Genomic DNA, 57,671 nt, shown 5'->3' with positions numbered 1-57,671 from the left:
GGTCCGTGTGCGGCTCGATCGCCGTGGTGGCGAAGCTGACCAGCGGCTGGGCCGCCAGCGCCGCGTCGAGCGAGTCGGCCGCCTGTGCCGCGACCTGCTTGATCTCCTGGCACTTCGCGATGAACGACTCGGCCCGCGACCGATCGGTGTCGAAGACCGTCAACCGCTCGATGCTGGGCAGGGCGACGGTGAGGAAGCGGAAGATCTCCAGGTTGATCACCCCGGCCCCGACCAGGGTGACTCCGGCCGGCGGTTCGATGACCAGCTCCTGCGCCGCGACGGCGGCACTGGCGGCGGTCCGCCGGGCAGAGATCTGCGAGCCCTCGATCAGCGCCTCGGGATGACCGGTCTCCAGCGAGTTCAGCAGGATGGCGGCACTCGCCCGCTCCAGTCCGCGCTCGACATTGCCGGGGAACGAGGCGATCCACTTCATCCCCGCGACCGGCCGGTCGCCGCCGGCGAAGGCGGGCAGGCCGATGATGCGGTTGCGGTGGTCGCCGGGGAATCGCAGGAAGACCGAGTGCGGCACGGCCGAGCGGCCCTCGTCGTGCAGCCGGTACGCCGACCGGACCACCTCGAGGGTCTCGGTCTCGGTGCCGGACAGCACCTGCTGGACGTCCTTGTAGCCGAGAACGATCATACCGGGATGCTCATTTCGAAGGGTTCCTTCCACAGATGGGACACATCACCGAACATCCGCCGGACCCAGGCGTCGGAGTACACCGTGTCGACGTAGCGATCCCCGCCGTCGGGGAAGATCAGCACCACGTTCGAGCCGGCCGGGATCCCGGCGGACAGCTTCTCCAGCGCCGCCAGCGTCGCGCCGGACGAACCACCGGCCAGGATCGCCTCGGTCATCAGCAGCCGGCGGCAGGACGCCACCGCCTCCAGGTCCGAGACGTGCACGACCTCGTCCACCAGCGACAGGTCGGCCAGCGCGGGGCGGACCGAGGCGCCGTGCCCGGGCAGCAGCCGCGGCGCGGGCGAGCCGCCGAAGATGACGCTGCCGACGGCATCGACCCCGACCACCCTGGTCGGCATCCCCTGGTCGCGGACGTGGTCCACACAGCCGCGCAGGGTGCCGAACGTGCTCACCGACGCGAACAAGTAGTCGACCCGGCCGTGCAGGGCCTCCTCGATCTCCCGCATCGTCTGGATGTGCGCGCGCGGGTTCATCGGGTTGGCGTACTGGTTCGGCCAGTAGGCGTCGGGGACGGTGGCGGCCAGTTCCCGGACCCGGCGCTGCCGGGCGCCGAGCAGGCCGCCGATCGCGTCGGGTTCGGTCACCACCTCGACCTCGACCTTGAACGCGTCCAGGATGGCCAGGTTCCGGTCGGTCGTGTTCGCGTCCACCACACAGATGAAGCGCAGCCCGAAGTACCGGCAGATCTGGGCCAGCCCGATCGCCAGGTTGCCCGAGCTCGACTCGACCACCACCGACCGGCCGGGCACCAGCTCGCCCGAGGTCAGCGCCGCCCGCACCATGCTGTACGCCGTCCGGTCCTTGATGCTGCCGCTGGGGTTGAACCGTTCCAGCTTCGCGAAGACCCGCGAACCGAAACCGGTGAACACCTTCCCCAGTTCGACCAGAGGAGTGTCACCGATGCTCTCGAGAATGCTCGGGAGCACTTGTCGCGTCATCTCCGCCACCACCCAGCCTTCGTTCGCCGATGAGCCACCCCGACCTTCGCCCGCACCGCCATACCGGCCCTATACAGACCGCTCCGGCCGCCTGCGCCGGACCGGCCGGGGGCGGAGTTATCGGCGGAATATAGGTGGGCTCTGGATCGTGGCCGGTGCCGGTGACCCCCACCGGCAGCTGACCGACAGCCGAGGCGCACCGGTCGCGGTGCGTGGACGAAGGAGCCGTGAAAGAGCATGGACGTGTCACAGGTAGGAGACAGCCCCGCCACCGGCCGGGCGATCACCAGCGCCGAGCTCACCGAGTTCCTCCGCGGCCGGGTGTCCCGGATGATCGGGGTCACGCCGGACGAGGTCGACCCGACCGCCCCGCTCGCCTCGATCGGTGTCGACTCGGTGCACGCGATGGAGTTGGTGGCCGAGCTGGAGGAGTGGCTGGGCACGCACGTGCCGGACCACCTGGCCTGGTCCTACCCGACGATCGCGCTGATCTCCGAGCAGCTCGCGACCGAAACCGCGGCGTGAACGCCGCCGGCCTGCTGACCGGACCGCTCCAGGGGCGGAGCTCGGTCCACGGCACCACCGAGGAGTTCGAGCGCTTCCTGGGTGACCCGCGGCTGCGCGGTTCCCGGATCTCGTTCGCCACCCAGCTGGAGTACGACGAGGCCGAGGAGCTGTCGGCGCCGGCGTTCGAGGCGCTGGCCGAGTGGGGCTATCCGCATCACTACGTCCCGCCTGCCGAGGGTGGCCGGTTCCACGACATGGAGCGGATGTTCGCGCTGATCCGCAGCCTGGCCCGCCGGGACATGACCCCGGCGCTCAGCTCCGGCGCGACCTTTCTCGGCGCGATGCCGGTTTGGGGCTGGGGCAGCGACGAGCAGCGCCGGCGGGTGGCCGAGCTGATCCTGGGCGGCTCGGCCGGAGCGTTCGGACTGTCCGAGGAGGACCACGGCTGCGATGTGGTGGCCGGTGATGTCGCCGCCGGGCAGGACGGTGCGCAGTACCTGCTGAGCGGCAGCAAGTGGCCGATCGGCAACGGCATCCGGAGCGCCTTCGCGACCGTCTTCGCCCGCACCGGCAGCGCTGGGCCGCGGGCCTTCTCCGCCTTTCTGGTGGACAAGGAACGACTCGATCCGTTGCGCTGGGCAACGAGACCGAAGGTGCGGACGCTCGGCCTGCGCGGCGCGGACGTCTCCGGGCTCACCTTCGACGCCTGCCCGCTGCCGGACTCGGCGCTGATCGGCGGCAAGGGGCGTGGGATGGAGGAGGCGATCAAGACCCTCCAGGTCAGCCGCACGCTGGTCACCGCGATGTCCCTCGGCGTCGCCGACACCGGTCTGCGCACCACGCTCGACCACATCCGCAACCGGCACCTGTACGGCCGGACCGTGCACGACATCCCGGTGATCCGCGAGCAGGTGCTGGCGGCGTACGTCGACCTGCTGATCGCTGAGTGCGCCTCGGCCCCGACCGCGCGGGCGATCGCGGTGAAACCGGAACGGCTCAGCCTCTGGTCGTCGGTGACGAAGTACCTGGTCCCCGGCCTGATCGACGAGGTGCTGAACAGTCTCGGCGCGGTGCTGGCCGCGCGCCACTTCCTGCGCGAGGGCGTGAACGACGGGATCTTCCAGAAGGTCCTGCGGGACAACCGGATCGTCAGCATCTTCGAGGGCACCAGCCACGTCCACCAGCACGTGGTGGCGACCCAGCTCCCCTCGCTGCTCGGCGGCAGCCCGTACGACGGGCAACTGCTGGCCGACCTGCACGACCACACCTGGGAGCCACCGGCCTGGGACCTGCGGTTCGACCGGTTCAAGCTCACCAACGGCGGGCTCGACGAGATCACCCAGAGCCTGCCCACCGTCGTCGCCGCCCTGCCGGCCGGAACGCTGCGCAGTACGGCCGAGCAGATCGTCGAAGTCCAGGACAGGCTGCGCGACGGCACCCGGGAACTGATCAAGCAGGGCAACGATCTGAAGTCGAGTTCGCGCGCGTTCACGCTGGCCCGGCAGCACTGCCTGGTCCATGCGGCGGCGACCTGTCTGCACACCTGGAACGCCAACCGGGCCCACGGCGGTTTCGTGGCGCGGCCGGAGTGGGTGGTGCTGGCGTTGCAGCGCATCCTAGCCAGGCTTCGGCCGGACCAGCAGCTCGATGCCGGCAGCCTGGCCGTCGTGGAGGCCGAGATGCTGCGGTGCTGGGAGGAGGAGCGGCTGTTCTCCCTGGTCCCGTTGCAGCTCGGCGGGGACCTCAAGTCCTGAGTCTGCCCAGTACGAAGGAGCTTCACCATGCACACCGACAACCTGTTCCGCGCGGTCCGGGAGCACGCCCAGAGCATCGGCGACCGGACCGCCATCGTGTTCCTGCCGGACGGACCCGGCTCGGCGATCCGGACCGAACTGACCTACGGCGGGCTGGACCTGCAGGCCCGCCGGATCGCCACCTGGCTGCAGGAGCGAAGGACCTCGGGCGACCGGGTGCTGCTCCTCTACCCGCCCGGCACGACCTTCGTGGAGGCGTTCTTCGGTTGTCTCTACGCCGGCATGATCCCCGTCCCCGCTCCCCTGCCGGGCAGTGACGGCAAAGCAGGCCGGCTGCAGGCGATCATGCGGGCGGCCGGCTGTACGGCGCTGCTCACCGACGAGGCGAACCTGGCGGAGATCACCGAGCAACTCGACGAGGTCGCCGGTACGGCGATCGTCGCCACCGACACCGCGGCCCTCGCGGACGTCGACGGCTGGCGCGAGCCGGTGATCACCCCGGACACCCTGGCGCTGCTGCAGTTCACCTCCGGCTCGACCAGCGACCCGCGTGGCGTGATGGTGTCGCACGCGAGCCTGTGGCACAACCTCGGCCTGATCGAGCAGACGTTCGCGCTGACCCGCGGTGCCCGGGTCGCGACCTGGCTGCCGCACTACCACGACATGGGCCTGATCGGCGGGCCGCTGACCTCGCTGTACCTGGGTGGCACGCTGTCGCTGATGTCGCCGATGAGCTTCCTGCGTGAGCCGTTCCGCTGGCTGGATCTGATCGACCAGCACGGCGTCGAGATCAGCCCCGCGCCGAACTTCGCCTACGACCTGTGTGTCCGGCGGGTGAAGCCGGAGCGGGTCGAACAGCTCGACCTGTCCCGCTGGCGGCACGCGCTCAACGGCGCCGAGCCGGTGGACCCGGCGACGCTGCGCCGGTTCGAGCGGCACTTCGCGCCGGCCGGACTGAAGCCGAGCTCGATGCGGCCGTGTTACGGCATGGCCGAGGTGGGACTGCTGGTCACCGGGACCGAGGAGCACCAGCGGCCGCGGCCGGTTCGCGTCGACGCGGCCGGGGTCGAGCGCCGTCAGTTCATCCGGACCGACGCGGAGGAAGGCAGCCGCGACCTGGTCAGCAGCGGCCCGGTCCCGGCCGGTTTCGACCTGCGCATCGTCGATCCCGGCACCCGAAGCGTGCTGGCCGACGGCCGGATCGGCGAGATCTGGCTGCGCGGTCCGAGTGTGGCGCGTGGCTACTGGGGCCGCCCCGACGAGACCGCCGCGGTGTTCGAGGCCTACACCAGCCTTGACGAGGGCCCGTTCCTGCGGACCGGGGACCTGGGCGTCTGCCACGAAGGCGACCTCTACATCACCGGCCGGATCAAGGAACTCATCATCGTCAACGGCCGCAACATCTACCCGCAGGACCTCGAGCGCCGGCTCAGCCTGCTGCACCCGGCTCTGGCCGACGGCGCGTCGGCAGCGTTCGGCGTACCGGGGCAGGGCGCGGAGCGGATCGTCGTCGTCCAGGAGATCCGGACGGCGGGAGCTGCCGCGCCGACGGACCTGCAGGAGCTGGCCGACCTCGTCAAGACCGACCTGTCCGAGTACGGCGGAACACCGGTCGCGAACGTCTGCTTCGTCAAGCGCGGCGCGGTGCTGCGCACCACCAGCGGCAAGGTCCGCCGCACCACGATGCGCGAACTGTTCCTCGGCAACGCCCTGCAGGCGCACTTCGAGGACCTGGAGCCGTCGATCAAGAAGTTGCACCGGGCAACCGATCAGCTGGCCGGCGTCTGACCATGACCAGCAGGTTCCCCCGGCCACCCGACAGCGGCAGCGTGCACCTGTGGCGTGGCCGGGCCACCGCGGCGGCGGACCCGGCCGAGCTCGCCGTCCTGGCGACCGCGGAACTGGCTCGCTTCCGGGCGATGGTCCCGGCGGCCGGTGCCCGGTACGCCGGTTCGCGGGCCGCTGTCCGGCGAATCCTCGCCGGCTATCTCGACGAGGAGCCGGGCCGCTTGGTGCTCGACCGGAAGGCTTGTCCAGGCTGCGGTAGCGCGGACCACGGGCCGCCGATCTTGGCGAGCCCGCACAGTCCGCTGACCTTCAGCCTGTCGAGGTCGGGCAACGACTGGCTGCTGGCTGTCTCCGCGGACCGCCTGATCGGGGTGGACCTCGAAGGAGCCGACGCGGTCGACCTGGAGCTGGTGTCGCCGATGGTGATGACACCGGCTGAGCTGACTGCGTTTCGGACCCAGCTGGACGAGCACGGACGCCGTCGGCTGTTTCTCCGGGCGTGGACCCGCAAGGAGGCCGTGCTGAAGGCTGCCGGGATCGGCCTGGTCGCGCCGTTGCGGGAGATCGATGTTCAGCCAGCCGTAGACAGGCCGGTCACTGTGGCGCACGACAGCCTGGTTGGCGCCCCCGCCTGGGTTGTTCAGGACGTGGCCACTGGCTCTGCCGACCTGGCAGCTTTGGCGTGGCAGGCGGACTTGCCGCCGGCGGAGATCAGCTGGCCCGGGACGGCCCTGTCCGCGACCGGCTGGCAGCAACTTGCAGCCGGCGTTTCCTGACAGCTCGAACCGGGCCGGCAGCTCGTTGGTACGGCCGATACTCACTGGGACGAGTATCGGCCGAGCGGATGGAGTGGCCCACGATGAATGAGGATCTGGTCGCCAGATTCGGACGGCAGGTCGCCGACGACCCGTCCCGGCCGGCAGTGGTCGAGGTCGGCCACCGGGCCGGGCAGCCGGTCGCCACCACCGCCACGTACGGCGAACTGGACGCCAGCGCACGGCTGATCGCGGGCTGGCTGCGAGCCAACACTGCTCCCGGCGACCGGGTCCTCCTGCTGCACCCGTCACCGCTGGCCTTCGCGCAGGCCTTCTGGGGTTGCCTGTACGCCGGTTGCGTCCCGGTCCCCGCTCCCCTGCCCGGCACCTACAGCCACCATCTCTCGCTGACCACGGGGATCGCGCTGGACGTCGACCCCCGGGTGGTGCTGACCGACACCGAGCACCTGGACCTGGTCGCCGACTGGCTGATCCAGGACCGGCTGAACGAGCTGGCCCTCTACGCGACCGACCTGATCAACCTGTCGCAGGTGCAGCCCTCCGAGCCCGTCGAGCGAGCTGCCGCAGCGCCTGCGGTGCTGCAGTACACCGCCACAGCGACGTCTCTGACCGGCCACTCGCTCTCCCACCAGGCACTTGCGGCCGACGTCGACCGGCTCGACGCGGCCCTCGACCTGGCCGCGCACGGGACTGTCGGTGGCTGGCTGCCCATGCACCACGGGCTGGGGCTGGTCGGCCTGCTGCTGGCGCCGCTGGCGGTCGGAGCGACCAGTGTGCTGATGTCGCCGTCTGCTTTCCTCAAGGATCCGGTGCGCTGGCTGCGGATGCTCGACGATCACGACGTCCGGCTGACGGCCGCACCGAACTTCGCCTACGACCTGTGCGTCCGCCGGGTCGCGGCCGCCGACGTACCGGCGCTTGATCTGTCTCGGCTGCGGACTGCGCTGAACGGTCCGGAAAAGGTGTCGGAGGCAACGATCTCGGCGTTCACCGAGCACTTCTCGCCGGCCGGTCTGGACCGGCGGACGCTGACCCCGGCGTACGGGCCGACCGACGGCGTCCGGCTGATCACGGTCTCACCCCCCGGTGACCGGATCGACGGGCCGCTGCTGACGGTCGCCGATCGCGGTGGCCTGGAGAACGACGTCCTGCAGCCTGCTGCCGACGGCGTGCCGCTGGTCAGTTGCGGGCCGGTCGAGGGCACCGGCCTGCGGATCGTGGACCCGGCCACGGGCCGCGAACTCGCGGACGGCCTGGTCGGCGAGATCCGGCTGGACGATGACGTTCCCACTGGTGATCTCGGGGTGATCCACGACCGGCAACTGCTGCCCACGGGTCCGGCCGTCGACCGGATCAGGATCGACCAGCGCAGCCTGTACGCCGAGGACGTGGAGCGGGAGCTGGCCCGGCTCGATCCGCGGTTCGCGGACCTGCCGGGGTGCGTGTGCGCGGTCGACGTACCGCGGGAACAGCTTGTCGTCTTCCAGGAGGTCACTCCCGGGATGGTCGCTCCGGAGCTGGCTCCGCTCGGAGCAGCGGTCCGGGAAGGGCTGCGGGACCGGTTCAAGGTCCGGGTCGCCAACGTGGTGTTCCTGCGCCCCGGGCGGATCAGGCGGACCGCCGGAAGGGTGCAGCGAACCCTGATGCGCGAGCTGTTCTGCAGCGACGCGCTCGACCCGGTGTACGAGGTACTGGGTCGGCAGACGGCGCAGCGGTACCGGTTGGCCGCGCGGGAAGCCGCAGCCGCCGGCCTTGGCGCAGCGACCGGCCCTGACCCAGCGACGGCAGCCGCGCGATGAGCCATCCGCCGTACCTGCTGGCGGCCGAACTGGACGGCAGGCTTGGCGACCCCGCCGATCCGGAGCAGCTGTTCTCGTCGGAGCGGTGCCGGGTGCTGGAGGGCCGCGACGAGTTCCCGGCCGAGCTGTGCGACGTACTGGATGAGCACGGCCTGTCCGCGTACTACGTGCCGGAAGAGCACGGCGGCCGGCTACGGGACTACGAGGACGTGTTCCAGCTCCTGCGCACGGTGGCTCGTCGCGACATCACCGTCGCGGTCGCGCACGGCACCTCGTACGTCGAGGCGGTGCCGGTCTGGATCGCCGGGTCACCGGAGCGAGCAGCTGGACTGGCCGCCGACCTGCTTGCCGGGCGACGGCCGGTCGCGGCAACCGAGGCTCCCCCGACCGCTGCCAAGCTGCACGGCATCCGTGGAGCCGACCGCGGCCACTTGGCAGCGCAGGGCAAGCCGGTTGACGGTCTGGGCGACAGCGGTTCACAGCTGGCGATGAAGAGCCGGCTACTGACCTGGGTAGTCGATGCCGCCGTCTCGCTCGGAGCCGTCGACCACGGGCTGCGGCTGACCCTCGACCGCGTGTTCGGTGCCACCATGCACGGTCTCCGGCTGATCGACCTGCCGCAGATCCGCCGCGCCGTCACAGCGGCCTATGCCGACCTGCTGGCCTCCGAGGCCGTCGCGTTGGTGGCCACGCGCAGCATTCAAGCGACGCCGGGCGAACTGGCCGTCGTGGCGCCGGCCGCGTCGGCGTACCTGCGTGAGCGCAGTAGTGAACTGCTGGAGCTGGCGATCGAGCTGAGCGACGAAGAGGACGTGGCCAAGCTGCTGCGCGATCACCAGACTGTGGGCGCCCTGTGCGATACGCCGCTACGAGGGCTGCGCTGCATTGCCGGACAACGGCCGCTCCTGACGCGCTCGTCCGGCGACCTGGCGGAGTCGGCAGCCGCGACACTGACCGCCGTACTGCCTACTCTGCGGGCCGATCGCCTTCAGTTGGTGTCCCGCTCGGGGTGTTCGCTGGTCAACACTTTGCCGGGCGCGGTGGCGGAGTTGGAGTCGCTGGCCCGCGCGGGGGTGGTCAGCGACCAATTGGCCGGGAGCGCCGCAGTACTGCGGGACCTGGTGACGGAGCTGCACGACCGGTGGGGTGAGGAGCCGGGGTCGCTCGACCTCGCTCGCCGCTACACGCTGTGCTTCGCCGCGGCCGCTTGTCTGCAGGTCTGGCTGCGCAACTACGAAGACCACCGCGAGGACGAACTGTGGACGGGGGGCGTGTGGCTCGAGGCGTGCCTGGTCAGGCTGCTCGGTCAACTGCAGGCCGAGCCCGTCGGCCGGTGCGAGACGGTGCAGATCGCGTACGGACGGCTGATGCAGGTGATGGCACGACAGTGGCGACTGGACCAGCGACTCTCTCTCATCCCCTGGTTGGTGGCCGGGCGTCCGGGGCCAGCGTGACGACCGGGCCGGCGGCTGCGCTGGAGGCCACGCTCGGCGACCCCGGTGCCCCTGGCAATCCGTTCGGTTTCGGCGCCGTGGTGGCGGCGGACGAGGCAGGCACTGCGCTGCCCGGAGCGCTGGACCTCTTGACTACTTTGGACTGGCACGCCGAGTTGGTGCCACCCAGCGAGGGCGGCAGACTGACCAGCCTCCCCTACTTGGTGCAGTTGCTCCGGCCACTGTTTCGCCGCGACGTCACTGTCGGGCTTGCAGCCGGTGTGGTGCCGCTGCTCAGTTCGACACTTGTCTGGGCTGCTCCATCCGCCACCACTCGCCAACAGTTGGCCCGACGACTGCTTGACGATCGCCGCCTGCCGCTGGCGACGTACGCGGAGACTGAAGGTGGTGCGGGCGTCTCTGCGCACCAGTACGGCGCGGAGGTCGTGCTGCAAGGTCGCACCTGTGCCGTCACGGGCAGCGGGTGGGACGCACCGGCCGCTGTGGTGGCCCGGACCGGCCGGGATCTCGGATGTCCGCGCCACACGGTCGTGCTCGTGGACAACGCGACCCGACCACAGACGACTCGGCAGCCGGCCGGTGCCCGCGGACTGCGCTTCGGTGAGCTGCTGTTCGACGACCCGAAGTCCTACGACGGCGCGACGATCGTCGGCGACTTCAGCGGAGCCAGTGGCTTGACCCGCAGCGCTTTGGCGATCACCAGGACCACCTTGGCCGGGGCCACGGTCGCCTCGCTGGACACGCTGCTCCGCCTGGCGGTCGGCAGCGCGCTCGAGCAGCCGCGACTGCTACCGCACGTCCGATCCGCCCTGGCCGCGGCATTCCTCGACCTTCTCACTCTCGACTGCCTCACCACCGTCGGCGCCCGTGCGCTGCAGGCCTTCCCGACGCTGTCCGGTGCTTACCTGGACGCGATCAACCGCCTCAGCGCCGTACTGACCCGGCAGATCATCAACGGCCTGGACGGCGTCCTCGGGATCGAGGCGCACCGCCGGGACGGCCGGTACGCGATCTTCCAGAAGCATCGGCGTGACCTGCTGACGGCGCCCCTGACCGCGTCAGGCGGTGCACGAGGGCGGTCGGCGCTGCTGCCGATCCTCCCCGACGGTACGACGACGCAGACCGAGGAGCCGGGGGTGCTCTTCGGGTTGGCCGAGTCGTTGCAGCCGCTGGACCCGGCTCGTCTCGCTGCCGGTAGCCCGAGTCTGGAGGACCCACTCGGCGGCTTCCATAGGGCGCAGTACGGCATCCCGAATGCCGACGTGGTGTTCGACGTGACCGCACGGGTGCTCGCCAGTTGCGCGGCGCTACCACCCCGCGACCGTACGCCGCTGGCCACGCCCGAGGCCTGCCAGCTCGCTGAGCAGTACGCCGTACTGGTTGCCGCCCGGTCGTGCCTCGGCGTCTGGCAGGAGAACCAGCAGGACGCGTTCCTGCGCGATCCCGCCTGGGTGACCGGCGCCTTACAGCGTCTGGTCGGCCGGCTCGGCGAACCGAACCGGCGGCAGCGAACCACCGATGAGCACCTACTGACCGAACTGGTGGACCGCCATCGGCAGAGGACGGCCTTCGACCTCACCGCCGCGCCGGTCGCCGGCTGATCGGTACCGCCTGTTCAGTACCGCCCGTTCAGGCCGAGTCGGAGCTCACCGGATCGGACAGCAGTGGATCGTCGTCCAGCAACCACCCGGCGCGAGTCGCCGCGACCCCGGCCTGGAAGCGGCTGCGAGCGTCGAGCCGCACCATCAGGTCGGCCATCAACCGGCGGCAGGTCCGCACCGAGACGCCGAGCCGGCGAGCCACCACCTCGTCGGTGTGCCCCTCGGCCAGCAACTGGACGACGGCCCGCTCCTGACTGGTCAGCCCTACCGCGTCCCGGCCGGGCCGGCAGGTGCCGAAGATTCTGCTCTGCTCCCAGATCACCTCGAACAAGGCCCGCAGCGCGGCGACCACACCGGCGTCGCGGATCAGCAGTGCACCCTGGGAGCTGTCCGTCGCGTCCATCGGCACCAGTGCGGCCTTGCGGTCGGCCACGATCATCCGCAGTGGCAGCGTTGCCACCGTGCGGACCTGCGCGCCACGCTCGGACAACCAGTCGACGTACCGCGCGGTGGGACCGTCGTTGACCAGGCTCTCCAGGTAGACCACCCGCATCCGCACACCGCGACTCAGCAGCGCCTGGTCCAGCGGCCGCGCCGCCTCCAGGCTCTCCGCCGACTGCGGTCCACCGTCGGAGAACCCCATCAGGTCGAACTCGACCTCGCTGATCAGGGCTTCCAGCCGGAGCCGCACGTTGTCGACGCCGACCAGCCGCTCGGCGTCGGCGTACCCCGAGGAGGCGACCCGGTCGCCGTACTCGGCCAAGATCTGCTCGATCGCGACCCGGCTGGCGACGACCTCCTTCTGCCGGTCCAGCAGCACGAGCTCGTGCTGGGTCAGCAGCGGGACCAGGCTCGCCTCCGGGCTGACCAGGTGCAGCTCCCGCGGGTTCTCCCAGGAGTAGCGCACCAGCGCGAGTTCGAGCAGGTCCTCGACGCCCGCCTCGGTGCGCGCCAGCGACCAGCCCAGCCGCTCGGCCAGTGGTGGAAGCTCGGTCCTGGGCTGCTGCACCAGACAGCGATAGACCTGCTCGGCGTCGGCCGACAGCCCCAGCGGTCTCAGCATGTGCGAATCCAGTGGATCGCTTCTCACCGATGTGCCTCCCCAAGCATCGGCTCACCACCGAGGGACATCCCCCCGACCCCGTTGTGCCCACTCACCACCAGGCGGGCACCTCAGACGCTACCTGCTGCGCGGGGTCACCGAAGGGCTGCTCGCGCGCCCTGCCCGGCAGTGACGTGTCTCACCGCGCGGGCTCCGGAGAACGGACACTTCGGCCGAAGCGGGAACTCGTTGCCTCTAGCCCCTTTCCGGGGTCCGTGCCGCGCCGGCCGTCAGGAAGAGCCGGCCCGCTCCGCCGTCAGCTGTTCGCGATAGCTGCGGAACGCGATGGTGGTGGCCCCCAGATAGCGCGCGACCACCTCCAGCTCGGCGGGGGTGAACTCGTCGATGACACCGCGGTGCAGGACTCCGAGCGGGGTGAAGAACTCGCGGGCGAGCTCCATCCCGGCCTCCCCGGACCGCACGATCACCCGGCGCCGGTCGGCCGCGTCGCGTTCGCGCCGGACATGACCGGCCCGGGCCAGCCGGTCCAGCAGCGAGGTGACCGTGCCCGAGGTCAGACCCAGCTCGGTGCCCAGCTCCCCCGCGGTGACCGGTGCCCCGCGTTCGTCGGCCACCATCACCCGGATCAGCGCCTCGACGTCGGTGGGGTGCAGGCCGTGCCGGTGCGCGAAGGAGTGGCCGATCCGCTGCCCCTCGGCGACCAGCATCTGCACCAGGCCGACGAGCTGGTCACGAGGCCCGTCCTTCGGGTTGCGCGTCGGCACAGCCACCTCCTATTGTCTTGATACTCAAGATACTTGATCTTCAAGGCTTTGACTTCCCTCGGGAGACCACTGTGCCAGGTCCACGCTTCCTTCTCCGCTCCCGCCGCTCGGCCGCCCTGGTCGTGCTGGTGGGGTTCGCCGCCGCGATCGGCGCGCTGCTGATCGCCGCGCCGCAGGCAGCCACGCCCCGCTCGGCGACCGGACTGTCCACCACGGCCGAATCCGCCCGCGTCGAGCAACTGCAGGCAGAGCTGCCCGGCACCGAGGGATCCGTCGCGCTCCTCGTCTACAGCCGAGCGGACGGCTCGCCGCTGGACGACTCCGGGCGGCAGGCGGTGGCCAAGGGCACGGCACTGGCCCGGTCCAAGGCCGTCACGGACCAGGGACCTCCGCCGCAGTTCTCCGACGACGGCAAGGTGGCGCTGGTCGTCGTCACCCTGCCCGAGCAGGACGACGAAGCGACCGCGGCGACCGTCGACGACCTGCGATCGGCGCTCGGCCGCGACCTGCCGGACGGCGTGGTCGTCAACGTCACCGGACCGGCCGCCTTCGGCACCGACCTGACCCGCGTCTTCGACGGCGCCGACACCAGGCTGCTGATCGTGACGGCCGCGGTGGTGGCTCTCCTGCTTCTCTTGACCTACCGCAGCCCGGGTCTGGTCCTGATCCCACTCATCGTGGTGGGGCTCACCGAACAGGCCACGATCAGCGTCGCCGACCAGGTCCTGGCCCGGCTGGGCATCCCGGGTGGCGGTCAGGTATCCGGTATCGCCAGTGTGCTGGTGTTCGGCGCGGCCACCGACTACGCGTTGCTGCTGATCGCGCGGTACCGCGAAGAACTTCGCCTCGACCAGGACGTCCTGGTCGCCATGCGCGCGGCCGTACGCCGAGTCGCCGAGCCCGTACTGGCCAGCGGCGGCACCGTGATCGGAGCCCTGGCTCTGCTGCTGCTCGCGAGCACGGAAACCCTGCAGGGCATCGCGGTTGCCTGCATCATCGGGGTGCTGTTCGCCATGATCGCCACGCTGCTGATCCTGCCGGCGGCCCTCGTGCTCTTCGGCCGGCGGATCTTCTGGCCGTTCGTACCGAAACTCGGCGAGGCCGCCCGTGAGGGCAAGGTGTGGGGCCGGCTGGGTACGGCGGTCGCCCGCAGGCCGCTCGCGGTGCTGATCGCCGCCGGCGTCCTGCTCGGCGGCATGGCGATCGGCATCGGCGGCGTACGGACCGGGCTCGCGCAGAACGAGCAGTTCCGGGTGGAGCCGGAGGCGGTCCGCGGCGCGAAGGTACTGGCCGCGGCGTTCCCAGCCGGTACCACGGAACCCCTGATCGTCATCGGAGCTGCCTCGGCGGCCGACAAGATCGTCGCCGCCACCAAGGAGGTCGACGGGGTCGCGCAGGTGCGGCCGGGCCGGCGTACCGCCGAGCTTGCCGAGTTCCAGGTCGTGTTGTCGGCCGAGCCCGGGAGCGAGCAGTCCGCGAGAGTGGTCGAGGAGTTGCGTCAGCGCTTGCACGACCTCGAGTCGGCGCAGGCCCTCGTCGGCGGGGGCGCGGCGGAAGACGTGGACGTGAAGGCAGCGGACCAGCGCGACAGAACGCTGATCATGCCGTTGATCCTCGCGCTGGTAGGGCTCGTCCTGCTCGCACTGCTGCGCTCGCTGCTCGCCCCGGTCTTGCTCGTGCTGACCGTCGTCGCGTCGTTCTTCGCCAGCTTCGGAGCCAGCTGGTGGTTGTTCGAGCACGTCCTGGACTTCCCGGCCCTCGACGGCACGGTGATCCTGCTGTCGTTCCTGTTCCTGGTGGCGCTGGGGGTCGACTACAACATTTTCCTCACCACCCGGGCCCGGGAAGAGGCAGGACGCGACGGCACCAAGGACGGGATGCTCGCCGCGCTGCGCCTGACCGGCGGCGTGATCACCAGCGCGGGACTCCTGCTCGCGGCGGTCTTCGCCGTGCTCGGCGTGCTGCCGCTGATCACGTTGACGCAGGTCGGAGTGATCGTCTGTGTGGGCGTGCTGCTCGACGCGCTGGTGGTGCGCACTGTCGTCGTACCGGCGCTGGTCTTCGTGCTGGGCGACCGCTTCTGGTGGCCGGGCCGCCCTGCTCAGCCCGCCCGGTCAGCCGGCCTTGACGGGCCGGCCGAGAAGGTGACGGAGGGCTGACTCGAGGTCGGGGTGCCGGAAGGTGTGACCGAGGTCGGTCAGCCGACGGGGAAGCACTCGCTGCGAAGCCAGCGCGAGCTCGTCGGTTCCTTCCTTCCCGAGGATCAGGCGTGGGCCGAGTGCCGGAACTCGCAACAGCGCCGGGCGGTGCAGGACGCGCGCGAGCGTGGCGGAGTACTCGTCGTTGCGCACCGGCTCCGGCGCGGCCGCGTTGATGGGACCGGACAGGTCCGCGTCGTACAGGCAGCGGTGGTAGATGTCGGCCAGGTCGTCGATCCCGATCCATGCCTGCCACTGCTGTCCGTCACCCAGCGGTCCGCCCAGTCCCGCAGCGAAAAGCGGGTACTGCAGTTGCAGCACTCCACCGGCCGGTGTCTGCGCCAGACCGGTGCGGACGTTGACGACACGCAGGCCGGCTGCTGCGGCCGGTTCGGTCGCTTGCTCCCAGTCTTCGACCAGGGAGGCCAGGAAGCCGTCGCCCCGGCTACTTCCCTCGGTCAGCGGCTCGTCTCCCCGGTCAGGGCCGTAGTAACCGATCGCAGACGCCGACACGAAGACCTGCGGGCCGTCGGTCGTTTCCGCCGCGAGCCGCGCCAGCTGCCTGGTCGGGCCGATCCGGGAGTCCCGAACGGCCTTGCGATGCTCGGGAGTGAACCGCCCGGCGATGGATGCGCCCGCGAGATGAATCACCGCGTCGACGCCCTGCAACAGGTTCGCGTCCGGGGTCTCGACGTCCCAGCGCCGCTCGTCCGGGCCCTCGGCCTGGCCGCGCACCAGCCGGATCACCCGGTGGCCGTTGGTGGTGAGCAAGGCGGCCAGCGCCGTACCGATCGTGCCGTGGCTGCCGGTCATCGCGACCGTCAGCGGGCGCATCCCGGCCTCGATCGCCCGGTCGCGAGCGGCGAGATCGTCGGCCAGCTGCCGGTGCCGGTAGGCGAGCATCGACCGCAGCATGACAGCGGGCACGTTGCTGTCGATCCGGTCGATCACCCTGGTCCGGTTCGGCGGCACCTCTTCGAAGTCGTGCGTGTGGCGCCAGTGGACCAGCCAGCGCAGCGGCGCGGAGTCCAGCTCGTCGACGAACTGCGCGGGCGCGACCGCACCACTGTGCCGGGCCACCCAGTCCAGGCCGAGCGGGAAGCCGAGCACCGCGGTACCGTCCGCGAGATCGGTCGCCTCGCGCTTGATCCGGACCGGCATCCAGGGCGGGGTGAGACGCACGATCGCCCCCGGCCGCTGGAACCACGCGAACACCTCGGGACGGGGTGCCTCGACGACGGCACTGCTGGTCAGACCCATCACACGTCTCCTCCGCTCGGGACCTTCTCAGCATGCCATGAATAATTTCTGCATAAGTTCGGCCACTCCGTACGCCGGTTCGCCGGCGGCCTCCCGGCCGGTCTGCCGAGGTAGCGCCCGATCCCTTGGCACGTCGACTCGGCGCTCCATGGCATGCTGCGGCGGTGACTCTGTTCCTGCACCGCGCTGAGCGCACCGACGTGCTCGCCGACGGGCTGGGGCAACTGCTCGCCGTCCCCCTCGCCGACCCCTTCGCCGAGGAGCTGGTGGTGGTTCCCGCCAAGGGCGTGGAGCGTTGGCTGTCGCAGCAACTCGCACATCGGCTGGGCGCCGCGACACGGCGCGGTGACGGCGTCTGCGCCGGGGTCCGGTTCACCACTCCGCGCTCGCTGGTGTCCGAGGTCCTCGGTCTGGGCCATGACGATCCCTGGGCAGCGGACGCGATGGCCTGGCCGTTGCTGGCCGTGCTCGACGACTCCCTCGACGAAGCCTGGTGCGAGCCGGTCGCCCGGCACCTCGGCCACTTCGACACCGGCCCCGAGGCCGAACTCCGCCAAGGCCGCCGGTACGCCGTCGCGGCGCGGCTGGCCCGCCTCTTCGCCTCGTACGCCGAACAGCGCCCGACCCTGCTCGCCGACTGGACCGCGAGCCGCGACACCGACGGCCGCGGCGAGAGCATCGACGGCGACCTGGCCTGGCAACCCGAACTCTGGCGACGACTGATCCACCGGATGGAAACCCCTGCCCCGAACGCCCGCCTGGCCGAAACTCTCACCAGGCTTCGCGAACAGCCGGAGTCCTTCGACCTGCCGCCGCGACTCTCACTGTTCGGGCACACTCGCCTCCCGGTCACCGAGGTGGAGTTGCTCTCCGCCCTGGCCGAGCACCGCGACGTACATCTGTGGCTGCCCCATCCGAGCAATGCGCTGTGGGAACGCCTGCAGTCGGCAGAAGTCCCGGCAGGCGACAGGATCGACGACAAGAGCTTCCAGGAAGCCAGGCATCCGCTACTGGCCACGCTCGGCCGCGACAGCCGTGAGCTGCAACTGACTCTCACTGCCACTCAAGCGACCGATCGTCACCTTCCGAGGCCGGCGGCACCCGACACGCTTCTCGGCTGGTTGCAGCACGACCTGAGCAGCAACACCCTCGCCTCCGAGGGCCGCCGGCTGGCCGCCGACGACCGCAGTGTCCAGGTGCACGCTTGCCACGGCACCGCCCGGCAGGTCGACGTACTGCGTGAGGTCCTGCTGGGGATGCTGCAGGCCGACCCCACCCTGGAGCCGCGCGACATCCTCGTCATGTGTCCCGACATCGAGACGTACGCGCCCCTGATCAGTGCTCGCTTCGGTCTCGCGGACCTCAACGCCGACGGGCATCCCGCGCACCGGTTACGGGTCCAGCTCGCCGATCGATCGCTCACCAAGACCAATCCGCTGCTCGGGGTCGCGTCCCAGCTGCTCGGGGTGGCCGGCAGCCGGGCCACCGCGAGCCAACTGCTCGATCTGGCCCAGACCGAGCCGGTACGCCGCCGCTTCCGCTTCACCGACGACGATCTGGACACCATCACCGCCTGGGTCCGGGAGTCGGGCGTGCGCTGGGCGTTCGACCAGGACCACCGCGAACCGTACGGCCTGGCCGACTACCCGCAGAACACCTGGCGCTTCGGTCTCGACCGGATCCTGGCCGGGGTGACGATGTCCGCCGACGCGCACGCCTGGATCAACACCACGCTGCCGCTCGACGACGTCGGCAGCACCCGGATCGAGCTGGCCGGCCGGTTCGCCGAGTACGTCGACCGGTTGCAGGCGGCAACAGAACGGCTCGACGGCACCCGGCCGCTGGCGGACTGGCTGGACGCCCTGCGCGACGGCATCGACCAGCTGACCCGGGTCGTTCCCGACGACAACTGGCAGCTCAGCCAGGTGCACCGCGAGTTCGCCGACGTCACTGCCGACGCCGGCGACCTGGCCCGTACCCCGTTGAAGCTGCCCGATGTGCGGGCCCTGCTGTCCAGCCATCTGGCCGGCCGGCCCAGCCGCGCGAGTTTCCGGACCGGCACCCTGACCGTCTGCACGATGGTCCCGATGCGATCGGTCCCGCATCGCGTGGTCTGCCTGCTCGGTCTCGACGACGGCGTGTTCCCGCGGTTCGGGCTGGCCGACGGCGACGACGTCCTGGCCAGGACGCCGGTGACCGGCGAGCGCGACGTACGCAGCGAGGATCGGCAACTGCTGCTGGACGCGATCCTCGCCGCGACCGAGTCCTTGGTGATCACCTACACCGGAGCCAACGAGTACTCCGGCCAGCGCCGGCCGCCCGCCGTACCGCTGGGTGAACTCCTCGACGTCCTCGACCGCACCACCGAGACGACCGTCCGGGAAGCCGTCCTGATCAAGCACCCGCTGCAGCCCTTCGACCGCCTGAACCTCGAGCCCGGCCGGCTCGGGACGCCGGGCCCGTTCACGTTCGACCCGACCGCGCTGGTCGCGGCGCGTGCCGCGGCCGGGTCGCGGCCACCCCGGCCGGAGTTCCTCGCGGGCCAAGTGGCGGTGCAGGACGGCGAGGATCTGGCGCTGGCCGACCTGCTGGCGTTCTTCCGCCATCCCGTGAAGGGGTACTTCCGCGCGCTCGACCTGACCCTGCCGTGGGAGGTCGACGGGGTGTCGGACGTGCTGCCGGTCGAGATCGACAACCTGCAGAAGTGGTCGGTCGGTGACCGGTTGCTGCGCGACATGCTGTCGGGCGTCAACCCGAACGACGCCCTCCAGGCGGAGTGGCGCCGGGGCACGCTGCCGCCGGGCCGGCTCGGCTGGCGCACCGCCACCGAGGTGCGCGACGAGGCCAAGCAGCTCGCGATCAGCGCGCATCCGCACCGGCAGGCGAGCTCCAGGGCCTTCGACGTGGACGTCGATCTCGGCGGTGGCCGGCGGCTCACCGGGACCGTACCGAGCGTGCACGGCTACCGGCTCGTCTCGGTCAGTTTCTCCCGGCTCGACGCCAAGCAACTGCTGGCCTCGTGGATCCAGTTGCTCGCGCTGTCCGCCCACGACGAGGACCACAACTGGACCGCTCAGGTGATCGGCCGAGGCAGCCGAGGTCCGGCGAGCCGGCAGCTGGGTCCGGTCGGAGCGGAGGCTCGCGCCCTGCTGGCCGATCTGGCCGCGATCTACGACGCCGGCCGGCGGGAACCACTGCCGATCCCGCTCAAGACCTCGTTCGCCTGGCACCAGGCCTGCCGTACCAACGACGACCCGATGACCGCCGCCGGGCGACGCTGGCGCCCGGACAAGTACGACGGCGAGAACGCCGACCCCGCTCACGTCCGGGTCTGGGGTCCGTACGCCCGCCTCGACGCGCTGCTGGACCCGACCCGTCCCGGCGAGGAACGTCCCGGCGAGCCGACCCGGCTCGGCGCGTACGCGGCCAGGATCTGGGAACCGATGCTCCGCTTCGAGCAGGGATCGCGATGATGGAACCTTTCGACCTGCTCGGTGAGCTCCCGGCCGGCACGATCGTGCTGGAGGCGAGCGCCGGTACCGGCAAGACCTACGCCCTGGCCGGCCTGGTCACGCGTTTCGTGGCGGAGGGTCGCGCCAGGCTCGACGAGATGCTGCTGATCACCTTCGGCCGCGCGGCCAGCCAGGAACTCCGCGAACGCGTGCGGGCCCAGCTGCTCGAGGCCGAACTCGCCCTGGCCGATCCCACGCGATGGAGCGACGACACCGGCCTGCTCGGCCACCTGGTCCGCGGCAGCGCGGACGAGCTCGATGCCAGGCATCTGCGGCTCCGCGACGCGCTGGCCAACTTCGACGCCGCCACCATCGCCACCACCCACCAGTTCTGCCAGCTCGTACTGCGCTCGCTCGGTGTCGCGGGTGACACCGACGCCGGCGTCACCCTGGTCGACGACCTGACCGATCTCGTCACCGAGGTGGTCGACGACCTCTACCTCCGGCTCTTCGGAAGCTCGGCCGACCAGCCGCCCATCAGCCGCGGTACGGCGCTGGAGATCGCCCTGAAAGCGGTGGCGAACCCGCACACCCGGCTGGTCCCCGGCGAGTACGCCGAGGGTTCGCTGGAAGGCGTCCGGGTCGAGTTCGCCCAAGCGGTGCTGGCCGAGATGGAACGCCGCAAGCGCCGCCTCGGCGTCCTCGGCTACGACGACCTGCTCACCCGGCTGGCCGCCGCATTGGAAGATCCCGGCGCCCCGGCCCGGCAGCAGTTGCAGCGCCGCTGGTCGGTCGTGATGGTCGACGAGTTCCAGGACACCGATCCGGTGCAGTGGAAGGTGATCGACGCCGCTTTCAACGGCCAGAGCACGCTGGTGCTGATCGGCGATCCCAAACAGGCCATCTACGCCTTCCGCGGCGGCGACATCGCGACGTACCTCGCAGCGGCGAAGACCGCGGGACAGCGGCGGACCCTCGACACCAACTGGCGTAGCGACCAGCCGCTGGTCGACTGTCTCCAGGTCGTCCTCGGCGGCGCCCAGCTCGGCCATCAGGACATCGTCGTCCACCCCGTCGCCGCCTTCCATCAGGGCACCCGGATCGCCGGAGCGCCCTCCGGCGCGCCCTTCCGGCTCCGCGTCGTACGCCGGGAGCAGTTCGGTTCGTCGCGGCGCAAGAGCATCCCGATGGACGACCTCCGCGACCACATCGCTCGCGATCTGGCCGCCGATCTCGGCCGGTTGCTGACCTCCGGCGCGACGTACGCCGGTCAGCCGCTGCGGGCCGGCGACGTCGCGGTGATCGTCGAGACCCACAAGGACGCGCGAGTCTGCCGCGAACAACTGGCTCTGGCCGGCATCCCCGCCGTCTACTCGGGTGATCTCGACATCTTCGCGTCGCAGGCCGCACAGGACTGGCTCTGCCTGCTGGAGGCCTTCGAGCAGCCGCATCGCTCGGGCCTGGTCCGTGCTGCCGCGACCACGATGTTCTTCGGCGAGACGGCCGCCGGCCTCCGGGCCGGTGGCGAGGACCTGACCGATCGCACCGGACAAACGCTGCGAGCCTGGGCCGACCGGCTGCGGACGAGCGGCGTGGCAGCGGTCTTCGAGGCCGCGCAGCTGCACGGGATGACCGAACGCGTCCTCGCCTGGCGCGGCGGTGAACGTGACATGACCGACCTCGCCCATCTGGCCGAGCTGCTGCACGAGACGGCCCACCGCGAAGGTTTCGGTCTGCCCGCTCTGCTCGACTGGCTGCGGGACGAGTGCAACGGCAGCCGCCGGACGGCAGAGCGCACTCGCCGGCTCGACAGCGACGCTGCCGCCGTCCAGATCATGACCGTGTGGGTCAGCAAGGGGCTGCAGTATCCGGTCGTCTACCTGCCGTTCGGCTTCACCCGCCACGTCGTCGAGGACACCGAGTTGCTGGTCTTCCACCAGGACGGCGAACGCCGGCTGGACGTCGGTGGCAAGAGACATCGCGGCCACTCGGCCAACCAGAAACGCTGGCGGGCCGAGGAGGCCGGCGACGACATCCGGCTGACCTACGTCGCGCTGACCCGGGCCAAGTCCCAGGTGGTGGCCTGGTGGGCGCCGTCCTGGGACGAGATCAACGGCGGGATCTCGCGGCTGCTGCGCGGCCGCAAGCAGGGCGAGGCGATCGTCCCCGACACGCTGGACCGGGCCACCGACGACGAGGAAGTGCTGATCTGGCTGCGGCGCTGGCAGCAGGCAGGCGGTCCGGTGGTCGAGGAGTCGGTCGTCGCCGACCAGGTCGAGCCCGTCCGGGAGGAGCTGCCGGGTGGGCTGGAGGTCAACACGTTCATCCGCGAGGTCGACGTCACCTGGCGGCGTACGTCGTACTCGGGGCTGATCCGCGCCGCAGAGCAGGAGGTGGGCGGGGTCGGCAGCGAACCCGAGGAGAGCCAGCTCGAGGACGAGTCCGTGGACCCGGTGCTGGTGCCCGAGGTCGCGCCGGCCGAGGCGCTGCCGTCCCCGATGGACGGGCTGCCGGCCGGAGCGACCTTCGGCTCGCTGGTCCATGCCGTGCTCGAAGACGCGGACCCGCACGCGCCCGACCTGCAGGCCGAGCTCACCGCGCAGGTTCGCGAGCAACTGCGGTTCTGGCGGGTCGACGTGACCCCCGATGCGCTGGCCACGGCGATGCTGCCGATGCACAGCACGCCACTCGGGCCGCTCGCTCCCGGTCTGACGCTGCGCGACCTGGGTCGTGCCGATCGGCTCCGGGAGCTCGACTTCGAGATCCCACTGGCCGGCGGCGACCAGACGGTGGCGACCGACGTACGGCTCGGGCAGTTGGCGCCGCTGCTGCGCGCCCACCTCCCGGCCGGCGACCCGCTGCTCGCGTACGCCGACCGGCTCGATCAGCCGTTGCTCGGCCGGCAGAGTCTGCGGGGCTACCTCTCCGGATCGATCGACGTCGTACTGCGGATCCCGCACGGCGACACCCATCGCTTCGTGGTGGTCGACTACAAGACCAACCGGCTCGGCGATCCGGAGCAACCCGCCACCTCCGCGGAGTACGGACCGGAGCAGCTCGCCGCCGCGATGCTGCACTCCGACTATCCACTGCAGGCGATGCTCTACTCCGTGGTGCTGCACCGGTACCTTCGCTGGCGGCTGCCCGGCTACGACGCGAGCGTACATCTGGGTGGGGTGATCTACCTCTATCTGCGCGGCATGTGCGGACCCGAGACGCCGATCGTCGACGGACATCCGGCCGGGGTGTTCAGCTGGCCGATGCCGACGGCGCTGGTGCTGGCACTGTCCGAACTGCTCGACGGGAGCGCGCCGTGACCACACCCGTCGTCGACGAGTTCGACTCGGCCTTCGCGCTGACCGCGACCGGAGTACTGCGTGACTTCAACCGGGCCGGCGTGATCCTGGCCGCCGACGTCCATGTCGCCACCAGACTCACCAAACTGCTTGCTGAGAGCAACGAATCGGTCGCGCTCGCCTGCGCCCTGGTGGCGCGGGCGGTCCGGGCCGGATCCATCTGTCTCGACCTCACCGAGGTCCGCGCGGAGGTCGGCGAGGACGGCGACGAACTGCCCTGGCCCGAACTGGACGACTGGCTCGCGGCGCTGACGGCCAGCCCGTTGCTCGCCGCTCCGCATCCACTGCACCTCGAGGACACCCGGCTGTACTTCGATCGCTACTGGCGCGAAGAAGGACAGGTCGAGCAGGACCTGCGCCACCGGGCCGGCCTGGCCGCGCCGGTGATCGCCGACGAGGCGGCTCTGCTGGCGGGACTCGAACGGCTCTTCCCCGGTACGTCGTACGTCGAGCAGCGGCTGGCGGCCGAGACCGCCACCCGGCAATGGACGACGGTCCTCACCGGCGGTCCGGGCACCGGCAAGACCACCACGGTCGCCGGCCTGCTGGCGCTGCTCGCGGAGCAGGCCGAGCTCGCCGGGCACCGTCGTCCCTGGATCGCGCTGACCGCGCCGACCGGCAAGGCCGCGGGGCGCCTGGAGGAAGCGGTCCGGGACGAGATGTCCGCGCGGCTGACCTCGCAGGACACCGACCGGCTGGGCGAGTTCCACGCCCGCACCCTGCACATGCTGCTCGGTGGCCGCCCCGACTCCTCGACCCGCTTCCGGCACGACCGCGACAACCGGCTGCCGCACGACATCATCGTGGTCGACGAGACCTCGATGGTCTCACTGACGATGATGGCGCGGCTGCTGGAGGCGGTCCGGCCGGAGGCCCGGCTGATCCTGGTCGGCGACCCCGACCAGCTCGCCTCCATCGAGGCCGGCGCGGTGCTGGCCGACCTGGTCGAGGGGCTGGTGGCCGGCGGCCACACCGCGGCCGCCGAACTGCGCACCCCGCACCGGTTCGGCAGCGAGATCGGGGACCTCGCGCTCGCCGTCCGCGAGGACCGGGCCGACGACGTTCTCGCCGTACTGCGTGGCGGTGGTGACCGCGTGCACTTCGTGGCGGACGACGACCCGGCCGACGCGCTGCGTCCGGTGCTGCTTCCCGACGTCCTCGCGATCCGCCGGGCCGCGGAGTCCGGTGACACCGAGGCTGCCCTGGCCGCGCTCGACCGGCACCGGCTGCTCTGCGCCCACCGCGAGGGCCGGTGGGGCGTCAACTACTGGAACCGGACCGTCGAGCGCTGGATCACCGAGGAGACCGAGGACCCGCTCTGGGACACCTGGTACGTCGGCCGCCCGGTGCTGGTGACCGCCAACGACTACGCCCTCGGCATCTACAACGGCGACGTCGGCGTCACGATCCGGCGCCCCGACGGCTCGCTGCGGGTCTGCATCGACAGTTCGCGCGGCCGCCTCGACTTCGCCCCGAGCCGGCTCGGCAACATCGAGACCCTGCACGCCATGACCATCCACAAGGCCCAGGGCAGCCAGGCCAAGGAAGTGACCGTCCTGATGCCGGGCGAGGAGTCGCGGCTGCTGACCCGTGAACTCTTCTACACAGCGGTCACCCGCGCTCAGGAGCGCGTCCGGGTGGTCGGCACCGAGGACGCCGTCCGGCTGGCCCTCGGCCGCCGGGCCCTCCGCGCCACCGGGCTGCGGCAACGCCTCACCGCCGCCGAGCCCACGGCGGATTGTCGGTAGTCGCGGGTAGGGTCCTGAGCCGTGGACGCTGGGGAACGCATTCAGGAGCTGGCCGATCAGATCGTCGTGCTACGCGACGCCTACTACCGGGGATCGCCGACGGTGGCGGACGCGGAGTACGACGCGATCGAGGACGAGCTGCGGGCACTGATCCAGGCCCATCCGGAGCTGGCGCCCGACCCGAACCCGCTGGAGCAGGTGGGCGCGCCCGCGGTGCTGCACGCGCCGATCCGGCACTCGCGGCCGATGCTGTCGCTGGAGAAGGCGACCCGGCCCGAGCAGGTGGAGGCGTTCTTCGGCCGCTTCCCCGGCCAGTCGGTCGTGGTGATGCCGAAGCTGGACGGGCTGTCCCTGGCCCTGGTCTACGAGAACGGCCGGCTCGCCCGCGCGATCACCCGCGGCGACGGGACGACCGGCGACGACGTGACGCCGCTGGTCCGTGCGCTGGCCGACGGAGTGCCGGACCGCCTCGACGTACCGGGCCGGATCGAGGTCCGCGGTGAGGCGGTGATGCTGCGGTCCACCTTCGCCGCCTACAACGCCGCCCACCCGGACAAGCCGCTGATCAACCCGCGGAACGCCGCGGCGGGCACGCTGCGGGCCAAGGACCCCGCGACGGTTGCCGAGCGGCGCCTGCAGTTCCTCGCCTTCGACCTGCTCAGCGACCCCGGCAACACCGATGCGGATCTCGAGCGCGCCCTGAAGACGATGGGCTTCACCGTCGCCGACATGCGGCACTGCGCGGACGCGACCGCGGCGCAGGCCGTGATCAGCACGATCGAGCAGCAGCGCAACGACCTTGACTACGACCTGGACGGCGCCGTACTGCGGCTGGCCGACCGCGACGCGTTCGCGGCGGCCGGCACCCGGTCGAGCTCGCCGCGGGGCGCGATGGCGTTCAAGTTCGCCGCCGAGGAGAAGACCACCGTGCTGGCCGACGTGGTCTGGGACGTCGGCAAGACCGGCAAGATCGCCCCGGTCGCCTGGCTGGAGCCGGTCTTCGTCGGCGGTACGACCGTCACCCGCGCCACGCTGGCCAACCAGGAAGTGATCCGCGCCCGCGACATCAAGATCGGCGACACAGTGCTGGTCCGGCGGGCCGGTGACGTGATCCCGTTCGTCGCCGGCGTGCTGGACGCCTCCCGGCGGACCGGCGCGGAGCAGGACATCGTGCCGCCCTCGGTCTGCCCGTCCTGCGCGCAGGAGCTGACCGAGCAGGGCAACAGCCGCGAACTCTTCTGCACCAACGTCGCCTGCCCCGCCCAGACCGTCCGGCGGCTGATCCACTGGGCGTCGCGGGCGGCCGCCGACATCGACGCGATCGGTGGGGTCTGGATCGAACGGCTCGCGGAGGCGGGGATCCTGGAACACCCCTCGGACTTCTACCGGCTGACCAAGGAAGGGCTGCTGGAGTTCGACCGGATCGGCGAGGTCTCCGCCGCCCGGATGATCGAGTCGATCGACGCGAGCCGCCAGGTCGGCCTCCGCCGGGCGCTGATCGGGCTGGCGATCCCGATGGCCTCCGAAGGCACCGCCACCCGGCTGTGCCGGGCGGGTTTCGGTTCGCTGGAAGAGGTCGCCGACGCGGGAGTGGACGGGCTGGTCGCCGTGGAGGACATCGGCCCCAAGGTGGCCGCCTCCCTGATCGAGCACCTGGCCCGCCTGCGCCCCGAACTCGAGCGCCTCCGCGCGGCCGGGGTCTCGCTCGACGTCCGCGAAGAAGACCTGCCGCCGGTGGTCGCGGCCGGCGCCCCGCTGGCCGGCAAGACGGTGGTCGTCACCGGCGCGATCAGCGACCCACGCTCCGGCGAGAAGGTCGCCCGCCCCGCCTTCCAGCGCCTCTGCGAGCGGGCCGGCGCGACCATCGCCTCCTCGGTCTCGGCGACCACCGACCTGCTGATCACCGGCGCCGACGTGGGCGCCGCCAAACTCACCAAGGCCGAGAAGCTCGGCGTCACCGTCGTCGACCAGTCCGAGATCTGGCAGCAACTCCAGGCCGCCGACCTGCTCAACCGCTGATCACCGCCGGCCGGTTGTCATCGGCAACTACCGACGGTGGCGGCGGACCACCCGGGCGAGGACTTCAGTGGCTGCGGTGTCTCGGGCGGCGGGTGATCGCCATCAGGGCACCGCCGGCCAGCACGAGAGCCAGCGCCGCCAGGGTGATGCCGAGTCCGACCGGACCGCCGGTGTCCCCCAGGTCGGGTCCCGGCTTCGGGCCGGGTGTGGGGTTCGGCGTGGGGTCTGGAGTGGGGTCTGGTGCCGGCGGTGGGGTGGGGGTCGGGCCAGTGGGCTTGGTGACTTTCACGGTGACCGAACTGCTGTTGTCGCTCGGATCGGGGTCGGGCGTCGTCGCCGTGACCACCGCCGTGTTCGTCACCGCCTTCTTCCCGTACGACGCGTCGATCGCCACGCCGAGGACGATCTTCGAGCTCCCACCGGGGTCGATCCGGCCGATGCTGCAAGTGATCCGCTGATTCTGGCTCACGCACGCTTCCGGCATCTTCCGCAGCCGCAGCCCGGCGGCCAGCACGTCGATCACCTGCACCCCCAGCGCGGCCGAGGGCCCGGCGTTCCGCACGGCGATCGTGTAGCCGAAGGTCTGTCCGGCCTCGACGCTCACGACGGACGCGGTCTTGAGCAGGCTCAGATTCGCCGACTGGGTCGTCCGCCCGCCGGCCTTCGCCTCGTTGTTGCCGATCACCGGGTCCGGGGTGGCGGCGCCGACTCGCGCGATGTTCTCCAGCGCTCCGGTGAATCCGGGGACCACGGTCGCCGTCACGACCACCGTGATCGTGGCGCCCGCCGCGAGCAGCGCCGTACCGCACTGCACGGTGCCTGCCTCGGGTGCATCCGGTGCACCGGCCTTGGCCGGAGCGAGCAGCGTGCACGTCACGCCGTCGGGGCCTTCGGCCGACACGTTCGTCAGACCGCGGGGCAGTTCGTCGGTGACGACGACCTTCCGCGCGTCCGACGGGCCGAGGTTCCGGACGGTCAGGGTGAACTTCACCGGCCCGCCGGAGACCGGATCGCCCGGGCTCATCGTCTTGGCGATGGCGAGGTCGGCCAGCGCGACCACCGGCGAGACGATCTTGCCGGTGTTGTTGTCGCGCTCCGGATCGGGAGTCGGTGAGGTGGCCGTCGCGACGTTCGCCAGTGTTGACCCGTCGTACCCGGGATCCAGCCGGACCCGGAGCGAGAGGATCACCTGGCCGATCGGAACGTCGCCCAGTTCGCAGCGCACCGTCGCGCCGTCGGCCTGGCAGGGCGGGCTCACGGACACCACCGTCAGTCCGGCCGGCAGGGGGTCGGTCACCACCACCGAGCGCGCCACCGATGGGCCCTTGTTCGTCACCACGATCGCGTAGTCGAAAGTGCTGCCCGGCGTGACGCCGGCCGGCTCCGCCTGCTTGGTGACATCCACATCCGCGCTGGTGGCGACCGGGATCGTGATGGTCGAGCTGTTGTTGTCCTGGTCGGGATCAGGCACGGGCGAGGTCGCCGTCGCGGTGTTGACCACCGTGGTCGCGGTGTAGCCCGGGTCGACTGCCGCGGTGATGACGACGGTGGCCGCGCGGCCGGCCTTCAGGGTGCCGATCGAGCAGCGGATGGTCCGGCCCGTCGTCGTACAGGAGCCTTGGCCGGGCTCGGCGCCGAGCAGCGTCAGGCCGGGCGGCAGGACGTCCTCGACCTCGACCAGGGTGGCGTCCGACGGTCCACGGTTGACCACCGCGATCCGGTAGCCGACTCCCCCACCCGCGACCGCCGACTTCTCGTCGCTGGTCTTGATCACCTCGAGGTCGGCGGACCGAACGACCTTCGTGGTCACCGAATCGGTGTTGTCGGACGGATTCGGATCAGGGGTCACGGACGAGACCGTGCCCGTGTTGGTGATCGGCCCGGTCTGCGCCGGGTCGACCTCGACCCGCAGCAGGACGACGGCTTCGGACCCGGTAGCCATCGTGCCCAGCGCACAACCGACGGCCGCTCCGTCGATCGTGCAGGTGCCCTCCGCTGTGGTTGCTGCCAGCAACTTCAATCCACCCGGTACGGCGTCGGTCACGGTGACCGCCTGCGCACTCGACGGGCCCGCGTTGCGAACGGTCAGCGTGTAGAGACCTTCAGCACCGGCGACCAGCGGTGACGGCTCCACCGACTTCGTGATCGACAGGTCTGCCGAGGCGCTGACCGTGGTCTCGGCCGTATCGGTGTTGTTCCGGTCGTTCGGGTCAGGGGTCTGCGAGCTCACCGTCGCGCTGTTCGTCAGCTTCCCCGCCGGTACGTCGGCCCCGACCGTCACCACGATCGTCGCGACGGCCTCGGCCCCCGGCGTCAGGCGGCCGATCGGGCAGCGCACGACCGGCTCGGCGACCGACGAGTCCTGCCGGCACTCACCACCCGGCGCCGAGCCACGCAGGTACGTCGTACCGGGCGGCAACGTGTCGTCCACCAGCACGGCCACCGCGTCGGAGGGACCGGCGTTGCGAATCGCCAACTGGTAGGTCAATCGGTTGCCCGCGACAACCGTTGCCGGTGCGGACTTGGTGACCGAGAGGTCCGCCTTGGCCACCACGGTCGTCGTACTGGTCGAGGTGTTGTCGGACTCGGTCGGATCCTCCGGAGTTCGCGAGCCGGCTGTCGCCGTGTTCGCCAGCTCCCCCGGCTCGGTGCCAGCGGCAACTGTTCCGCCGACCGTGACCACGAAGGACTCCCCGGCGGCGAGCGTGCCGACCGAGCAGCGAACTCGCCCGCCGGCAACCGTGCAAGAGGCCCCGCCGGTGGCCGACGCGGTCACGCCGGTCACAGCGGGCGGTACAGCGTCGTCCACGGTGACGTCCTGCGCGTCGGACGGACCCGTGTTCCCGACCGTGAGCTCGAAGGTGATCGCCTCGCCGGCCACCACCGGATCAGGGCTGGTGGTCTTGACCAGCGTGATGTTGGCCTGCGCGCCGGTCAGCAACGTGTACGTCGCCGAGTTGTTGCCCGGCACCGGGTCCGGGGTCGGCGACGAGACCTTCGCGGTGTTGTCGAGCTGGTTGGGCGGCGTACCGGACGGAACGTTCGCCACCACGGTCACCGTCACGGAGCCACCCGGCGCCACCGTGCCGACGTTGCAGGTGACAGTGCCGTCCAACTGGCTGCAGGTGCCCTGCGACGTGGCCGACGAGGCGTAGCGCAGCGGCGCGGGAACTGGATCGGTCACAGTCACGGCTGTCGCCGCGGACGGCCCGTTGTTGCTCACCTTCAGCGTGTAGGTAACCGGCTTCCCCGCCTGCACCGGGACCGGCTGAGCGGTCTTCGTGATCGCCAGGTCGGCGCTCGTGGTGAGGTCGTCGGTCGTCCGGCCGGTGTTGTTCGACGGGTCCGGATCGGGCGTCGTGCTGGTCGCCGTGGCCGTGTTGACCAAAGAGCCGGTCGCTGTCGCGACCACGGTCGCGGTCACCGTGATCGTGGCGGTGGAGCCGGCGCCGAGATCGCCCAGCGCGCACCGCACCTGGCCGGATGACACCGTGCATGAGCCGGCGGTCGTGTCGGCGGTGGCCGCGGTCAGGGTGGCCGGCAGATCGTCAGCCACCAGTACCGCCTGCGCGTCCGACGGGCCGTCGTTCCGCACGGTGATCTGGTAGGTCACCGGTTCGCCCGCGACGACCGGCGCCGTGACGGTCTTCTTGCCGACGACCAGATCGGCCTTCGGCCGGCCCGGCGTCACGGTCGCCGTGTCCGTGTTGTTCGACAGGTCCGGGTCCGGCGTGGCGCTGCTGACCGCGGCCTGGTTCACCAACGGACCACCCCGGTACGCCGAATCCAGCACGGCGGTGATCGACACGACCAGCGTCGTCCTGCCGGCCAGCCGGTCGGTCGTGCAGGTGACGTCCTGGCCGGCCGCGGTACAGGTCGCCGGAGCCGGAGCCTCGGCCTTGACCAGGCTGAGGCCCACGGGCAGTGAATCGGCGATGCGAACCTGCTCGGCGTCCGAGGGCCCGTTGTTCCGGATCGTCAGCGTGTACTTCACCGGCTCACCGGGCGCCGGGGCGTCGGGGGCGACCGCCTTGCCGACGGAAAGATCCGCGATCCGGATGACCGGCGTGGTGACCGAGGCACTGTTGTTGCTCTGGTCCGGATCAGAGGTGGAACTGGTGGCCGCCGCGACATTGGTCAGGCTGGTGACCGTGCCGGCGGACGGGACCCGGACAACCACGGTGATGGTTGCCTCGCCACCGGAGGCCAGGTCACCGAGGGCGCAGTCGACCTCACCCGAGCAGGTGCCTTGGGTGGGATCGGCCGACACCAGCTCGACGCCGTCCGGCAGGGTGTCGGTGACGACGACAGCTCGCGCCGTACTGGGACCGTTGTTGCGGGCAACGAGTTTGTAGGTGAGGTTCCCGCCGGCCGGGACGGGGTCCGGCGTACCGGTCTTGGTCAGTGCCACGTCCGCCGACTCGGCCACCGGCGTACGCACCTCGTCCGCGCGATAGGTGTAGGGCTTGTTGAGCGTCTCGGCCGTGTAGTCCAGGTAGCCGGTGTTGACCACTGTCGTTCCGGCCGTCGCCGGGTCGAGCGTGACCCGGAACCTGACCGTGCTGCTGACGTTCGTGCCGAGCCGGCCACCGGTGGTCGCGTTCGCGCCCGTGCCGATCCGGAACCGCACCGCGCGCGAGGCGTCGTCGTACTCCGCCTGGTCATCGCCCGCCGCGTCGGTCTTGGTTCCCGTCCCCGCGCCGGCGACGACGCTCAGCGAGCCGGGAACGAAGGTGGTGTTCGGTGGCAACGCGTCGCGCACCACGGACCGGAGCGCGTCGTCCTCGCCGGTGTTGCCGAAGCTCAGCGTGTACTCGAGGGTGTCGCCGATCTTCGCCGGAGCGTTGCCCGCCAGGTTGCGCACCGACTTGGTGCCGTGGATCGCCGGCGCGTAGAGGTCGATCTGGGTGGTCAGGGCGGCCGGGTAGTAGAAGTCGCCCGTACTGGCGAAGGTCAGCTCGGCGCTGGTCGCGCTGTTCGCGAGGAGCCCGGCGGCGTCCACCACCTTCGCGTCCAGGCCCAGGGAGTTGACGCTCGCCGGGGTCCGGTTCGTCAGGTTCGCTCCGGCGTCGGTGACCCGGCTGCTGAAGAAGTTCGCCGACGGGCTCTGGGCGTCGGCGAGCCGGATGCCGTTCACCGCGAAGTAGTCGCCGCTGATTCCGGCGTCACCCTCGTAACTGACGCTGCCGAAGCGTGCGTTCACCGGTCCGCTCGGCGGCGCCAGGAACCCGGAGATGCTGGTCTTGATCACGTCGCCGGTCGTCACCCGCGCGTACCCGTTGAACACCGACAGGTCGCGCAGTGGCTCGTTCGGGTGCTCGTAGGCCACCACCAGGCTCCACCCGGCGTACCGGTCGGCGCCGGTACCCGCTGCCGCGTCCGCACCCCAGTACTCGCCGCCACCGGCGCCCTGCACGACCGACGTGACATCGAGGTACGACGAGTAGTCCTGCGTCCCCGCGGTGAGATAGTCCGTGCGCCCCGCGGTGACGGTCTGGTACGCCGTCTGGCCGGGGACCCGGAGCTTCAGCGTCTTGCCGTCACCGGTGCCGGCCGTGCCACCGGACCCCGCGGCCCGGCTGGATCCCCAGAACAGTCCGGCGTACAGCACCTTCGCGCCGTCCGGCAGGCTGACGGTCGCCGCCGACGAGGACTTGGTCGAGGCATCCGTGTCGGCGTCGAGCAGCCGCATCACCCACTCGTTGTTCGACGCGTTCGCGGTGCCGCCGGCCAGCGCCGCCCGGCAGGTGGCGACCGTGGTGTCGCAGGTCTCCAGCGAGTTGCCGGTGATCCGTACGGCGCCGTTCACCTGCGCGCCGAACACCTTGCCGAAACCCCGGATCGTCTCCGCCGAAGCTGTTGCCGAGGGCACCAACCCGGATCCGGCCACCAGCAGCACAGCGAGCAGGAGGCGCAGCCGACCAGCCATCTGTTTGTCCCCGTTCAGTCGCACATCCGGCGAGAGCCCTCCCCTACCTATCACATCGAGTAGCAGATCAACTACTCAAAGTAGGTGTCTGAGGCAACAATCTTCCGGGCGTCCAGGACTGCGGCGACCGACCGGCCGGCTCAGCCGCCGTGGGTGAGGCGCCGCAGACCGTCCGTCCAGCGTTGTTCGCGCTCACGGTCGTTTTGTTCCCACCACGGGGTGCCTCGCTCGCCCAGCGCTACCTTGGCCGCCTGTACTGATGCCCGGGCCCGGCGTTCGGCCTCGGGGTCCTCGTCGTGCAGGGCCTGTTTGACGGCACGGCGGGCCTTCATCAGCTCTGACCGGAGTTGAGCCTGGATCTCGTCCGGGATGGCGGGGTCGGTGGCTCGCCAGCGCCGTCCGCCGATGACGACATAGCGACCGTCAGGGGTCTTGCCTGGGCCCGCCATGGACCGAGCCTAGAGCGACGCGGAGCGACGCGCTCACCAGATGCCGAGCTGGGCGGACAGCACCAGGCCGGCGGCACCGAGCAGGATCAGGTCGTCGTCACCGGCCAGCGAGGTGACCCGCACCGACGAGCTGATCGGCGAGAGAGTTCGCGCGCGGGCCGTCACGGTCGCAGCCTGCAGGAAGGCGCCGTCGATCAACTCGGGTGGGCCCGTGAGGACCACCTCGTCGAGGTTGAGCGCGCTGATGATCGGGGCGAGCACGATTCCCAGCGTGCGGCCGGCCGCGGCCAGGACAGCCGGCCGGTCGGCGCCGGCACCGAGCCGGCGCCGCAGGAACGCGGCGGCGATGTGCTGGTCGAGGCAGCCGCGGCGCCCGCAAACACAGGGATCTCCGTCGTCGTCGACGGTCACGTGCCCGAGCTCTCCCGCGGCGAACTGCTCCCCCTCGACCAGTTCGCCACCGACCACCAGGCCGGCCCCGACACCGTGCTCGATCGAGAGGACCATCAGGTTCCGCGCCTCGCTCGGGCGGAACCGCAGGACGCCGAGGGCGGCGAGGTTGATGTCGTTGCCGACGTACGCCGGGACGGCGTACCGGTCGCCGAGCTGTTCGGCGAGGGGAAGCCCGATCCAGCGCAGATGAGCCGCCTGCCGGACGGTGCCCGTGTCGTCGACGATGCCGGGCGTGCCGACTCCGATCCCCAGCACCCGTCGTGGAGCAGCGGCGACCAGTTCGTCCGCCAGCCGGAACACCAGGTCGAAGGCCTCGCGACCCAGGGCGCCGTCGAGAGCCACCTCGGCCCGGTGGACGACGCCGCCGCGCAGGTCGAGCACGGCACCGGTGAACCGATCGCTGTGCGAGAGATCGAGCACGACGAGGTTGACGTTGCCGTCGTCGAGGCGTACCAGCTTCGCCGGCTTGCCCGGTCGCGGGCCGTCGCGGGGACCGGTCTCCGCCACCAGTCCGTCGTCCGCGAGGTCACCGACCAGCGCGGACACCGTCGGCGCGGTCAGTCCCGACGCGCGGGTCAGCTCGGGCCGGGTCATCGGCCCGTGATGGTAGAGCGTCGCCAGCACGAGCGAGCGGTTGTGCACCCGGTTGTCCTGCGTCCGCGCCTTGCGCCGTCCGGGCAGCTCGCGCCGCGGCGAAGGCACCTGCGGGAACGCCATGGATTCCTCTCGCCCAAGTTCGTAAGACCGCTTTAGTTAAATGGTCTTAGATATTCTTGTCAAGGCCTCGTCCGACCGCTTGACGACACCACTTCAGGCTGCCACGGTATGCGTCAACTTGCTGCTTCCAGGCAGTTCTGCGCATAAACGATCAATCTTCAACCGGTCGGAGGAGAGCACGATGCATCGTTTCCGAAGGTTCTCGGTGATTCTCGGAGTCATTCTGGCGGTGACCGCCTCCGGCCTGCCCGCCGCGACGGCGAAGCCCGTCGAAGCGGTCAATCCAGCACCCGCCGTGGTGCCGTCGCTGCAGCAGTGGACCGGCGGGACCGGTCGGCTGGGACTGCGCCCCGGAACCAGAGTGTCCGTCGCACCGGCCGACGCCGCGGCGCTGAAGGGCGTCGCCGATCAGCTCGGCACCGATCTCGGAGCGATCGCCGGCTGGCGGGTCACCGTCGTGGTCGATGCGACTCCCCGTGCCGACGACGTCGTACTGCGGATCGACCCGGCCGCTCAGGTCGGTCCGGACACCGCAGTGGCCGCCAAGGAGGGGTACCGGCTCGAGGTCACCGACGGCGTCGACATCGTGAGCCGTACGGCGACCGGAGCTTTCTGGGCGACCCGCAGTCTTCTGCAGATGCTGGTCCGGGAGAGCCCGGGCGAGGCGACCGTACCGGTCGGCAGCGCGGTGGACTGGCCGAACTACGCCGTCCGGGGCTTCATGCTCGACGTCGGGCGGCGCTGGTTCGACCAGAAGTTCGTCCGGGACTACGTGCGGTACATGAGCTGGTTCAAGCTCAACACCTTCCAGCTGCACCTCAACGACAACGAAATCACCGCTCCGGGTGGCGACTGGTCCAAGGCGCAGTCGGCCTTCCGGCTCGCCTCGGACAACCCGAAGTTCGCCGGGCTGGCCGCGAACGACGGCGCCTTCACCCGCGCCGACTGGAACCGGCTGGAGTCCGTGGCCGCCGACCATCACGTCACGATCGTGCCGGAGATCGACGCCCCGGCCCACGCCCGGTCGTTCATCGAGTTCGACCCCCGGCTCGGGCTGAACGGCGGCAACTCCGACCACCTGGACCTGTCCAGGCCGGCGACCACCGAGTTCATGAAGGAGGTCTTCGACGAGTTCACGCCGTGGTTCCGCGGGCCGGCCGTGCACGTCGGCGCCGACGAGTACCCGCGGGAGTACGCGGCGCAGTACCGGCAGTACTTCAACGACATCACCGCCCACGTCCGCGAGCTGGGCAAGAGCCCGTCGGCCTGGGGCAGCCTCTCGGTGATGTCCGGCGGCGCCGCCGGCTACGACCGGGACGTGACGATCAACTCGTGGAACAACGGCTGGTACGGCCCCCGGCAGGCGATCGCCGACGGGTACCCGGTGATCAACACCAACTACGCGCTGCTGTACGTCGTCCCGTTCGCGAACTACTACCACGGCAGCGGCCTGGACGGCCGCTGGTTGTTCGACAACTGGGAGCCCAACGTCTTTCCCGGACAGGAGAGTGTGGACCGCGGTGAGCCGCTGCTGCGGGGAGCGATGTCCGCGGTCTGGAACGACCTGGTGCACGCCGACTACGACGGGCTGGACGTCCATCGCCTGATCGAGCCGGCTTTCGGCGTGCTGGCCCAGAAGATGTGGCGCGGCGCGGATCCCGGCATCGGCTACCCGGCGTTCCTCGACCGGGTGGCAACCCTCGGCAACGGTCCGGGGAACGAACTGATCGCGAGCACGCTGACCGGTGCCGGTGATCCACGCATCGGAGTCTCGGTCGACGGCCCTGGACCTCTGCCGGCCGGTGAATCCGTCACCGTGACGGCGACAGTGACGAACAACAGCGCGACGAAGCTGACCAACGTCGCTCCCAAACTCTTCCTCGACGCGGAAGGCGTCACCAGCACTGTCGCGACCCGCGGCTCCACTGTCATCGCCCCCGGCAACACAGCAGTCTGGAGCTGGCGTCTCACGGCCGCCGGGACAGCACCTGCCGGTACGACGCGCGCAGCCGTCGAGGTGCCGGCCTCGCACCGAGGAGTCCTGCTGACCAAGCGAGCCCAGATCCCGATCCGTACGGTGCCCGCCGCTCCCCCGGGATCGCAGCATCTCTCGTTCAGCGCCAAGGCGTCGGCTTCGTCGGTGGAGGCGGGACTCGACCGGCTGGCGGCCCACCAGGTCAACGACGGTGACATGGCGACCCGCTGGGCTTCGGCCTACACCGACGGTGAGTGGCTGCGGCTCGATCTCGCCCAGCCGGCTCGTGTCACGTCGGCACGATTGTTCTGGGAGGCGGCCTGCGCGTCGTCGTACCGGATCCAGGTCTCGACCGATGGCACCACGTGGCGTGACGCGGCCACCGTCGGCAGCTCGACCTGCAAGGAGGACACCGTGACCCTGAACGCTCCCGAACCCGTGCGGCAGGTGCGAATGCAAGGCACCAAACGCGCGACCACCTACGGCTACTCCCTCTACGAGCTCTGGCTGTTCGGTCAGCCGGCTCCCTGACGAGGCAGCAGGCGGGCAGCTCCGGTGGGGTGGAGGATCCACATCCAGCGCACCGGCGGCTGCCGCGGAGGGTCAGCCGGGCAGGGTTCGGCGCGGCCGGGCTTCTGTTCGCCCAGCTCGCGCTGCGTGGCCGTACGAGCGGTTACAGCTGGTGCAGCTTGTCGAAGGGCGACAGGACGCGCAGCAGCTTGCCGCCGCCCAGATCGACCACTACCGCGTGAGGGCCCTCGACGGCGCTGATCCGCCCCATGCCCTCTTTGTCGTGGGACACCCGGTCCCCCTCCTCGAACGTCTTGATCGGGGCGGGCACCCGGGGCTTGAAGGGACTCGTGGACAGGTGACGACGCGTCGTCGCGCGGGAAGGCTCCATCAGGTCCAGTATGCGCCTTCTCCGCGCCGATGCGCCCGTCGAGCCCGGTTCGTTACCTTCCGGCACCTCACCGGACGGCGGCCCGGCGGTCACCGACAGCATGCGGGCGGCGGCCCCGGCGGTCACCGGCAGCGACGGAAAACGCTTCCGAACGGCGGCCCGGCCGGTCCGGCGTGCCCCTCGCCGGCACCCCGCACGATAGTGATTGATTGCTATTAGCAACCACTTTCAGGGCCATGGTCAGCACGCTTCAAACGCCTGCTGGGTAAGGGCCCGCGACACCTTGTCAAGGGATCGGAAGGCACAGTTCGGGCCTGGTTGGCATCGATGCCCGAACCGACACGCAACAACACGCTGTGGCCGTGACAGTGACGAGGTCTGCGGGGAGACTGTCGGTGACCGATTCAGTAGCACCCCGATGCCGTCCGTGATCGGGGAGCGCTTCCGAGATCGATGATTGACCGCCAGGGGGGCGTCGTAGTGGTGATTCGACTTGTCATCGGACACCGCGGCAAGTTGGTACGAGGTGCGCTGGCCGCAGTGCTCAGCAGGGAACCGGATCTGGCCGTGATCGGGGAGTTCGAACGTTCGGACGAGGTCCTCGTGGTCTGCGCGCGGGATCCGGAGGTGGTGGTGGTGCTCGATCCGCTGGTACCGGGCGAGATCGAGATGCTGGAACTGTGCGGCCGGCTGGACCGCAACCCGGTCCTGATGCTGATCGACCGGGACGACTCGGCCTCCGTCCCGGTGGCTCTCGCGGTCGCGAAGCAGTCGGAGTCGGTCGGCGTGATCGCCACCGACGTCTCGCCGGACGACCTGGTCGACGCCGTCCGCGGGGTGGCGGAGGGCCGCTCGGTCTTCGACGTGGAGCTGGCGCTGGCGGCGATCCGGGCCGGCGGCAGTCCGCTGACGCAGCGCGAACGCGAGGTGCTGCGGCTGATCGACACCGGCGCGACCGTGCAGGAGATCGCGCGCAGCCTCAGCCTCAGTGCCGGCACCATCCGCAACTACCTGTCGCGCATCCTGGCCAAGACCCGGGCCAGGAGCCGGATCGAGGCGATCCGCAAGGCTCAGGAGGCCGGCTGGTTCTGATCGGCAGGGACCGGCTCCAGCACCTGGACGGCGCCGTCCGGCGCCGTCCAGTGGCCGGCGAGTTCGGCGTACAGGGCGCTGCGCCGGCGCAGGTCGCGGTCGTCGCCGACCATGGCGTTGCTGCCGTCCAGGACCAGGATCCGCTGCGCCCGGAGCGCGGAGCTGACCCGGTGCGCGATCACGATCAGGCTGCCGGGACGCGCCGCGAACGCCTCCTCGGCGATCCGCTCGGCCGGCGGGTCCAGGTGGCAGGTGGCCTCGTCCAGGATGGCCAGCCGGGCCGGGGACAGGTAGGCGCGAGCCAGGGCGATCAACTGCCGCTCCCCCGCCGACAGTTCGGTCGGCCTGACCTCCGCCGCGAGGCCGCCGAGCCGGCGTACCAGCGGGAACGCGCCGACCGCGTCGATCGCCGCGGAGATCTGTACCGCGGAGGCGTCCCGCCGGAGGTAGGTCACGTTCTCCAGAACCGTGCCGGTGAAGACGTACGCCTCCTGCGGCAGCACCACCCGGGTGCCGGTCAGGTCCGACGGTTGCAGTTCCGACGGCGGTACGCCGCCGAGCAGGACCTCGCCCTCCGTCGGTGGCAGCAGTCCACAGATGAGGCGGGCCAGCGTGGACTTGCCGATCCCACTCGGCCCGACGACCGCCAGATGATCGCCTTCCGCGACGACCAGCTCCAGATCACGTAGTACCGGCTCGGCCGTCGGGCCGTAGGCGAAGGACACGTGCTGCAGCCGTACTTCGTGGCCTTCCGGCAGCCGGGCAGCCGTCCGGTACTGCGGAACCTCACTCTGGTCGAGGATTCGCCCGAGCGTCACGACGTACCGCAGGCCGCTGTCGCCGAGCGCGGACATCACCGTGTTCAACGCCGGCTGCAGTCCCAGCAGGACATACGTCAGGCCGCCGAGCAATGTCCCGGTGCTGACGCCCTGAGCGGCGAGCCACGGCGCCGCGCCGAGCAGGACCACCAGCGGCAGCCAGCCGCCGACCGCGAAGCAGAGCGTCCGCAGCGCGGCCACCTTCGCCAGTGATCGCTCGGCCGCCGCGTGCGCCTCGATCGGTACGCCGACCAGCCGGCCGGCGAAGTCCTCGGCCCCTGCGGCCGTCAGGTCTCGCACCCCCGCGAAGGTCATCGCCGCTGAGGTCGCGAGGCTTTCGTCGGCTCTCAACGAGGCACGGACCCGGGCTGCGGCCATCCCCAGCAGACCGAACGACAGCGCGAAGCCGAGCAGGAACAGCGGAATCACCAGGACCGCCACGAGCGGCGACAGGGACAGCAGCCCGGTCACCACACCGATCGCCGTCACCAGGAAGCTCCGCACCACCAGGATCAGCCCGGCGAAGGTGTCCCGGACGATCTCCACCTGCCGGTTGAGCCGCGCGACCGCACCGTCGGCGCGGGCGTTGCCGAGCGCGCCGGAGACCACCTTGCGGACCAGGTCGTCGCGCACCGGTTCGACCAGGTCACCGAGCCGCCGGTAGACCTGCCGGGCGCCCACCGCACCGAGCACTGCCGCGGCCAGCAGAGCGGCGAGCCAAGTCAGCCCGGTATCTCGCCGGCCGCCGAGGAACGCGTCGGTGGCATGCGCGACGGCCAGTCCGTAGAAGGCGCTGGGGAGAATCTCCGGCAGGGACCAGGCGGCGAGCTTCACAGCGGGTCTGCGGCGTACCGCGGTCAGGCCGAACCTCAGCTCCCGCCTCATCCGAAAGCCTTTCGGTAGCAGGGGTCTCTCCACAGTTCGTGGTGCCGGCCGACCGCTCGTACCCGGCCCTGATCCAGCCAGACGACCAGGTCGGCGCGCGCCGCCGTGCCTGCCCGGTGGGTGATGATCAACCGGGTCCGCTGCTGCCGGTCGCCCATCAGCGTCTCGCTGATCTGCAGCTCGGTCGCGGTGTCCAGACTCGAGGTCGCGTCGTCGAGGATCAACAGCCGCTCGGCCTGCCAAGCTCGCGCCAGCCCGAGTCGCTGGGCCTCGCCTCCCGAGAGAGGCGCCTCCGTGAGCGGCGTGCTGTAGCCGTCAGGCATCCGGCTGACGAACTCGTGGACATGCGTGGCGCGAGCCGACGCGAGCAACTGTTCCGGCTGCGCCGAGCCGACGCTGATCGCGTCTCCGACGGTGGAGCCGATCAGGGCCGGACGCTCGAAAGCGCATTTCACCGCCGTCCGCAGGGCCTCGTGGCTCAAGCCCGCCAGCGGGACCCCGTCGAGCCGCACCTGGCCCGAGTCGGGGTCCTGGAGACGTCCGGCGACAGCAGCCAGTACGGACTTGCCCGCCCCATTCGGCCCCACTACCGCGACCGCTGCCCCACCTGGCAGGTCCAGCTGAACGCGGTCCAGCAGCAGTTCGTCGCCCGCCCGCACTGTGACTTCGTCGAAAACGAGCCGGCCCGGCCCGGCCGGGAGCGTGAGAGCGCCGTAGCCGACAGCTGGGACAGCGGTGACCTCGGAGATCCGGGCGATCCCGGCCTGCCCCCTGGCCAGCTGGCCGAGGACTCCGGTGAGGCCGCCCAGACCCGCACCGATCACGGCGTACTGCGCGGCGGCGAAGTACTCGCCCGGAGTGATCTGCCGATTGACCAACTCGATGCCACCGACCGCCAGGACGGCGATCAGCACCAGCGGGCCGACCACTGCTGCCTGTGCACCGGAGCGGGCGAGCATCTGCCAGGTCTGCAGGCCGTGAGCATGCAACTGTGGCAGCAGTCGCAGCACCCGCTGCTCCTCACGGACAGCCGTCCCCGCGGCGGTGATCGTCCGCAGGCCGGCCAGTGCCTCTGTCAGCGCCGCCGCGATCCGGCCTTGGGTCTGCTGGTACGCAAGACTGATCTCGGCCGTACGGCGAGCGAAGAACCACAGCACGGCGACCACGAGCAGGATGCCACCCAGGAACGCCAAAGCCAGCCACGGGCTGATCAGAAACAACAGAACCAGGCTCCCGATCGGCGGCACCGTCGCCGTCACCGCGGTGATGGTCGCCGGTCCTGCTCGGGCCGCGTCGGTCGCGTTGCTCGACACCCGGCTGACCAGGTCGCCGGTGGCGAAGTGGCGGGTGCCGGCAGGGCCTGCGGCCAGCACTTGGCTGACCAGCCGACGGCGGAGCCAGGCCGTCGTACCGGCGACGCAGGCAGTACCGGCGATCACTTCGATGACGTCGCAGACGATGCCGAGGGCAATCAGGCCGCATGCGATCAGCACCCATCGTCCGGGACTGGCCAGGATGGCGCTGGGATCCTCTTCGGCGACGACAGCGTCTACTGCTCGGCCGAGCACGGTCGGCAGGGCGAGGACGGTCAAGCTGCCGAGCAGAGCGGCGATGCTGATCAGCGGGAGCCAGCCGCGGCCGCGGCGCAGTACGGCGCCGAAGGTGGTCACGGGGCGAGTCCGGTGTGGAAGGCGAGGAAAGCCAGGATGTCCGCCGCCAGCCCGACACCTCGGCTGGTCGCCGCCGGTAGGTGTCCTGCGTCGCTCTCGTACCTGAACAGGATCGGCCGCGATCCGGTGGTGGAGTGCTGCAGCGCGGCGCACATCTTGCGGGCGTGCAAGGGATCGACACGGGAGTCGGCGCCGAAGACGGTGAACAGCACGGCCGGATAGTCGACCTCGGCCACCCGGTGGTACGGCGAGTACGCCAGCAACGCAGCGAGCTGATCCGGATCCCCGGCCGAGCCGTACTCCCCCACCCACGAGGCGCCGAGTCCGGACTGCTCGTAGCGGACCATGTCGAGCAGCGGCGCGGAGCAGACCGCCGCCGCGAACAGCTCGGGACGCTGGGTGAGGGCCGCGCCGACCAGGAGGCCACCGTTGGACTCACCGCAGATCCCCAGCTGGCCGGAAGTCGTCCAGCCCTGCGCGATCAGCGTCTCGGCCGCGGCGAGATAGTCGTCGATGACGTTCTGCTTCGAGCCCAGAGTTCCGGCGCGATGCCACAGGTCGCCCTGCTCGCCTCCGCCGCGCAGGTTCGCGGTGACGAACACCCCGCCGGCCTCGACCCACGCCAGCGCGAAAGCCGAGTAGGTAGGAGTGATCGAGAGGCCGAAACCGCCGTAACCGTAGAGAAGTGTGGGGCGCGGTCCAGCCTGGCCGTCGCGGGCCAGCACGACCATCCGGATCGGCGTACCGTCGCGGGAGGGGTAGGTCAGCTGCCGCGCCGCGATCTTCGGACCGGGGTGGTTCGTGCTCGACCAGGGAGTGACCCTGCGGGTGCGCGCGTCGTACCGGTGGACCGTGGGCGGCGTGACGCTGTCGGTGTAGCTGAACCACGCCTCGTGCCCGCCTTCCGGTCGAGCGCCGAGGTCGGCGACCGTGCCGGGGCCGGGAAGCGGAACCTCGTGCAGGAGGTCCCCGGTGAGCGGATCGTGGGCGGTGAGTTCACTGAGTGCTTGTCTGGTCCGTCCGACGAGCAGGACGCCGTCCAGTACGGCGAGCTGGCTGAGCGGCGCGCCCGGCTCCTCGGCGATGAGTTCCCGCCAGTTCTCGTGGCCGGGCTCACGCGGATCGGCGACGCAGATCCGGCCGGACGGGGCTTCGAGGGTGGTGGCGACGTAGAGCCGCCCGTCGGGTCCCACCGCGAGCGCGCTACGCGCGTCGAGGCCTTGCTGCGCGAGCACCGGATCGAAGTCCGGACCGCTCAGCTCGACCACCCACTGTTCGTTGCGGTCGGCAACGGAAATGGTGAGCCAGTGCCCGTCGGCACTGATCTCCAGCCCGTACGACGCTTCGCCCGCCAGCACCTGTACGTCTTCGGCGCCGCCGACGCGATGCAGCAGCAACTGACGTGAGCGGACGAAGTAGAACGACTGGTTGTCCGCGCGCCAGGCGACCGGTGAGTAGCGGCAGCGATCGATCGGCTCGTCGACGAGCTCACCGGTGTCCACCGCCAGCACCCGCAGAACGGACGCTTCGTTGCCCTGCGAAACCTGGAACGCCAGCAGCCGGCCGTCCGGCGACGGCTGCCAACGGTCGAGCGTGGTCCGGCCTGACGGGTCGAGACGGATGGGATCGACCAGGCTCCGCTCCCCTTCGGGTCCGGCCAGCCAGAGCACGGGATGTTCCTGGCCGCGGCCTTTCCGCAGGAAGAACCGGCGACCGTCCCGCCAGGTAGGGGTGCCGGTGATCTCCACATTGCTCAGGGTGGCGACTCCGGTCCGGAAACGGTAGCGGCCGGGAAGGCGCGCGGCGTGCGTCAGCCAGAGGTCGTCCTGGGCGGTCTGCCATGATTGAGTTCGCTGGTCGGTGGCGTCCTCCAGCCAACGGTAGGGATCCGCCACCTGGCGGCCGTGCAGCAGCTCGACGACGGCGGACCGCTCGGCGTCGGGGTAGCTCAGGTCGGCTCGCGGCACGGGGCTCCTCCCATCAGGACGGTCCCGGGCGGGATACAGCCCCGCCCGGGACCTCAGGGGCCTAGTGACACAGCACCAGGCTGATGTTGCTCGGGGTCTTGGACTCGCAGCCGAGGACGGTCAGCGTGCTACCGCCGCCACCGCCACCGCCACCCCCGGTCGGGGCGTCGAGACCTTGCAGGTCGAGAAGTGCCATTTTTCTACACCTCCTTCCGAGGCTCGAAGGGTCCGGACGGCGGATTGCGTCCGAAGAACGGGAGAGCCACCGGCTGCTCGTGCAGCGCGGCTCCGAGGGCCAGCAGGACTCCGGCCGAGCCGGTCGCGAGATCGGCCGACAGACGAAGCAGCTGGTTGCCGGGAAACGCCAGGCCACCGGCGTACGGGAGTGCGTGCCAGGCCAGGCCGGCGATCAGCTGGTCGTTGACGCCGGGATCGAGTTCGGTCGCGGCGAGCAGCAGGCCGGCACGGCCCATGAACAGGCCGGGCTGCACGAAGTAGCCGCAGTGGGTGACCCTTCGCAGCGCCTCGAGAGCCGGCGCGAGTTCGTCGTCCGGGCGATGCCGCAGATAGCGCTGCAGCACCAAGGCGATGCCGACCGACCCCTCTTCGAGGTACGGCAGAGTTCGCCAACCCTGGTTGACCTGCAGCATGCCGTGGTCGTCCGTCGTACAGCGGCGCAGGTCCTGCTGGAGGGCGATCCGGGCCAGGTCGAGCAGGCCGGTGTCGCCGGATCGCTCGTAGGCGTGCAGGAACAGCAGCGCCGGGCCGGCCGAGCCGTACATCAGTCCGGCTCGTGGCCGTCCTTCGCCGCTCAGCTCCGCGACGTCGTCGGGACCGCCGAGGCGATCCGCGACCTGGTCGACGACTCGGGTGGCGGCGGCGAGCACAGCCGGTTGAGCGGCGTACTCCAGCAGGGTGAGGCCGATTCCGGCCAGACCGGAGTACAGGCCGAGTTCCTGGACCTCGGCTGGTTGCTGCAGGCAACGATCGATGACTTCCCCGGCGTCCTGGTGATAGCCGAGTTCGGTCAGTACCAGGGCGATACCGTGCAGACCGCTGTAGAGACCCGGGCCGATCGCCGCGTCCCGAGCGTGCCTGCGCAGCCATTCGTCGTACTCCGGGAAACGGCCGGCGCCGGAGCGAGCCAACGCGTACAGCACTCCGGCCGCCCCGTGTGCCAGGTTGACGCCACCGCCCGGCTCGAACTGCTGGATGTCCCCTGGGAACAGCCGATCGTCCCGCTCGGGCGTCGCGCCGGCCACGATCGCCTGGGTGATCGCCGCGCGCACCTCCGGCCAGGGGGCCACGCCGGGGATCGGCGGATCGGGCTGCGCGACCGGCTGGTCGCCGACGATGGTGGCGACCGCCGCGTCGAAGGTTGCCCGGGGCACCGAGAAGGTCGTGCTGATCAGGTCGGCGAGCTGGTTCGCCTTGTGGGGATGGAAGTGCAGCAGCATGGTCGACTGCGGCGCGAACAGGCCGAGCGCCAGGCAGGCCAGCGCGTAGCGATCCACGTCGACGCCTTGGCGGTCGGCGGGTGCCGCGTAGCCGGGGTGGGCCAGCGCCGAGCGCGCCTGCTCGGTGGCCAGGGTCGCCACCTCGAAGTCGATCAGCACCAGCCGGCCGTTCTCGTCGACGAGGACGTTGCCGGGGTGAATGTCGTTGAACACCACGCCGCGCTCGTGCAACGCCGCGACCGCCTGCTCCACCTGGGCGTGCATGCCGAGCGCCCACTCGGCGTACTCCGCTCGCTCGCCGGCCGAGGAGTCCGGCCGGGTCAGCGGAAACTGCCGGCCGATCAGCCGCTGCAAGGGATTGGAGTCGACGAACTCCTGCACCAGGAAGTGGTGGTCCCCGAGAGTGAAGTAGTCGTGCACGGCCGGTACGACGTCGAGCCCGGCCAGCCGCTGCAGGATGTCGCGCTCGTGGCCGACCCGGGCCACCGCGTCCCGCCCGATGACGTCGAGCCCGGCCAGCGGACGGCCTTCCTTCAGCACGACCTTGGCCTCGCTGTCGCGATGGTGGCCGAGGTACACGCCGCCACCGTTGGAGAACTGGATGACGCTCTCGATCACGTAGGCCAGGTCGTTGGTGGTGACCGCGTTGCGGGCCGCCAGGTGCGACTCCAGGAAGGACGGCAGCTGGACCCACGCCGGCGTGGAGAACGTCGGGCCGCGGACATCCGGCACCAGCCGGCCTTCGGCGTCGGCGAGGGCGTACACCCGCTCGCCGCTGTCCGACAGGCAGTAGCGGGTGACGAAGGCGCCGTACCGGACGAAGAGCGGGCCGGCGGCGTACCGGAGATCGCTGAGGATGTACGGGCCCTGGATCCCCGCCAGCAGCGTGTCGAGTTCCTTCAGGACCAGTTCGAGCTGCGCCTCGTCGGTCGGGTAGACGGTGACCAGCTTGCCGCTGGAGCCACGGAAGGCCGACTTCGAGTTGAGCATCACCGCGACCGGCTTGCTGCGCAGGAACTTGAAGGCCAGGCCACGCGGTACGCAGTAGTCCCAGATCGCCGCGATCGCCCGCTCGGCGTCGTCGAGACCGGCGGAGACGTGGATCTTCCAGCCCTGCGCCGGAAGCCGGAGTCCGGCCGGCGCGTAGTTCATCCACACCTCACCGGCCTGGTGGTCCCAGCCGCTCGGCACCGGACGGGCACCGGCCGCGAAGTCCGGCACCTCCGTGCCGCGGTTGGCCGGGGTGTCGTAGAACAGCCGGTCGGCCAGGCAGTAGAGCTCGTACTGTTCCATCCTGGCCTCCCACCCCTTGAGCAACGTCTCGTCACATGGTGTGTCCGATCGGCGCCGCCGCGTAGTGCCTGGCGTCACGACCGGCATGTGAGGAATGCCGCCCTTACGCCTGCGTATCCCACGGATCGGGACTTCTCAGGCGTCCGTACGAGTGGTCAGGGAGAGATCCAGCCGGTCAGCACGGTGAAGCCGGCGGCGGTCTCGCAGATGACGCGGAACGGGTGGCGCGGGACCGGGCGGACGATGAAGAAGCCGAGGTCGTCGATCGGCAGGGTGCCGAGCGCGTCGGAGTCCGAGGACAGCCGGACGGTGCCCGGCTGGGGTGGGCTGAGCTGGCCGAGCACCTCGTGCGGGGTCAGCTCCAGCTCGATGCTGAGCCCCTCGGTGGAGAAGGTGAGCGTCCGCAGCTCGGCGCTCTCCGCCCGGGTCAGCGCGAGCTCCTCGGTCTCCCATGCGGAGTCGTAGGTGAGCGCGGCCAGCTCCGCGTCGATCGTCCGCCACGCGTACGCCGCCCGGCCGGCGGCAACGAGGCCGGCGGGCATCTCCCTGGCCGTGCTCATCGCGTCGCGCAGTACTTCGAGCAGTTCCTCGTCATCGATCCACCACTGGACGTCCACGCTGCCCACCCCCTTTCGTTTCGGCGGTTGTCCCGGACCGGCCGCCGATCAACTCGGCGAGAGCCGGCGTCTGCCGTAGGCGCCCCAGACAACGGGCCCGGTTGGGCCCGATACTTCCGATCGGCATGTTGAGTTTCCGACTGATCTCGGCGTACACCGCCGGTGGGTCGCTGACCAGCATCGACAGCAGGGACTGGCAGCGCGGAGTCAGCTGGGCGAACGCGGCGCGCACCGCGACCTGGCGCTCGTGCGCCAGCAGCTCCTCGTCGACCGGCCGCACCAGGTCCGACGGATCCGGCGACACGTCGGCCGGATCGGTCGGCTCCGTCCGGCGCCCGAACCGCAGCAGCCGCAGGCACTCGCGCTGCGTGGTGGTCACGATCCAGCCCGGCAATGCGGCCGGTTCCCGCAGGTCGGGCAGCCGCTCGATCAGCAGCAACCACACCGTCTGGCCGACGTCGTCGACGTCCGCGGCCGACAGCCGGAACCGCCGTGCGACCGTCCAGACCAGTGGCGCGTACCGCTCGACCAGCTCGTCCCAGGCACTTTTGTCGCCGTCCCGAGCCCCCTCGACCATCCGGATCACGGTCGGGTCATCGCGCATACCGTGTCTCCTTCGTCGATCGGCGGGAACTCCTACTGGAACGGAGCCCGCCGGCTGCCTGGTGATACATGCTGCCTCAAACGCCCAGCACCACGAAGGACGCGGCCGTGGCGACGGCGAGTGGATCGTCGCCGCCCTCGGTCCGGGCACCGGCCAGTGCCTCGGCCAGAGAGCTTCCCGCCGCCAGCCTCGCGTGCACAGCGGTCATCAGCGGCACCGCCGCCCGATCGCTCACCGGTACGACGCTCGCCAGGATCCCCGCCGCGCCGAGCGGCAGCAGACTGCTGGTGAGCCCGAGCAACTCGTCCGCCCCGACCGGCTTCGCCAGCCCGGAATCGCAACTGGACAACACCATCCGGTACGGCGCCCGCTGGAGCCGCTCGAGGTCGTAGACGGTGAGCGGCCCGTCGTCCAGCTGCAGCGACGAGAACAGCGGACTGTCCGACCGGAAGGTGCCGTGCGCCGCGATGTGCGCGAGCCAAGCGCCGTCCAGCGCGCTGAGGACGGCGTCGGCGGTCGCCGCTCCCCCACTGAGCACCGTCGCCGCCGGATACCGCTCGGCCAGCCGCGGGATCTCGGTGTACCCCGCTGTCAGTCCCGGTCCGAGGACCAGCGCCACCTTCTGGTCCGGCGGTGGCTGCAGCCGTCCGGCCCGCATCCACATCGCTGACGACGGCGCGACGCTCACCACCCGATCCGCCAACGGCGGCAGCAACTGCCACGGCAGGGCCTGCAAGCGGCCCGGCGGAACCACCACCACCGGCCCGTCACCGAGGTCGGCCGCAGCGTCGCCGAGCACCGCGTCGGCCAGCCGCTCACCGATGACATCGAGCCCCGGTCCGGTCGGCGGGCAGCCCCGGGCCAGCCACCGGAGGCGGAACCGGGCGCGCTCGACCTCGAACGAAGCGGCCGGCAGCGGCCCGACCTCGTGCAGCCGGATCCGGCCCTGGCGGATCACGATCGCGAACAGGACGTCATCGACCTCGACCAACTCCACCAGGGTGGTCTCGCCGAGCTCGGCGATCAGTTGCTCCAGCTCGAACTGCGTCCTGGTCGACGACCCCGCTCCCCGGGTCTCCAGCGTGCGGGCCCGGATGGCCTGCTCGAGCCGCCGCCGGTCGCGTTCCAGCGCCGTACCGGCCGAGCTGTCGAGGGGGATGCGTTCGGACCGCCGGACGACCTCGCGCAAAGCGGCCAGGTCGGCGTCCAGCTGGGTGTCACCGCGAGTACCGGTGGGCTCGGCCGCGAAGGCGGTGGCACGCCATCGCTCGCTGCAGACCAGGAGCCGCTTCGGATCAGTACGCCGTACTGCGTCGCGCAACGCCAACCGGGCCAGCTCGCCGCCGTGAGCGGTCGCCCTGGCCCGCAGTTCGGTGGCGCCCATCATCAGCCGGTGCTCGTCGAGCACATCCAGTCCTCGATCACAGGCGGCCAGCATCCCGCCCACGTCGCCACGAGCCTCGGCCCGCAAAGCCTTGCTCAGCAGGGAAAGCGCACGCGCCAGCGGTGGCGCACCCCGCCGGATCGTCGCGGCTCGTGCCAGCTGGCGATCGGCCGTGACGCTCCGGCCTTCGGCGAGCGCGAGCCGTCCCGCGAGCAGATGAGCGGCCGGTGCCTCCGCGGCGCCGAGTTGATCGAGTCGGGTCGCTGTCTCTACCACCCGCCGGAGCAGTCGTGGGCCACGCTCGCCTGCCTGGTGACGGGCCTCGAGCTGGACCATCGTCGCCCTTGCGGACCACCACGGCCGGCGCTGCGCGGAGAAGAGCCGGCGTGCCTCCTCGGCCCGTTCCCGCGCGGTCGCCGGATCGGCGGCGACCAGTGACACCGTGGCCGCGGCGAACAGCAACTCCGCCTTCTTGGTCGGCTGACCGCCGTCCTTCTCCATCTGGACGACCGCTCGCTCGGCCTCCTCCCGCGCCTCGCTGATCAGGCCGGCCGCGAGCAGTACGCCGCAGCGATCGATCGCCAGGTCGGGCCACGCGACGCCCAGCGCCTCGAACCGCTCCCCCGCCGCGCCGAGATACTCCAGGGCAAGCGGCAGATCCCCTCGGGCGAAGGCCACCAGGCCGCGGTTCTGCCGGACCTCGGCGAACTCGAAGGCCTGGCCGACAGCGGCGTACAGGCGTTCGGCCACGGTGAAGTCGGCGTCGGCCTGGCGCGTCCGGCCGAGTGTGAGATGGACGAAGCCCCGGTAGTTGCGGGACCTGGCTTCCCAGACCTGGTCGTCGGCATGGCGAAGCCGGCTGACCGCGTTGTGCAGATCCTCCAGGGCCTCCTCGTGCCGGCCGAGCACGAGCAGGACGTCGGCCCGCCGGATCAGCACCCGGCCGGAGAAGGCACCGGTGCTGCCGGCCACCGCCCGGTCGAGGAACGCCAGGCCCTGCTTGCCTTGGCCCGCGCGCCCCAGGGTGGCGCCGAGGGAGGCCAGCGCGTCCAGCTCGCGCTGCTGGTCGCCGGACTGCTCACCCAGCCGCACCGCGAGCCGCAGCTCGCGGATTGCGGCAACGATGTCACCCAACTGGCGAAGGGCGACTCCCTGCGCCTGGTGGGCAACGGACGCCGCCGACCGGGACGGACCGGTCGCCAGCAGCCGCTGGGCGCCGGAGATCGCGTCGTGCGGGCGCGACAAAGCCAGGGTCAGCAACTCGTCCGGCACCATCGTCACTCTCGACACACCTTCCGGTAGTCGGCAGAGTGACAGGCTAGCTGGCCCATCCGGTGTTCCAGCGACGATCAGGGGAGGAAATCAGTGTCGGACAACCAGGTTCCCGACGAGAACGGCGATCCCAAGGGCGAGGATCCCCGAGGCAAGTACATCGACCAGGTCGAGCTGCTGATCGAGGCGTTCGGCGAGGAGCTCGAGATCGCGCCGGAGGACTGGCGCAAAGCGGGGGTCGACTATCTGTACCGGGCGGGCTCGGTGGTCGTCCGGGACGAGGACCTGCCGCGGGTCGTGGAGCTCTTCGGTGGAGGTACTCCGGACGACGGCGGCATCAACGGCGTGACCCGGCTCGTGCTGCCCCGCAAGGTCCCCGACCCGGCGCCCCGCGCGGCGACGGACACCCAGCGCTTCCTCCTGTACGCCGACCGGCGGCTCGGCCGCGGCGTCGTCACGCCGGAGCATCTGGTCTTCGTCTCGCCCAGCGTCAGCCCGTGTCCGGCGACCGAGCCGGAAGAGGTGCCCGCCGGCATCGAGCCGGCGCCGAAGGGCGACGGCAAGTCGACCGGCCGCGGCGTGAAGGTGGTGGTCCTGGACGTCGGCTGGACGGACGCGCCGCAGGCGCCCTGGCTGGACGGGGTCACCGGCGACGCCGAGCAGGTCTACGATCCGCAGACCCAGCTGATCGAGCCGTACGCCGGGCACGGCACCTTCATCGCCGGCGTCCTGCGGATGATCGCGCCGGAGGCCGAGGTGGTGGTGAAGGGTTACCTCGACCGGGCCGGCGCGATGTGGGAGGTCGACCTGGCCGAGAAGCTGTCCGAGGTGCTCGACCTGTCCCCCGACATCATCAGCCTCTCGGCCGGCACCAAGACGCGGTTCGACCTGCCGGCGGTCGGTCTCGACGTCTTCGTCCGGACCCAGCTGAACCGGGTGAACGGCCTGGTGCTGGTCGCCGCGGCCGGGAACGACGGCGACCGGGAGTACTTCTGGCCGGCGGCCTTCCCGGAGGCGGTCTCCGTGGGCGCTCTGGCCGCCGACGGCCAGAGCCGGGCGTCGTTCAGCAACTACGGCACCTGGGTCGACGTGTACGCGCCGGGCGAGGATCTCGTCAACGCCTACCTCGACGGCAAGTACCGGTGCACCGAGCGCCCGGACACGGGCACGATCCGCACCTTCCAGGGAATGGCCCGCTGGAGCGGTACGTCGTTCGCGACGCCGCTGGTGGCCGGCCTGATCGCGGCCAGGATGTCCGTCACGGGCCAGACCGCGCAACAGGCGGCCGGGTCACTGCTGGACTTCAGCCTCACCCAGGCGATCCCGGGCGTCGGAGCGATCCTCCGGCCGGAGGACGCCCTGCGCTGAGCGGGCCGCCGACGCGGTACGTGGTCCCCCCTTGCCCTCCACGTACCGCGTCAGGCCCTCCCCCCGGGCTTCAGTTGGCCCCCGCCGCATCCGCCCTCGTCAGGTCGGAGCCCCCAGCGGCGGCCCTGATACATCTTCCGCAGAAGTTTTTTTCGCGGGCCGATCGTCAGCGGATCAGGGCGACGGTCTCGCGAGCGATCTGCCACTCCTCGTTGGTGGGGACGACCAGCACCGCGACCGGGCTGTCGTCGGCCGAGACCCGGCGGGCGTCCGCGCCGGAAGCGGTGTTGCGGCTCTCGTCGAGCTCGATACCGAGGCGTTCGAGATTCGCCAGCGAAGCGGCACGGGCGGCGGCGGAGTGCTGACCGACGCCGGCGGTGAAGACGATCGCGTCGACGGTGCCGAGGACCGCGTAGTAGGCGCCGACGTACTTCTTGATGCGGTGGCAGTAGACGTCGAAGGCCAGCTGGGCCCGCGCGTCCCCCGCCTCGCGGCGCTCGGACAGTTCACGGAAGTCGTTGCCCCCGGCAAGGCCTTTGAGACCGGAGCCGTGGTTGAGCAGCTGGTCGATCTCCGCCACCGACTTGCCGAGCTCGCGCGCCAGGTGGGCATGGATCGCCGGGTCGAGGTCGCCAGACCGGGTGCCCATCACCAGGCCCTCCAGCGGGGTCATGCCCATCGAGGTGTCCACCGACTCACCGCCACGGATCGCGGCCGCGGAGCAGCCGTTGCCGAGATGCAGCACGATCAGGTTCAGGTCGGCCAGGTCCCGGTCGAGCAGCCGCGCCGCCTCGGCGGCGACGAACGCGTACGACGTACCGTGGAAGCCGTATCTGCGGATCCCGTGGTCGTCGCGCAGTTCCAGCGGCAGCGCGTAGGTGTAGGCCTCCGGCGCAAGGGTCTGGTGGAAGGCCGTGTCGAACACGGCGACCTGCCGCAGGTCGGGGAACAACCGGCGCGCGACCTCGATTCCTTCGAGGTTCGCCGGGTTGTGCAGCGGAGCCAACGGCACCAGCTCGGTGACGGCGGCCACCAGTTCGTCGTCGATCAGGGCGGGATCGCCGAACCGCGCTCCGCCGTGGACGACGCGGTGCCCGATCGCCGCGAGCTCGACGTCGTCGAGGGACGGGCCGTGGGAAGAGAAGGCCTCCAGCGCGGCGCGCAGCGCGTCCTCGTGGTTCTCGACCTTCAGCTTGGTGCTGAGCTCGCCGTCGGGGCCGCGATGACTGTGATGGCCTTCGGCCTCGCCGATCTGCTCGACCAGGCCGACCGCGGGCGCTGCACCGGAAGCGGCGTCGACCAGGCTGTACTTGAGCGACGACGACCCCGCGTTGATCACCAGCACGTAGTCGCTCATCGCTCGCTCCGCTCGTCGCTGTGCTGGGCCTGGATCGTGGTGATCGCCACGGTGTTGATGATGTCGCGCACGGTGGCACCGCGGGACAGGTCGTTGACGGGTTTGCGCAGTCCCTGCAGAACCGGGCCGACGGCAACGGCGTTCGCCGAGCGCTGGACCGCCTTGTAGGTGTTGTTGCCGGTGTTCAGGTCGGGGAAGATGAAGACCGTCGCCCGGCCGGCCACCTCGGAGTCGGGCAGTTTGGTCCTGGCCACCGCGCTGTCGATGGCGGCGTCGTACTGGATCGGCCCCTCGACGAGCAGCTGCGGCGCCCGCTGGCGAACCAGCTCGGTCGCCTTGGAGACCTTCTCCACGTCGGTGCCGGTGCCGGACGAGCCGGTCGAGTACGACAGCATCGCGACCCGCGGCTCGACGCCGAACGCCGCGGCGGTCGCCGCCGACGAGATGGCGATGTCGGCGAGCTGCTCGGCGGTCGGGTCGGGGTTGACCGCACAGTCGCCGTACACGAGCACCTGGTGCTCCAGGCACATGAAGAACACCGACGAGACGACCGAGACGCCGGGCAGCGTCTTGACCACCTCCAGGGCCGGGCGGATGGTGTGGGCGGTGGTGTGGACCGAGCCCGACACCATCCCGTCGGCCAGACCGAGCTGCACCATCATGGTGCCGAAGTACGAGACGTCCCTGACCTGCTCGCGCGCCTTGTCCAGGTCGACGCCGCGGTGCTGCCGCAGCCGGTGGTACTCGTTCGCGAACCGCTCGCCCAGCTCCTCGTCGTCCGGGCTGAGGATGTGGGCCGCCGAGATGTCGACGCCGAGCGCGGCGGCCTTGGCGCTGATCACCACCGGATCGCCGAGCAGGGTCAGCTCGGCCACGCCGCGGCGCAGGACGACGTCGGCGGCCCGCAGGATCCGCTCCTCCTCGCCCTCGGGCAGCACGATGTGCTTGCGGTGGGCAACTGCCTCGTCGATCAGCTGGTGCTCGAACATCAGCGGCGTGACCGCGCCGCTGCGGGCCACCGCGAGCCGGTCGAGCAGCCCGGAGCCGTCGACGTACTGGTCGAACAGGGCCAGGGCCAGATCGACCTTGCGCGGCGAGTTCCTGGTCAGCCGGCCCCGCACCGCGGTCAGCGCGGTGGAGGTCGCGTGGGTGCCGAGCCCGGTCTCGATGATCGGCAGGGTGCTGCCGACGCCCTCGATCAGCCGCAGGATCTGGTCGGGCAGCGCGAACCCGCCGTTCAGGAAGATCGCCGACACCTGCGGGAAGTTCTGCGAGGCGTTGGCCATCAGGACGCCGACGACCACCTCCGGCCGGTCCGCCGCGGTGATCACGGCGGCGCCGTCGAAGAGCCGGTCGAGGACGTTCGGCATCGTCATCCCGGCCACCACCAGACCGGTGACCTCGCGGGACAGCAGCTGGGCCTCGCCGTTCAGCAGCCGGCCGTCGACCGCCGCCATCAGGTCGGCCACGGCCGGTGCGCTGAGCAACGGCTCCTCCGGCAGCGCGTACGCCGGTACGCCGGCCTTCGCCATCGCGGCGACCGTCTGGTCAAGCTGCCCAGGATCGACCCGGTTGGCGACGACGGCGAACAGTGAACCGTGGTTGGCGGTCAGCTCGGCGTTGGCGATCTCGGAGAGGGTGCCCACGTCCTCGGGGCTGCGGCCCGCGCCGTTGAGTACGAGCAGTACGGGCACCCCCAGGTTCGCGGCGATCCGCGCGTTGTAGGAGAACTCGGTCGGCGTGCCCACATCGGTGTAGTCGCTGCCGACGATGAGCACGGGGTCGCCGCGCTCGGCCACGTCGCGGTAGCGCTGCACGATCAGGTCCAGCGCGGCATCAGGGTCGGCGTGCACCTCGTCGTAGCTGACGCCCACGCAGTCCTCGTAGGGCAGCGAGACGGCGTCGTGCGAGATGAGCAGGTCCAGGACGTAGTCGCGGCCGCCGTACAGGTCGGTGTCCGGCCGCACGATCGGCCGGAACACCGACACCCGCTCGACCCGTTTGGACAGCTGCTGGAGCACTCCCAGGGCCACGGTCGACTTGCCGGTGTAGCCCTCGACCGATGCGACGTACACGCTGCTTCCCATAGGGGAACCCTAACTAGGGCACGAGCACCCGCCACAGAGGCAGGTACGCCGGGCGGTCCGGCTGCCCGATCTGATAGGCGGTCAGGCCTGACTGCTGGGCCGCCGTGATCTCGACCGGGTTCTCGCCCTCGAAGAACGACCGGCACGGCGCCGCCGCCTCACGGCCGCGGACGAACAGCGCCGCCGCGGGCTTGAACTCCGCCGTGGTCCGCGGCGTCAGGATCCGGTCACCGAACCACTCCCACGGGAACGGCTGCGCCTCGGTCCAGGTCGAGTCGACGAAAGCCTTGGTCGCGGCCGCCCGCTCGACGTCGGTGGCACCCCACTCCGGCGGCACGTTGGTGATCAGCCCGACCGGCACTCCCACGGCCCGCAGCAACCGCAGATGCCGCAACGCCCCCGGCATGTACGTCGTCTGCCCCGCGACTCTGGTGTCCACCAAGGTGTTTCCGAGGTCGAACCAGACCACCGAACACGACGGCCGGTGCTGGTTGGTCACGGGGACGGGAGCAGCCGTCGCCACGCTCGCGGGAACGACCAGGGCGGCGCCCACGGAAAACGCCACCACCAGCCGGGAGATGAGCCTCACTGTGCCTCCAAGGATTGAGCCGGGGGTACCGGCTTCTCATGCACAGCATGAATGCAGCGGCGCAGGAGCGGCCAGTACTCCGGTATGTCGTCCTGGCCGGTTTCCTGGCGGCCGTGGCGGTCGCCGCCGTGGTGGGCGCGGTCGGCGTACAGGGAACGACCGATACCTACCGGCAGCTCGAGCAACCCGCCTGGGCGCCGCCGAGCTGGCTGTTCGGGCCGGTCTGGACAGTCCTCTACGCCATGATCGCGGTCAGCGGCTGGCTGGTGTGGCGGCAGGTCGGCTGGTCGCGCGAACTCGTCCCGTACGGCGTACAGCTGGTCCTGAACGCCCTCTGGACTCCGCTCTTCTTCGGCTCCGGCCTCCGCGGACTCGCCCTGGTCGACATCGTTCTCCTCTGGCTGGGCATCGCCTGGACCGTCTGGGTCTTCCGCAAGGTCCGCCCGGTCGCCGCCGCGCTGCTGCTCCCCTACTGGGCCTGGGTCAGCTTCGCCACCGCCCTCAACGCCTCGATCTGGTACCTCAACCGCTGACGCCGGTACGACGAACGGGGCGGCCGATCAAGGTGATCAGCCGCCCCGCGCTCGTGCCCGCTGCTACCGGAGGGTGTAGCGGACGGTGTCGTGGCGGAGGACCTCGCCGGAGACCTTCACGATCCGCAGCGTGTGCGGGTTGTCCTTCATCCCGCTCTGCGCGAACACCGGGCGGGCCGTGACCCGGGTGTCGTTGTGCAGGTTCACCCGGCGGACCAGCTTGCCGTCGAGGTAGACGTCGGCCTCACCCTGGTCGGGGCCCAGGGCCGTCAGCCACTCGACCGCCGTGCCCTTGAAGGTGAACTCGACCGCGGCGCCGTTGACGGTGGTCGCGTGGACGTCGTCGTGGTAGTCGCCCCGGAAGCTGATGTCCAGCGCCACCGTGCCGACCGGCCGGGTCGCGAGGTACTGCTTCTTGATCGTGACGATCTTGCCGTCGACCGTGTAGTCGGTGCCCTCGACCAGCGCCTTGCCGGCGTTGGTGATCCCGGCCAGCTCACCCGGGTCCCGGGCGATCTCGGTGCTGACGTCGGCCTGGGCCGCCGGGTTCTTGTCGAAGCCCGCGCTGTCGGGGTTCAGCAGGCTGACCTGACGCACGGTCAGCTTGTCGAGCAGCATGTAACCGCCCGACTTCTTCACGCCCCGGATCGTGTGCGTTCCGTTCGGCAGGTCGGAGATGCTGTAGACGACCTGCTGCGCCCCACGCCCTTCGGCCTGGTGGGTGCTGACGGTCTGCTTGAACTCACCGTCGATGTAGATGTCCACATCGCCTTGTGACTCGTGCTTCTCGGTCACGTAGTCGACGCCGGTGCCGACGAAGGTGAGCGAGAACGCGTCGTCGTTCTTCTCGGTGAACTGCACGTCGTCCTGGTGGTCGCCGTAGCCTCGCCCGGTACTGCGGCTCCACGATCCGGTGTAGACGATCTGCGAGTCGTCGTTGTTCAGGTCCACCGTCCGGACGCCCGCGTCGGCGGCCTTCTCGGCCGCCTTCCTGCCGGCCGCGGCGGAGTCCGTCACGGTGACCTTCAGCGGCTCCGACACCGCGGCGACCTCACGGTTGCCGTTGCGCTGCCA

Annotated in this window: 37 protein-coding genes (2 of these 37 running past the window's edge); 16 read left to right on the top strand and 21 right to left on the bottom strand. The window is 70.7% G+C overall.

Annotation, left to right across the window (positions count from 1 at the left end; genetic code table 11):
- Positions 1 to 640 carry the 5' portion of a 2,3-diaminopropionate biosynthesis protein SbnB gene (gene sbnB / locus OX958_RS15945; protein WP_270138475.1) on the bottom strand. It extends 347 nt beyond the left edge of the window, so only the first 640 of its 987 coding nucleotides appear in the window; the start codon lies at positions 638 to 640; its stop codon lies off the left edge, out of view.
- Positions 637 to 1,641: a 2,3-diaminopropionate biosynthesis protein SbnA gene (gene sbnA / locus OX958_RS15940; RefSeq protein WP_270138474.1), complete on the bottom strand. Its 1,005-nt coding sequence runs from the start codon at positions 1,639 to 1,641 to the stop codon at positions 637 to 639. Before sbnA ends, sbnB begins: the two co-directional genes overlap by 4 nt.
- Before the next feature lie 237 nt (positions 1,642 to 1,878).
- Between sbnA and OX958_RS15935 the strand changes: the two genes are divergently transcribed.
- From OX958_RS15935 to OX958_RS15905, 7 genes are all read left to right on the top strand, one after another.
- Positions 1,879 to 2,166, top strand: a complete 288-nt coding sequence (locus OX958_RS15935) for an acyl carrier protein (RefSeq protein ID WP_270138473.1) — start codon at positions 1,879 to 1,881, stop codon at positions 2,164 to 2,166.
- On the top strand, positions 2,163 to 3,902 hold the full coding sequence (locus OX958_RS15930; protein ID WP_270138472.1) for an acyl-CoA dehydrogenase family protein: 1,740 nt from the start codon (positions 2,163 to 2,165) through the stop codon (positions 3,900 to 3,902). Before OX958_RS15935 ends, OX958_RS15930 begins: the two co-directional genes overlap by 4 nt.
- Positions 3,903 to 3,929: 27 nt before the next feature.
- Entirely contained in the window at positions 3,930 to 5,690 is a 1,761-nt protein-coding gene (locus OX958_RS15925; protein WP_270138471.1) for a fatty acyl-AMP ligase, read from the top strand.
- Between the two features lie 2 nt (positions 5,691 to 5,692).
- A complete protein-coding gene (locus tag OX958_RS15920) occupies positions 5,693 to 6,466 on the top strand; it encodes a 4'-phosphopantetheinyl transferase family protein (protein WP_270138470.1) in 774 nt (257 codons plus the stop codon).
- 83 nt (positions 6,467 to 6,549) lie between these two features.
- The gene (locus OX958_RS15915) at positions 6,550 to 8,265 is read left to right on the top strand and encodes an AMP-binding protein (protein WP_270138469.1); all 1,716 of its coding nucleotides are present in this window, start codon (positions 6,550 to 6,552) and stop codon (positions 8,263 to 8,265) included.
- A complete protein-coding gene (locus tag OX958_RS15910; protein WP_270138468.1) occupies positions 8,262 to 9,719 on the top strand; it encodes an acyl-CoA dehydrogenase family protein in 1,458 nt (485 codons plus the stop codon). The genes OX958_RS15915 and OX958_RS15910 overlap by 4 nt, the downstream gene beginning before the upstream one ends.
- Positions 9,716 to 11,320, top strand: a complete 1,605-nt coding sequence (locus OX958_RS15905; protein WP_270138467.1) for a hypothetical protein — start codon at positions 9,716 to 9,718, stop codon at positions 11,318 to 11,320. Before OX958_RS15910 ends, OX958_RS15905 begins: the two co-directional genes overlap by 4 nt.
- A gap of 28 nt (positions 11,321 to 11,348) precedes the next feature.
- Here OX958_RS15905 and OX958_RS15900 read toward each other — a convergent pair whose 3' ends face one another.
- Positions 11,349 to 12,383 (bottom strand): LuxR C-terminal-related transcriptional regulator, encoded by a 1,035-nt coding sequence (locus tag OX958_RS15900; protein ID WP_270138466.1) that lies wholly within the window; start codon positions 12,381 to 12,383, stop codon positions 11,349 to 11,351.
- Between the two features lie 269 nt (positions 12,384 to 12,652).
- On the bottom strand, positions 12,653 to 13,147 hold the full coding sequence (locus OX958_RS15895; protein WP_270138465.1) for a MarR family winged helix-turn-helix transcriptional regulator: 495 nt from the start codon (positions 13,145 to 13,147) through the stop codon (positions 12,653 to 12,655).
- 71 nt (positions 13,148 to 13,218) lie between these two features.
- Here OX958_RS15895 and OX958_RS15890 point away from each other — a divergent pair, with 71 nt between their 5' ends.
- Entirely contained in the window at positions 13,219 to 15,306 is a 2,088-nt protein-coding gene (locus OX958_RS15890) for an MMPL family transporter (protein WP_270138464.1), read from the top strand.
- On the opposite strand, the gene OX958_RS15885 is transcribed toward OX958_RS15890, so the two are convergent.
- A complete protein-coding gene (locus OX958_RS15885; protein ID WP_270138463.1) occupies positions 15,262 to 16,605 on the bottom strand; it encodes a TIGR01777 family oxidoreductase in 1,344 nt (447 codons plus the stop codon). The two genes, OX958_RS15890 and OX958_RS15885, sit on opposite strands and share 45 nt — an antisense overlap.
- A 164-nt stretch (positions 16,606 to 16,769) precedes the next feature.
- Between OX958_RS15885 and recC the strand changes: the two genes are divergently transcribed.
- Genes recC through ligA form a run of 4 tightly spaced genes read left to right on the top strand, consistent with a single transcriptional unit; the run spans position 16,770 to position 27,180 of the window.
- Positions 16,770 to 20,078, top strand: coding sequence for an exodeoxyribonuclease V subunit gamma (gene recC / locus OX958_RS15880; protein ID WP_270138462.1), 3,309 nt, complete (start codon positions 16,770 to 16,772; stop codon positions 20,076 to 20,078).
- Positions 20,075 to 23,374: a UvrD-helicase domain-containing protein gene (locus OX958_RS15875; protein ID WP_270138461.1), complete on the top strand. Its 3,300-nt coding sequence runs from the start codon at positions 20,075 to 20,077 to the stop codon at positions 23,372 to 23,374. The genes recC and OX958_RS15875 overlap by 4 nt, the downstream gene beginning before the upstream one ends.
- A complete protein-coding gene (recD, locus tag OX958_RS15870) occupies positions 23,371 to 25,161 on the top strand; it encodes an exodeoxyribonuclease V subunit alpha (protein WP_270138460.1) in 1,791 nt (596 codons plus the stop codon). Before OX958_RS15875 ends, recD begins: the two co-directional genes overlap by 4 nt.
- A gap of 21 nt (positions 25,162 to 25,182) precedes the next feature.
- Positions 25,183 to 27,180, top strand: a complete 1,998-nt coding sequence (ligA, locus tag OX958_RS15865; RefSeq protein ID WP_270138459.1) for an NAD-dependent DNA ligase LigA — start codon at positions 25,183 to 25,185, stop codon at positions 27,178 to 27,180.
- 64 nt (positions 27,181 to 27,244) lie between these two features.
- Here the strand turns inward: ligA and OX958_RS15860 are convergent, their stop codons facing one another.
- The 3 genes from OX958_RS15860 to OX958_RS15850 form a co-directional block, all read right to left on the bottom strand.
- Positions 27,245 to 33,109 carry a DUF7933 domain-containing protein gene (locus OX958_RS15860; RefSeq protein ID WP_270138458.1) on the bottom strand — a complete coding sequence of 1,955 codons (5,865 nt, stop codon included), beginning with the start codon at positions 33,107 to 33,109 and terminating at the stop codon, positions 27,245 to 27,247.
- A gap of 140 nt (positions 33,110 to 33,249) precedes the next feature.
- Positions 33,250 to 33,558, bottom strand: coding sequence for a hypothetical protein (locus OX958_RS15855; protein WP_270138457.1), 309 nt, complete (start codon positions 33,556 to 33,558; stop codon positions 33,250 to 33,252).
- 33 nt (positions 33,559 to 33,591) lie between these two features.
- The gene (locus OX958_RS15850; RefSeq protein WP_270138456.1) at positions 33,592 to 34,728 is read right to left on the bottom strand and encodes an ROK family transcriptional regulator; all 1,137 of its coding nucleotides are present in this window, start codon (positions 34,726 to 34,728) and stop codon (positions 33,592 to 33,594) included.
- A gap of 181 nt (positions 34,729 to 34,909) precedes the next feature.
- Between OX958_RS15850 and OX958_RS15845 the strand changes: the two genes are divergently transcribed.
- Positions 34,910 to 37,234, top strand: a complete 2,325-nt coding sequence (locus tag OX958_RS15845; RefSeq protein WP_270138455.1) for a family 20 glycosylhydrolase — start codon at positions 34,910 to 34,912, stop codon at positions 37,232 to 37,234.
- 142 nt (positions 37,235 to 37,376) lie between these two features.
- Here OX958_RS15845 and OX958_RS15840 read toward each other — a convergent pair whose 3' ends face one another.
- A complete protein-coding gene (locus tag OX958_RS15840; RefSeq protein ID WP_270138454.1) occupies positions 37,377 to 37,730 on the bottom strand; it encodes a hypothetical protein in 354 nt (117 codons plus the stop codon).
- A gap of 414 nt (positions 37,731 to 38,144) precedes the next feature.
- Between OX958_RS15840 and OX958_RS15835 the strand changes: the two genes are divergently transcribed.
- Complete coding sequence (locus OX958_RS15835) at positions 38,145 to 38,696, top strand: response regulator transcription factor (RefSeq protein WP_270138453.1); 552 nt, start codon at positions 38,145 to 38,147, stop codon at positions 38,694 to 38,696.
- Here the strand turns inward: OX958_RS15835 and OX958_RS15830 are convergent.
- The 8 genes from OX958_RS15830 to OX958_RS15795 form a co-directional block, all read right to left on the bottom strand.
- Complete coding sequence (locus OX958_RS15830; protein WP_270138452.1) at positions 38,675 to 40,399, bottom strand: ATP-binding cassette domain-containing protein; 1,725 nt, start codon at positions 40,397 to 40,399, stop codon at positions 38,675 to 38,677. The genes OX958_RS15835 and OX958_RS15830 overlap by 22 nt on opposite strands.
- Entirely contained in the window at positions 40,396 to 42,069 is a 1,674-nt protein-coding gene (locus tag OX958_RS15825) for an ABC transporter ATP-binding protein (RefSeq protein ID WP_270138451.1), read from the bottom strand. Before OX958_RS15825 ends, OX958_RS15830 begins: the two co-directional genes overlap by 4 nt.
- Positions 42,066 to 44,036 carry a prolyl oligopeptidase family serine peptidase gene (locus OX958_RS15820; protein ID WP_270138450.1) on the bottom strand — a complete coding sequence of 657 codons (1,971 nt, stop codon included), beginning with the start codon at positions 44,034 to 44,036 and terminating at the stop codon, positions 42,066 to 42,068. Before OX958_RS15820 ends, OX958_RS15825 begins: the two co-directional genes overlap by 4 nt.
- 61 nt (positions 44,037 to 44,097) lie before the next feature.
- Positions 44,098 to 44,232: a SapB/AmfS family lanthipeptide gene (locus OX958_RS15815; RefSeq protein WP_270138449.1), complete on the bottom strand. Its 135-nt coding sequence runs from the start codon at positions 44,230 to 44,232 to the stop codon at positions 44,098 to 44,100.
- Between the two features lie 4 nt (positions 44,233 to 44,236).
- Entirely contained in the window at positions 44,237 to 46,786 is a 2,550-nt protein-coding gene (gene lanKC / locus OX958_RS15810) for a class III lanthionine synthetase LanKC (RefSeq protein WP_270138448.1), read from the bottom strand.
- 155 nt (positions 46,787 to 46,941) lie between these two features.
- Entirely contained in the window at positions 46,942 to 47,403 is a 462-nt protein-coding gene (locus OX958_RS15805) for a hypothetical protein (protein ID WP_270138447.1), read from the bottom strand.
- Positions 47,378 to 48,007 (bottom strand): RNA polymerase sigma factor, encoded by a 630-nt coding sequence (locus OX958_RS15800; protein WP_270138446.1) that lies wholly within the window; start codon positions 48,005 to 48,007, stop codon positions 47,378 to 47,380. Before OX958_RS15800 ends, OX958_RS15805 begins: the two co-directional genes overlap by 26 nt.
- A 76-nt stretch (positions 48,008 to 48,083) precedes the next feature.
- Positions 48,084 to 50,666, bottom strand: a complete 2,583-nt coding sequence (locus OX958_RS15795; RefSeq protein WP_270139073.1) for a CHAT domain-containing protein — start codon at positions 50,664 to 50,666, stop codon at positions 48,084 to 48,086.
- A 90-nt stretch (positions 50,667 to 50,756) separates the two neighbouring features.
- On the opposite strand from OX958_RS15795, the gene OX958_RS15790 reads away from it, so the two are divergent.
- The gene (locus tag OX958_RS15790; protein ID WP_270138445.1) at positions 50,757 to 52,031 is read left to right on the top strand and encodes a S8 family peptidase; all 1,275 of its coding nucleotides are present in this window, start codon (positions 50,757 to 50,759) and stop codon (positions 52,029 to 52,031) included.
- A 166-nt stretch (positions 52,032 to 52,197) separates the two neighbouring features.
- Here the strand turns inward: OX958_RS15790 and OX958_RS15785 are convergent, their stop codons facing one another.
- From OX958_RS15785 to OX958_RS15775, 3 genes are read right to left on the bottom strand one after another with little or no spacing between them, the layout of a single operon-like run.
- Positions 52,198 to 53,388, bottom strand: coding sequence for an acetate/propionate family kinase (locus OX958_RS15785; RefSeq protein ID WP_270138444.1), 1,191 nt, complete (start codon positions 53,386 to 53,388; stop codon positions 52,198 to 52,200).
- Positions 53,385 to 55,475, bottom strand: coding sequence for a phosphate acetyltransferase (gene pta / locus OX958_RS15780; protein WP_270138443.1), 2,091 nt, complete (start codon positions 55,473 to 55,475; stop codon positions 53,385 to 53,387). The genes OX958_RS15785 and pta overlap by 4 nt, the downstream gene beginning before the upstream one ends.
- 13 nt (positions 55,476 to 55,488) lie before the next feature.
- Positions 55,489 to 56,064, bottom strand: coding sequence for an HAD family hydrolase (locus OX958_RS15775; RefSeq protein WP_270138442.1), 576 nt, complete (start codon positions 56,062 to 56,064; stop codon positions 55,489 to 55,491).
- Between the two features lie 47 nt (positions 56,065 to 56,111).
- Here OX958_RS15775 and OX958_RS15770 point away from each other — a divergent pair, with 47 nt between their 5' ends.
- On the top strand, positions 56,112 to 56,597 hold the full coding sequence (locus OX958_RS15770) for a TspO/MBR family protein (RefSeq protein WP_270138441.1): 486 nt from the start codon (positions 56,112 to 56,114) through the stop codon (positions 56,595 to 56,597).
- A 63-nt stretch (positions 56,598 to 56,660) separates the two neighbouring features.
- On the opposite strand, the gene OX958_RS15765 is transcribed toward OX958_RS15770, so the two are convergent.
- Positions 56,661 to 57,671: the 3' portion of a X2-like carbohydrate binding domain-containing protein gene (locus tag OX958_RS15765; RefSeq protein ID WP_270138440.1), read on the bottom strand. 1,497 nt of this gene lie beyond the right edge of the window; the window shows 1,011 of its 2,508 coding nt (coding positions 1,498-2,508); its start codon lies beyond the right edge, outside the window; its stop codon occupies positions 56,661 to 56,663.

The sequence above is a fragment of the Kribbella sp. CA-293567 genome (assembly GCF_027627575.1).
Lineage (GTDB): Bacteria > Actinomycetota > Actinomycetes > Propionibacteriales > Kribbellaceae > Kribbella.
This window is presented reverse-complemented; position numbering and strand designations above follow the sequence as displayed.

Excerpts from the sequence above, each read along its gene's own strand:
- sbnA (WP_270138474.1), bottom strand. The coding sequence starts at position 1,641 with ATGACGCGACAAGTGCTCCCGAGCATTCTCGAGAGCATCGGTGACACT.
- OX958_RS15935 (WP_270138473.1), top strand. The coding sequence starts at position 1,879 with ATGGACGTGTCACAGGTAGGAGACAGCCCCGCCACCGGCCGGGCGATC.
- OX958_RS15925 (WP_270138471.1), top strand. The coding sequence starts at position 3,930 with ATGCACACCGACAACCTGTTCCGCGCGGTCCGGGAGCACGCCCAGAGC.
- OX958_RS15920 (WP_270138470.1), top strand. The coding sequence starts at position 5,693 with ATGACCAGCAGGTTCCCCCGGCCACCCGACAGCGGCAGCGTGCACCTG.
- OX958_RS15915 (WP_270138469.1), top strand. The coding sequence starts at position 6,550 with ATGAATGAGGATCTGGTCGCCAGATTCGGACGGCAGGTCGCCGACGAC.
- OX958_RS15910 (WP_270138468.1), top strand. The coding sequence starts at position 8,262 with ATGAGCCATCCGCCGTACCTGCTGGCGGCCGAACTGGACGGCAGGCTT.
- OX958_RS15900 (WP_270138466.1), bottom strand. The coding sequence starts at position 12,383 with ATGCTGAGACCGCTGGGGCTGTCGGCCGACGCCGAGCAGGTCTATCGC.
- OX958_RS15885 (WP_270138463.1), bottom strand. The coding sequence starts at position 16,605 with ATGGGTCTGACCAGCAGTGCCGTCGTCGAGGCACCCCGTCCCGAGGTG.
- OX958_RS15875 (WP_270138461.1), top strand. The coding sequence starts at position 20,075 with ATGATGGAACCTTTCGACCTGCTCGGTGAGCTCCCGGCCGGCACGATC.
- OX958_RS15860 (WP_270138458.1), bottom strand. The coding sequence starts at position 33,109 with ATGGCTGGTCGGCTGCGCCTCCTGCTCGCTGTGCTGCTGGTGGCCGGA.
- OX958_RS15855 (WP_270138457.1), bottom strand. The coding sequence starts at position 33,558 with ATGGCGGGCCCAGGCAAGACCCCTGACGGTCGCTATGTCGTCATCGGC.
- OX958_RS15850 (WP_270138456.1), bottom strand. The coding sequence starts at position 34,728 with ATGGCGTTCCCGCAGGTGCCTTCGCCGCGGCGCGAGCTGCCCGGACGG.
- OX958_RS15845 (WP_270138455.1), top strand. The coding sequence starts at position 34,910 with ATGCATCGTTTCCGAAGGTTCTCGGTGATTCTCGGAGTCATTCTGGCG.
- OX958_RS15830 (WP_270138452.1), bottom strand. The coding sequence starts at position 40,399 with ATGAGGCGGGAGCTGAGGTTCGGCCTGACCGCGGTACGCCGCAGACCC.
- OX958_RS15815 (WP_270138449.1), bottom strand. The coding sequence starts at position 44,232 with ATGGCACTTCTCGACCTGCAAGGTCTCGACGCCCCGACCGGGGGTGGC.
- lanKC (WP_270138448.1), bottom strand. The coding sequence starts at position 46,786 with ATGGAACAGTACGAGCTCTACTGCCTGGCCGACCGGCTGTTCTACGAC.
- OX958_RS15800 (WP_270138446.1), bottom strand. The coding sequence starts at position 48,007 with ATGCGCGATGACCCGACCGTGATCCGGATGGTCGAGGGGGCTCGGGAC.
- OX958_RS15795 (WP_270139073.1), bottom strand. The coding sequence starts at position 50,666 with ATGGTGCCGGACGAGTTGCTGACCCTGGCTTTGTCGCGCCCGCACGAC.
- OX958_RS15785 (WP_270138444.1), bottom strand. The coding sequence starts at position 53,388 with ATGAGCGACTACGTGCTGGTGATCAACGCGGGGTCGTCGTCGCTCAAG.
- pta (WP_270138443.1), bottom strand. The coding sequence starts at position 55,475 with ATGGGAAGCAGCGTGTACGTCGCATCGGTCGAGGGCTACACCGGCAAG.
- OX958_RS15770 (WP_270138441.1), top strand. The coding sequence starts at position 56,112 with ATGAATGCAGCGGCGCAGGAGCGGCCAGTACTCCGGTATGTCGTCCTG.